The sequence below is a fragment of the Variovorax sp. OV084 genome, assembly GCF_900111625.1.
Lineage (GTDB): Bacteria > Pseudomonadota > Gammaproteobacteria > Burkholderiales > Burkholderiaceae_C > Variovorax.
On the sequence record NZ_FOII01000001.1, the window covers coordinates 54,364 to 108,271 of the forward strand.

General features: G+C 66.9%; 57 protein-coding genes (2 of these 57 running past the window's edge). 26 read left to right on the forward strand and 31 right to left on the reverse strand.

Annotation, left to right across the window (positions count from 1 at the left end):
- Positions 1–388: the beginning of a sigma-54-dependent Fis family transcriptional regulator gene (locus BMW87_RS00280; RefSeq protein ID WP_093073294.1), read on the reverse strand. 1,496 nt of this gene lie to the left of the window's left edge; 388 of the gene's 1,884 nt are visible here — the first part of the coding sequence; the start codon lies at positions 386–388; its stop codon lies beyond the left edge, outside the window.
- A 215-nt stretch (positions 389–603) separates the two neighbouring features.
- Between BMW87_RS00280 and adh the strand changes: the two genes are divergently transcribed.
- The 3 genes from adh to BMW87_RS00295 all read left to right on the forward strand — a co-directional run bounded on the left by adh (position 604) and on the right by BMW87_RS00295 (position 3,286).
- Positions 604–2,124: an aldehyde dehydrogenase gene (adh, locus tag BMW87_RS00285; protein WP_093055619.1), complete on the forward strand. Its 1,521-nt coding sequence runs from the start codon at positions 604–606 to the stop codon at positions 2,122–2,124.
- Complete coding sequence (locus BMW87_RS00290) at positions 2,124–2,501, forward strand: DUF779 domain-containing protein (RefSeq protein ID WP_093055621.1); 378 nt, start codon at positions 2,124–2,126, stop codon at positions 2,499–2,501. The genes adh and BMW87_RS00290 overlap by 1 nt, the downstream gene beginning before the upstream one ends.
- A gap of 218 nt (positions 2,502–2,719) precedes the next feature.
- Positions 2,720–3,286, forward strand: coding sequence for an NADPH-dependent FMN reductase (locus BMW87_RS00295; protein WP_093055623.1), 567 nt, complete (start codon positions 2,720–2,722; stop codon positions 3,284–3,286).
- 11 nt (positions 3,287–3,297) lie between these two features.
- Here BMW87_RS00295 and BMW87_RS00300 read toward each other — a convergent pair whose 3' ends face one another.
- Positions 3,298–4,215: a LysR family transcriptional regulator gene (locus BMW87_RS00300; RefSeq protein ID WP_093073296.1), complete on the reverse strand. Its 918-nt coding sequence runs from the start codon at positions 4,213–4,215 to the stop codon at positions 3,298–3,300.
- 128 nt (positions 4,216–4,343) lie between these two features.
- Here BMW87_RS00300 and BMW87_RS00305 point away from each other — a divergent pair, with 128 nt between their 5' ends.
- Genes BMW87_RS00305 through BMW87_RS00320 form a run of 4 tightly spaced genes read left to right on the forward strand, consistent with a single transcriptional unit; the run spans position 4,344 to position 7,894 of the window.
- Entirely contained in the window at positions 4,344–5,519 is a 1,176-nt protein-coding gene (locus BMW87_RS00305; protein ID WP_093073298.1) for a CaiB/BaiF CoA transferase family protein, read from the forward strand.
- Positions 5,516–6,499, forward strand: a complete 984-nt coding sequence (locus BMW87_RS00310) for a hydroxymethylglutaryl-CoA lyase (protein ID WP_093073300.1) — start codon at positions 5,516–5,518, stop codon at positions 6,497–6,499. The genes BMW87_RS00305 and BMW87_RS00310 overlap by 4 nt, the downstream gene beginning before the upstream one ends.
- Positions 6,496–6,876 (forward strand): VOC family protein, encoded by a 381-nt coding sequence (locus BMW87_RS00315; protein ID WP_093055629.1) that lies wholly within the window; start codon positions 6,496–6,498, stop codon positions 6,874–6,876. Before BMW87_RS00310 ends, BMW87_RS00315 begins: the two co-directional genes overlap by 4 nt.
- A gap of 52 nt (positions 6,877–6,928) precedes the next feature.
- A complete protein-coding gene (locus BMW87_RS00320) occupies positions 6,929–7,894 on the forward strand; it encodes a Bug family tripartite tricarboxylate transporter substrate binding protein (protein WP_093073302.1) in 966 nt (321 codons plus the stop codon).
- Between the two features lie 14 nt (positions 7,895–7,908).
- On the opposite strand, the gene BMW87_RS00325 is transcribed toward BMW87_RS00320, so the two are convergent.
- From BMW87_RS00325 to BMW87_RS00330, 3 genes are all read right to left on the reverse strand, one after another.
- Positions 7,909–8,379 (reverse strand): ASCH domain-containing protein, encoded by a 471-nt coding sequence (locus BMW87_RS00325; protein WP_093073304.1) that lies wholly within the window; start codon positions 8,377–8,379, stop codon positions 7,909–7,911.
- 47 nt (positions 8,380–8,426) lie between these two features.
- Entirely contained in the window at positions 8,427–8,573 is a 147-nt protein-coding gene (locus BMW87_RS34980) for a hypothetical protein (protein WP_176928800.1), read from the reverse strand.
- A 164-nt stretch (positions 8,574–8,737) separates the two neighbouring features.
- Positions 8,738–9,304 carry a LuxR C-terminal-related transcriptional regulator gene (locus tag BMW87_RS00330; protein ID WP_093055635.1) on the reverse strand — a complete coding sequence of 189 codons (567 nt, stop codon included), beginning with the start codon at positions 9,302–9,304 and terminating at the stop codon, positions 8,738–8,740.
- Positions 9,305–9,398: 94 nt separating this feature from the next.
- Between BMW87_RS00330 and BMW87_RS00335 the strand changes: the two genes are divergently transcribed.
- The 4 genes from BMW87_RS00335 to BMW87_RS00350 all read left to right on the forward strand — a co-directional run bounded on the left by BMW87_RS00335 (position 9,399) and on the right by BMW87_RS00350 (position 13,385).
- On the forward strand, positions 9,399–10,205 hold the full coding sequence (locus tag BMW87_RS00335) for a CoA transferase subunit A (protein ID WP_093055637.1): 807 nt from the start codon (positions 9,399–9,401) through the stop codon (positions 10,203–10,205).
- Position 10,206: 1 nt separating this feature from the next.
- Positions 10,207–10,845, forward strand: coding sequence for a 3-oxoacid CoA-transferase subunit B (locus tag BMW87_RS00340; RefSeq protein WP_093055639.1), 639 nt, complete (start codon positions 10,207–10,209; stop codon positions 10,843–10,845).
- 77 nt (positions 10,846–10,922) lie between these two features.
- Positions 10,923–12,317: a CoA transferase gene (locus BMW87_RS00345; protein WP_093073306.1), complete on the forward strand. Its 1,395-nt coding sequence runs from the start codon at positions 10,923–10,925 to the stop codon at positions 12,315–12,317.
- Between the two features lie 12 nt (positions 12,318–12,329).
- A complete protein-coding gene (locus tag BMW87_RS00350) occupies positions 12,330–13,385 on the forward strand; it encodes a DUF4241 domain-containing protein (protein WP_093073308.1) in 1,056 nt (351 codons plus the stop codon).
- A 15-nt stretch (positions 13,386–13,400) separates the two neighbouring features.
- Here the strand turns inward: BMW87_RS00350 and BMW87_RS00355 are convergent, their stop codons facing one another.
- Both BMW87_RS00355 and BMW87_RS00360 read right to left on the reverse strand, forming a co-directional pair.
- On the reverse strand, positions 13,401–14,570 hold the full coding sequence (locus BMW87_RS00355; protein WP_093073310.1) for a pyridoxal phosphate-dependent aminotransferase: 1,170 nt from the start codon (positions 14,568–14,570) through the stop codon (positions 13,401–13,403).
- A gap of 29 nt (positions 14,571–14,599) precedes the next feature.
- The gene (locus tag BMW87_RS00360) at positions 14,600–15,559 is read right to left on the reverse strand and encodes a LysR family transcriptional regulator (protein WP_093073312.1); all 960 of its coding nucleotides are present in this window, start codon (positions 15,557–15,559) and stop codon (positions 14,600–14,602) included.
- A 153-nt stretch (positions 15,560–15,712) separates the two neighbouring features.
- Between BMW87_RS00360 and BMW87_RS00365 the strand changes: the two genes are divergently transcribed.
- From BMW87_RS00365 to mmsB, 4 genes are read left to right on the forward strand one after another with little or no spacing between them, the layout of a single operon-like run.
- Complete coding sequence (locus tag BMW87_RS00365; RefSeq protein WP_093073314.1) at positions 15,713–17,236, forward strand: CoA-acylating methylmalonate-semialdehyde dehydrogenase; 1,524 nt, start codon at positions 15,713–15,715, stop codon at positions 17,234–17,236.
- Positions 17,237–17,248: 12 nt separating this feature from the next.
- Positions 17,249–18,403 (forward strand): acyl-CoA dehydrogenase family protein, encoded by a 1,155-nt coding sequence (locus tag BMW87_RS00370; RefSeq protein ID WP_093073316.1) that lies wholly within the window; start codon positions 17,249–17,251, stop codon positions 18,401–18,403.
- 28 nt (positions 18,404–18,431) lie between these two features.
- Complete coding sequence (locus BMW87_RS00375) at positions 18,432–19,547, forward strand: enoyl-CoA hydratase/isomerase family protein (RefSeq protein ID WP_093073318.1); 1,116 nt, start codon at positions 18,432–18,434, stop codon at positions 19,545–19,547.
- 40 nt (positions 19,548–19,587) lie between these two features.
- The gene (gene mmsB / locus BMW87_RS00380) at positions 19,588–20,484 is read left to right on the forward strand and encodes a 3-hydroxyisobutyrate dehydrogenase (RefSeq protein ID WP_093073320.1); all 897 of its coding nucleotides are present in this window, start codon (positions 19,588–19,590) and stop codon (positions 20,482–20,484) included.
- An 18-nt stretch (positions 20,485–20,502) separates the two neighbouring features.
- Here the strand turns inward: mmsB and BMW87_RS34985 are convergent, their stop codons facing one another.
- Positions 20,503–20,664 (reverse strand): hypothetical protein, encoded by a 162-nt coding sequence (locus tag BMW87_RS34985; RefSeq protein ID WP_177192697.1) that lies wholly within the window; start codon positions 20,662–20,664, stop codon positions 20,503–20,505.
- Complete coding sequence (locus BMW87_RS00385) at positions 20,636–21,946, reverse strand: MFS transporter (RefSeq protein WP_093073322.1); 1,311 nt, start codon at positions 21,944–21,946, stop codon at positions 20,636–20,638. The genes BMW87_RS34985 and BMW87_RS00385 overlap by 29 nt, the downstream gene beginning before the upstream one ends.
- A gap of 118 nt (positions 21,947–22,064) precedes the next feature.
- Between BMW87_RS00385 and gcvA the strand changes: the two genes are divergently transcribed.
- Genes gcvA through BMW87_RS00400 form a run of 3 tightly spaced genes read left to right on the forward strand, consistent with a single transcriptional unit; the run spans position 22,065 to position 24,456 of the window.
- Positions 22,065–23,045 carry a transcriptional regulator GcvA gene (gene gcvA, locus BMW87_RS00390; protein WP_093073324.1) on the forward strand — a complete coding sequence of 327 codons (981 nt, stop codon included), beginning with the start codon at positions 22,065–22,067 and terminating at the stop codon, positions 23,043–23,045.
- A 32-nt stretch (positions 23,046–23,077) separates the two neighbouring features.
- Complete coding sequence (locus BMW87_RS00395; RefSeq protein ID WP_093055659.1) at positions 23,078–23,716, forward strand: DUF1345 domain-containing protein; 639 nt, start codon at positions 23,078–23,080, stop codon at positions 23,714–23,716.
- Positions 23,713–24,456 carry a hypothetical protein gene (locus BMW87_RS00400; RefSeq protein WP_256216611.1) on the forward strand — a complete coding sequence of 248 codons (744 nt, stop codon included), beginning with the start codon at positions 23,713–23,715 and terminating at the stop codon, positions 24,454–24,456. Before BMW87_RS00395 ends, BMW87_RS00400 begins: the two co-directional genes overlap by 4 nt.
- 13 nt (positions 24,457–24,469) lie before the next feature.
- Here BMW87_RS00400 and BMW87_RS00405 read toward each other — a convergent pair whose 3' ends face one another.
- Positions 24,470–25,396 carry a LysR family transcriptional regulator gene (locus tag BMW87_RS00405; RefSeq protein WP_093073326.1) on the reverse strand — a complete coding sequence of 309 codons (927 nt, stop codon included), beginning with the start codon at positions 25,394–25,396 and terminating at the stop codon, positions 24,470–24,472.
- 183 nt (positions 25,397–25,579) lie between these two features.
- Between BMW87_RS00405 and BMW87_RS00410 the strand changes: the two genes are divergently transcribed.
- Positions 25,580–26,434, forward strand: a complete 855-nt coding sequence (locus BMW87_RS00410; RefSeq protein WP_093073328.1) for a hypothetical protein — start codon at positions 25,580–25,582, stop codon at positions 26,432–26,434.
- Here the strand turns inward: BMW87_RS00410 and BMW87_RS00415 are convergent.
- Positions 26,376–27,878, reverse strand: a complete 1,503-nt coding sequence (locus BMW87_RS00415; RefSeq protein WP_093073330.1) for a short-chain fatty acyl-CoA regulator family protein — start codon at positions 27,876–27,878, stop codon at positions 26,376–26,378. The genes BMW87_RS00410 and BMW87_RS00415 overlap by 59 nt on opposite strands.
- A gap of 405 nt (positions 27,879–28,283) precedes the next feature.
- On the opposite strand from BMW87_RS00415, the gene BMW87_RS00420 reads away from it, so the two are divergent.
- Positions 28,284–28,637, forward strand: a complete 354-nt coding sequence (locus tag BMW87_RS00420) for an alpha/beta hydrolase (protein WP_093073331.1) — start codon at positions 28,284–28,286, stop codon at positions 28,635–28,637.
- A gap of 73 nt (positions 28,638–28,710) precedes the next feature.
- On the opposite strand, the gene BMW87_RS00425 is transcribed toward BMW87_RS00420, so the two are convergent.
- Positions 28,711–29,295, reverse strand: coding sequence for a DNA-3-methyladenine glycosylase I (locus BMW87_RS00425; protein ID WP_093073333.1), 585 nt, complete (start codon positions 29,293–29,295; stop codon positions 28,711–28,713).
- Positions 29,296–29,359: 64 nt separating this feature from the next.
- On the opposite strand from BMW87_RS00425, the gene BMW87_RS00430 reads away from it, so the two are divergent.
- Positions 29,360–31,099, forward strand: a complete 1,740-nt coding sequence (locus BMW87_RS00430; RefSeq protein ID WP_093073335.1) for a dipeptidase — start codon at positions 29,360–29,362, stop codon at positions 31,097–31,099.
- A gap of 137 nt (positions 31,100–31,236) precedes the next feature.
- Positions 31,237–32,976, forward strand: coding sequence for a dipeptidase (locus tag BMW87_RS00435; RefSeq protein ID WP_093073337.1), 1,740 nt, complete (start codon positions 31,237–31,239; stop codon positions 32,974–32,976).
- A 1-nt stretch (position 32,977) separates the two neighbouring features.
- Here BMW87_RS00435 and BMW87_RS00440 read toward each other — a convergent pair whose 3' ends face one another.
- From BMW87_RS00440 to BMW87_RS00470, 7 genes are all read right to left on the reverse strand, one after another.
- A complete protein-coding gene (locus BMW87_RS00440; protein ID WP_093073339.1) occupies positions 32,978–33,295 on the reverse strand; it encodes a chaperone modulator CbpM in 318 nt (105 codons plus the stop codon).
- A 2-nt stretch (positions 33,296–33,297) separates the two neighbouring features.
- On the reverse strand, positions 33,298–34,260 hold the full coding sequence (locus BMW87_RS00445; RefSeq protein WP_093055677.1) for a DnaJ C-terminal domain-containing protein: 963 nt from the start codon (positions 34,258–34,260) through the stop codon (positions 33,298–33,300).
- A gap of 55 nt (positions 34,261–34,315) precedes the next feature.
- Positions 34,316–34,960 carry a histidine phosphatase family protein gene (locus BMW87_RS00450; RefSeq protein ID WP_093073341.1) on the reverse strand — a complete coding sequence of 215 codons (645 nt, stop codon included), beginning with the start codon at positions 34,958–34,960 and terminating at the stop codon, positions 34,316–34,318.
- A gap of 12 nt (positions 34,961–34,972) precedes the next feature.
- The gene (locus BMW87_RS00455; RefSeq protein ID WP_093073343.1) at positions 34,973–37,375 is read right to left on the reverse strand and encodes a penicillin acylase family protein; all 2,403 of its coding nucleotides are present in this window, start codon (positions 37,373–37,375) and stop codon (positions 34,973–34,975) included.
- 94 nt (positions 37,376–37,469) lie between these two features.
- Complete coding sequence (locus BMW87_RS00460; RefSeq protein ID WP_093055682.1) at positions 37,470–38,051, reverse strand: glutathione S-transferase family protein; 582 nt, start codon at positions 38,049–38,051, stop codon at positions 37,470–37,472.
- Positions 38,052–38,081: 30 nt separating this feature from the next.
- Positions 38,082–38,720 (reverse strand): CDP-alcohol phosphatidyltransferase family protein, encoded by a 639-nt coding sequence (locus tag BMW87_RS00465; protein ID WP_093073345.1) that lies wholly within the window; start codon positions 38,718–38,720, stop codon positions 38,082–38,084.
- A gap of 76 nt (positions 38,721–38,796) precedes the next feature.
- Positions 38,797–39,537, reverse strand: a complete 741-nt coding sequence (locus BMW87_RS00470) for a glutamine amidotransferase (RefSeq protein WP_093075082.1) — start codon at positions 39,535–39,537, stop codon at positions 38,797–38,799.
- A gap of 110 nt (positions 39,538–39,647) precedes the next feature.
- Between BMW87_RS00470 and BMW87_RS00475 the strand changes: the two genes are divergently transcribed.
- Genes BMW87_RS00475 through BMW87_RS00485 form a run of 3 tightly spaced genes read left to right on the forward strand, consistent with a single transcriptional unit; the run spans position 39,648 to position 40,862 of the window.
- Positions 39,648–40,109, forward strand: a complete 462-nt coding sequence (locus tag BMW87_RS00475; protein ID WP_093073347.1) for a hypothetical protein — start codon at positions 39,648–39,650, stop codon at positions 40,107–40,109.
- Positions 40,110–40,574: a ribonuclease HI family protein gene (locus BMW87_RS00480; RefSeq protein ID WP_093073349.1), complete on the forward strand. Its 465-nt coding sequence runs from the start codon at positions 40,110–40,112 to the stop codon at positions 40,572–40,574.
- A gap of 33 nt (positions 40,575–40,607) precedes the next feature.
- Entirely contained in the window at positions 40,608–40,862 is a 255-nt protein-coding gene (locus BMW87_RS00485) for a DUF3297 family protein (RefSeq protein ID WP_093055689.1), read from the forward strand.
- Between the two features lie 6 nt (positions 40,863–40,868).
- Here the strand turns inward: BMW87_RS00485 and BMW87_RS00490 are convergent, their stop codons facing one another.
- From BMW87_RS00490 to BMW87_RS00520, 7 genes are all read right to left on the reverse strand, one after another.
- Positions 40,869–41,891, reverse strand: a complete 1,023-nt coding sequence (locus tag BMW87_RS00490; protein WP_093073351.1) for a DUF2272 domain-containing protein — start codon at positions 41,889–41,891, stop codon at positions 40,869–40,871.
- A 10-nt stretch (positions 41,892–41,901) separates the two neighbouring features.
- Positions 41,902–42,678 carry a DeoR/GlpR family DNA-binding transcription regulator gene (locus BMW87_RS00495; protein ID WP_093055693.1) on the reverse strand — a complete coding sequence of 259 codons (777 nt, stop codon included), beginning with the start codon at positions 42,676–42,678 and terminating at the stop codon, positions 41,902–41,904.
- A 133-nt stretch (positions 42,679–42,811) separates the two neighbouring features.
- On the reverse strand, positions 42,812–45,001 hold the full coding sequence (locus BMW87_RS00500) for a phosphocholine-specific phospholipase C (protein WP_093075086.1): 2,190 nt from the start codon (positions 44,999–45,001) through the stop codon (positions 42,812–42,814).
- 37 nt (positions 45,002–45,038) lie between these two features.
- The gene (locus BMW87_RS00505; protein WP_093055695.1) at positions 45,039–45,218 is read right to left on the reverse strand and encodes a hypothetical protein; all 180 of its coding nucleotides are present in this window, start codon (positions 45,216–45,218) and stop codon (positions 45,039–45,041) included.
- Positions 45,219–45,269: 51 nt separating this feature from the next.
- Entirely contained in the window at positions 45,270–47,306 is a 2,037-nt protein-coding gene (locus tag BMW87_RS00510; protein WP_093073353.1) for a LamG-like jellyroll fold domain-containing protein, read from the reverse strand.
- Between the two features lie 284 nt (positions 47,307–47,590).
- Positions 47,591–48,124, reverse strand: a complete 534-nt coding sequence (locus BMW87_RS00515) for an SRPBCC family protein (RefSeq protein ID WP_093073355.1) — start codon at positions 48,122–48,124, stop codon at positions 47,591–47,593.
- Positions 48,125–48,158: 34 nt separating this feature from the next.
- Complete coding sequence (locus tag BMW87_RS00520; RefSeq protein ID WP_093055698.1) at positions 48,159–48,506, reverse strand: ArsR/SmtB family transcription factor; 348 nt, start codon at positions 48,504–48,506, stop codon at positions 48,159–48,161.
- Between the two features lie 174 nt (positions 48,507–48,680).
- Here BMW87_RS00520 and bla point away from each other — a divergent pair, with 174 nt between their 5' ends.
- Positions 48,681–49,568: a class A beta-lactamase gene (bla, locus tag BMW87_RS00525; RefSeq protein ID WP_093073357.1), complete on the forward strand. Its 888-nt coding sequence runs from the start codon at positions 48,681–48,683 to the stop codon at positions 49,566–49,568.
- Here bla and BMW87_RS00530 read toward each other — a convergent pair whose 3' ends face one another.
- The 5 genes in view from BMW87_RS00530 to BMW87_RS00550 are tightly spaced (at most 45 nt apart) and all read right to left on the reverse strand, a layout consistent with a single transcriptional unit that may run on beyond the window.
- Positions 49,569–50,438 (reverse strand): amidohydrolase family protein, encoded by an 870-nt coding sequence (locus BMW87_RS00530; RefSeq protein WP_371258792.1) that lies wholly within the window; start codon positions 50,436–50,438, stop codon positions 49,569–49,571.
- 45 nt (positions 50,439–50,483) lie between these two features.
- Positions 50,484–50,918: a DUF3806 domain-containing protein gene (locus tag BMW87_RS00535; protein WP_256216612.1), complete on the reverse strand. Its 435-nt coding sequence runs from the start codon at positions 50,916–50,918 to the stop codon at positions 50,484–50,486.
- Positions 50,919–50,935: 17 nt separating this feature from the next.
- A complete protein-coding gene (locus tag BMW87_RS00540; RefSeq protein ID WP_093073361.1) occupies positions 50,936–51,850 on the reverse strand; it encodes a bestrophin family protein in 915 nt (304 codons plus the stop codon).
- A gap of 39 nt (positions 51,851–51,889) precedes the next feature.
- The gene (locus BMW87_RS00545) at positions 51,890–52,513 is read right to left on the reverse strand and encodes a PAQR family membrane homeostasis protein TrhA (RefSeq protein WP_093073363.1); all 624 of its coding nucleotides are present in this window, start codon (positions 52,511–52,513) and stop codon (positions 51,890–51,892) included.
- Between the two features lie 28 nt (positions 52,514–52,541).
- Positions 52,542–53,908, reverse strand: the 3' portion of a protein-coding gene (locus BMW87_RS00550) for a glycerophosphodiester phosphodiesterase family protein (RefSeq protein ID WP_093073365.1). Its footprint extends 73 nt past the window's final position; the window shows 1,367 of its 1,440 coding nt (coding positions 74–1,440); the start codon falls outside the window, past its right edge — the gene reads right to left on this strand; it ends in the stop codon at positions 52,542–52,544.

The following is a 53,908-nucleotide window of genomic DNA, read 5'->3' on the forward strand; positions in this document are numbered from 1 at the left end:
CCCGGTTGTGCTCCGACCATTCCACGCCGGGCTGCAACGCAATGCGCTCGGCCTTGGGCAGGAAGTCGGCACTGCCGACCTCTTCGAGGATCAGCCCGCTGGCGTCCGACAGGATCACCACGCAGCCATTGCCGACCGCATGCTCGGCAAGGCCGTCGAGCTCGGGCTGCGCGCAGTTCAGCAGCCGCATGGCCTGCTCGCGCCGTTCGCTCAGCAATGCCAGCGCCATCGGCTCGGGGTCGATCACGTGGTGGTCGACCGGGCGGCTGCGCTGCCAGGAACGCGAGATGTGCGGTGCGATCCACGGAGCAGGGTCGCGGCCCTGCGCGAAGAACAGCTCGCGGGCCTGGTCCACTCCGATCGATGGCAAATGCGCTTCACCACTCATGCGTGTCTCCGATAGGTTTTCGCCTTGTGCGACATCCTAGTCGCCATATTCGCGCGAACATGTCGCAGATTGCGAATGAAAACCCGCTCCGGCATCGGTTTGCAGTGCGCAGGTGCCTAGGGAATGTCCCGATCCGGCCGGGTATGTGGCTTGCGGTAGTCCATGCGGGCCGCCGCATGTCGTGGCGCCACTACCTTGCATATGGAGACAAAGTCATGGACATGCTCGAACCGGGCAAATTCGGTACCGCGGTGCCGTTCAAGAAGCGCTACGGCAACTACATCGGCGGCGAATGGGTCGCGCCGGTGGACAACCAGTACTTCGAGAACATCACACCCGTCACCGGCAAGGTCTTCTGCGAGGTGCCGCGCTCCACGGCGGCCGACATCGACCGCGCGCTCGACGCCGCGCACAAGGCCAAGGGCGCCTGGGGCCGCACCTCGACCACCGAGCGCGCCAACATCCTGAACAGGATCGCCGACCGAATGCAGGAAAACCTGGCGGTTCTGGCGGCCGCCGAAACCTGGGACAACGGCAAGCCCATCCGCGAAACCACGGCGGCCGACCTGCCGCTGGCCATCGACCACTTCCGCTACTTCGCCTCGTGCATCCGCTCGCAGGAAGGCGGCATCAGCGAGATCGACCATGAAACCTTCGCGTACCACTTTCACGAGCCCATCGGCGTGGTCGGCCAGATCATTCCCTGGAACTTCCCGATCCTGATGGCCGTGTGGAAGCTGGCGCCAGCGCTGGCAGCCGGCAACTGCGTGGTGCTGAAGCCGGCCGAGCAGACGCCGGTGTCGATCCTGGTGCTGATGGAAATCATCGGCGACCTGCTGCCGCCGGGCGTGCTGAACGTCGTCAACGGCTTTGGCGTGGAGGCCGGCAAGCCGCTGGCGTCGAGCAACCGCATCGGCAAGATCGCCTTCACCGGCGAGACCACCACCGGCCGGCTGATCTCGCAGTACGCGAGCCAGAACCTGATTCCGGTCACGCTGGAGCTGGGCGGCAAGTCGCCCAACATCTTCTTCGCCGACGTGATGGACAAGGACGACGGCTTCTTCGACAAGGCGCTCGAAGGCTTCACCATGTTCGCGCTGAACCAGGGCGAGGTGTGCACCTGCCCGTCGCGCGCGCTGATACAGGAGTCGATCTACGACCGCTTCATGGAACGCGCGCTGAAACGCGTGGCCGCCATCAAGCAGGGCAGCCCGCTCGACATGGCCACGATGATCGGCGCGCAGGCTTCCAGCGAGCAGCTCGAGAAGATCCTGTCGTACCTCGACATCGGCAAGCAGGAGGGTGCGAAGGTGCTGATCGGCGGCGAGCGCCAGAAGCTCGAAGGCGACCTGGCCGACGGCTACTACGTGAAGCCGACCGTGTTCAGGGGCCACAACAAGATGCGCATCTTCCAGGAGGAAATCTTCGGCCCCGTGGTGTCCGTCACCACCTTCAAGGACGAGGAAGAAGCGCTCGCCATTGCCAACGACACGCTCTACGGGCTGGGCGCCGGCGTGTGGAGCCGCGACATGAACCGCGCCTTCCGCATGGGCAAGGGCATCCAGGCCGGCCGCGTGTGGACCAACTGCTATCACCACTACCCGGCGCATGCGGCCTTCGGTGGCTACAAGCAATCGGGCATCGGTCGCGAAAACCACAAGATGATGCTCGACCACTACCAGCAGACCAAGAACCTGCTGGTGAGCTACAGCGAGAACAAGCTGGGCTTCTTCTGATGACCGGCGAAGTCCTGCGTGTCACCGCGACCGATGCCGCGCTCGCGTTGATCGACAGGCTCGCCGCAAAGCACGGCCCGCTGATGTTCCATCAGTCGGGCGGCTGCTGCGACGGCAGTGCGCCCATGTGCTACGGGCGTGACGAGTTCATCGTGGGCGACTACGACCGGCTACTCGGCCACATCGGCGGCATGCCGTTCTACATCAGCGGGCCGCAGTTCGAGTACTGGCAGCACACGCAGCTGATCATCGACGTGGTGCCGGGGCGCGGCGGCATGTTCTCGCTGGAGGGGCCGGAAGGCTTGCGCTTCCTGACGCGCTCGCGGCTCTTCACCGACGAGGAGTGGGCGGTGCTGGAGGCCGAAGAGGCGAAGTAGCAAGGGAAGGCGGGAGGGCGTTGCGCAGATAGACTGGGGGCGTTTTTCGATCAATCTCCAAGGAGCACCCCGTGAAGATCAGCGCGCCCCCGAGTCCGGCTGCGCGCCGGACTTTTCCGTTTGAAGGAAATGTGGTTTCCGCGAAAACCACTTTCCCGGTGACCTGGCCGACGCCATAGTTGCCGACCACCAACCCCAGCACAAGAACAGGAAACCGAATGAGCACCCTCGACATCGTCGGCCTCTGCGGCAGTCTTCGCACCGGCTCCATCAACCGGGCCGCCCTGAACCTCGCAGGCTCGCTGATGCCCGAGCCGATGGCCATGGAGGTCGTCGAATGGCGCGAGGTGCCGGTGTTCGACGCAGACGTGTTCGCCAAGGGCTACCCCGCATCGGTGCAGGCGCTGCGCGACCGCATCCGCCGCGCCGACGGCGTGGTGATTGCTACGCCCGAATACAACTTCTCGATTCCGGGCGGGTTCAAGAACATGATCGACTGGCTCAGCCGCGGCGAAGACCAGCCCTTCGCGCACAAGCCGGTGGCCATCCTGTCGGCATCGCCGGGGCCGGTTGGCGGCGCGCGCGTTCAGTACGACCTGCGCCGCGTGCTGTTGTTCGTGAACGCGATGGTGCTGGCGAAGCCCGAGGTCTTCATCGGCGGCGCGGGCGGCAAGTTCGACGCGGACGGCAACTGCACCGACGAGACGACGCGCAAGTTCGTCGGCGACCAGATGAAGGCGTTCGAGAAGTGGATCGCGGCGGTCAAGCGGATGGCGGCTGGCTGAGTCTTCGCCCGCTAGGTCGATGAGGCGAGTAGCTGACGCACCAACAGCTGTACAGCGGGCGAGAGCGTGGCCCCCATCTTCGTCGCCATCAGCAACCGCCGCGTGGCCCACGCATCCTTCAGCCGCACGACCTTCAGATCGAGCGCCGCAACCTGCGCCTTGCACGCGGCCAGCGGCACCACGCCGATGCCGAGATTGGCTGCGATCATGTGGCACATCGCATCGAAGCTGCGCACCTGTACGCGCAGGCGCATCGGGATGCCGGCCTGCTCTGCTGCGCGCGACGTGAGCTCCAGCAGCGAACTGCTGCGGTTCAGGCCGACGAATTCGTGCGCGAGGCAGGTCTTGAAGTCGACCTGCTTCACGCGGCTGCGCGCCAGCGGATGCTGCTTTGCGCACAGCACCACGAGTTCGTCGGTCTGGAAGGGCGCGACGTCGAGCCCATAGGCGGGTGTGTTCTCCGCGAACACGCCGACGTCGGCGAGCCCGTCGACCAGTGCGCGCACGATGTCGCCGCTCAATTGCTCTTCGACCTCCACTCGGATGTCGGGATGCTGCGCGAGAAAAGTCGCGAGCGTCGTGGGCAGGAACTCGGTCAGCGCCGACATGTTGGCCCACAGCCGCACATGGCCGCGCACGCCGCTTGAGTAGTCGTTGATCTCGTTGCTGAACTGCTCGAAGCCCTGGAACAACCGCATCGCATGCTGCATCGCCACATGGCCGGCGGGCGTGAGCGCGATGCCTTGCGCGCTGCGTTCGAGCAGCTTCGATCCCGTTGCTGCCTCGAAGTCCGAAAGCCGCCGGCTTGCCGCCGACAGCGCGAGGTGGCATGCCTCCGCGCCCTTGGTGATGCTGCCCGACTGCGCGACCGCGCAGAACAGGCGCAGCGTCACGAAGTCGACACGGGCGGGGTTGATCGGGCTGGGCATCGGCGGATTCTAGAGAGGCGCGGCCACCCCTTCGCGTTTTGCGAAGGAGTGCTGCCGTCACAGCAATTCCGCCTGGCGCAATCTGTTCCTAGAGTCGGACCTTACCCAACAAGGAGACGGACGCGGACATGAATGCACTCGAAGGCCTGAAGGTGCTGGAGCTCGGCCAGCTCATTGCCGGCCCCTTCGCCGGGAAGACACTGGCGGAGTTCGGCGCCGATGTGATCAAGGTCGAGCCGGCCGGTGTCGGCGACCCGCTGCGCAAGTGGCGGCTGCTGCGCGATGGCACTTCGGCATGGTGGGAGGTGCAGTCGCGCAACAAGCGTTCGGTGTGTCTCGACTTGCGCAGCGCCGAAGGCCAGGAGGCGGCGCGCGCGCTGGCGCTCGAGGCTGACGTGCTGATCGAGAACTTCAAGCCCGGCACGCTCGAAGGCTGGGGCCTGGGGTGGGAGCAGCTGCACGCGTTGAACCCGCGGCTGATCATGCTGCGCATCTCGGGCTACGGGCAGACCGGGCCTTATCGCGACAAGCCCGGCTTCGGCGTGCTCGGCGAATCGATGGGTGGGCTGCGCTATCTGAGCGGCGAGCCGGGGCGGGTGCCGGTGCGCGTGGGGGTGTCGCTGGGCGACACGCTGGCGGCGCTGCACGGCGTGATCGGCGTGCTGACCGCGCTGCACCATCGCATGGCCCATGGCGGGGAAGGGCAGTTCATCGACGTGGCGCTGTACGAGTCGGTGTTCAACGTGATGGAAAGCCTGCTGCCCGAGTACGCCGCCTTCGGCGCGGTGCGCGAGCGCGCCGGCAGCGCATTGCCCGGCATTGCGCCGACCAACGCTTACCGGTGCAACGACGGACACTACGTGCTGGTGGCCGGCAACGGCGACAGCATCTTCCGCCGGCTGATGCGAGCCATCCGGCGCGCGGACCTGGAGAACGACGCGGAGCTTGTGCACAACGATGGGCGCGTGCGGCGCGTGGCGGAGATCGACGCCGCCATCGAGGCATGGACGCTGCAGCGCAGCCGCGATGAAGTGCTGGCCGCACTCGACGCTGCTGGCGTGCCGGTCGGGCGCATCTACACCGTGGCCGACATCGCGAGCGACCCGCAGTACCTGGCGCGCGAGATGATCGTTGAGGCGCCCACATCGGACGGCGCCACGCTGAAGGTGCCCGGCGTGGTACCCAAGCTCAGCGCCACGCCGGGACGCATCGCGCACCCGGCGCCACGCCTTGGCGAGCACACCGGCGATCTGCAAAGTGCCGGCTGGCCAGCGCGCCGCGTGGAAAGCGGGCTCCTCGTATGAAGACGGGCAACGGCATGCGGCTATTCATCAACGAGGTCGCCACCCGTGACGGCTTCCAGATGGAGAGCCGCTTCATTCCCACCGGTGACAAGGTCGCGTTGATCGACCGGCTCAGCGGGCTGGGCTACGCCAAGATCGAAGTCACGTCGTTCACTTCGGCAAAAGCAATTCCGGCATTGCGCGACGGCGAGGAGGTGATGCACCGCATCGCCCGGCGCCCCGGCGTGGTCTATACCGCGCTGGTGCCGAACGTACGTGGCGCCGAGCGTGCGCTGGAAAGCCACATCGACGAATTCAACATCGTCATGTCGGTGAGCGAGACGCACAACCTCGCCAATTTGCGCATGACGCAAGAGCAGTCGCTCGCGCAGTTGGCCGGGGTCGTTGCGCTGGCGAAGCAGGCCGGGGTGCCGGTGAACGTGTCGCTCTCGTGCGTGTTCGGCTGCCCGATGGAGGGCGAGGTGCCGCTGGCAGCGGTGCAAGGCTGGATCGACCGTTTCGCTGGGCTGGAGGTGCAGGGCATCACGCTGTGCGATACGACGGGCATGGCCTATCCCACGCAGGTGCGGGGCCTTTGCGAGAACGTCGTCGCGGCTCACCCGCAGATGGACTGGACGGCCCACTTCCACAACACACGCGGCATGGGCCTTGCGAACACAGTGGCCGCCGTCGAGGCCGGCATCCACCGGCTGGACATGTCGCTCGGTGGCATCGGCGGCTGCCCCTATGCACCGGGCGCGACCGGCAATGTGGCGACCGAGGACGTGGTGCACATGCTGCAGTGCATGGGCCACGACACCGGCATGGACCTGGGCGGCCTGATCGCCGCCGCGGCCGAGCTGGAATCGCTCGTACAGCATGAGCTGTCGAGCCAGGTCTCGCGCGCGGGCCATCGGCTGACCCGGCATGCACCGCCCGCGGATTTCAATGACATCGTTGCCCGTGCCAAGGAGCGCGGACAGAAGGAGCTCCACCCGTGATCGACCACCTGGACCACCTCGTGCTGACGACTGCGCACGAAGAAGCCTGCACCCGTTTCTACGTCGATGTAATGGGCATGGCGCTCGAAAGCTTCGGCGCCGGCCGCAAGGCTTTTCGCTTCGGCAACCAGAAGATCAACCTGCACATCAAGGACCACGAGTTCGAGCCCAAGGCGCAGCTGCCGACGCCGGGGTCGCTCGACCTGTGCTTCATTGCCAGCGTGCCGCTCGAGGAAGTCATCGCGCGGCTGAAGGAGCACGACGTGCCGATCCTCGAAGGCCCGGTGATGCGTACGGGCGCTACATCGCGCATCCGCTCGGTCTATGTGCGCGACCCCGACCTGAACCTGATCGAGATATCGGAGCTGGCGCCCTGACGGTGCGGGCCCGAAGACAGCAAGCCAAATACAAAACCACCGGAGACAAACCATGAAACCCATCCACCGCCTTCTCGCGGTCGTCCTTGCGCTGGCTGCCTCGGCTGCAACTGCCGATACATGGCCCTCGAAGCCGATCACCATGATCGTGCCCACGTCGCCGGCCGGCTCCACCGACATCATGGCGCGCATGGTCGGCGATCCGCTGCAGCGCGCGCTGGGCCAGCCCGTGGTCATCGACAACAAGCCTGGCGCCAGCGGCAACATCGGCACCGAGTTCGTGGCGCGCGCCGCGCCGGACGGCTACACACTGCTGATGCAGTACTCGGGCTTCCACGTCGGCAACCCCTCGCTCTACCCGAACATCAGGTGGAGCCCGACGAAAGACTTCGTGCCGGTGGCGATGGTGATGCGCGCGCCGCACGTCGTCGCGGTGAGCGGCAAGCTCCCGGTGAACTCGATGAAGGAACTCATCGAATACGGCAAGAAGAAGGAGGGCGGCCTGTTCTACGCCTCATCGGGCAACGGCTCGATCCAGCACATCGCGGGCGAGTTGCTGTCGCGGCAGTCGAAGCAGGCGATGACGCATGTGCCCTACAAGGGCTCGGGCCCGGCCATCAACGACCTGATCTCGGGCAACGTCGACATGTTCATCACCACGCCGCCCTCGGTCATCGGCCACTTCGCGGGCGGACGCATCAAGGCGCTGGCCTATACGGGCACAAAGCGCCATCCGTCGATGCCCAATGTGCCGACATCGGCCGAGGCGGGCCTGCCGGGCTACGAGGTCGAGTCGTGGTTCGCGGTGTTCGCGCCGGCGAAGACGCCGCCTGAAGTCGTCGCCAGGCTCGGCGCGGAGCTGAAGAAAATCGTGGAGAGCGAAGCCTTCCGCAAGAAGGTCGACGAGCAGGGCGCCTTCGCGACCTACATGGACTCGCCGACGCTCGCGAAGTTCGTCGACCAGGAGCTGGCGACCTGGTCGAAGGTGATCAAGTCGGCGGACATCAAGCCGGATTGAAGGGGGCGGGGCCCTCAGTATTCCTGGTAGACGACCTTGAAGGTCTCGCACAGCACCGGCATGCGCAGGTCGGGCTTCCTGCCGAGACGCTCGCATTCGCCGCTGAAGTACTTCCAGTGGCCTTCGCGCCAGTAGCGCAGCGAGCAATCGCCTTCGGCCTCGACGGCCACGAAGTCTTCACCGACCTCATCGAAGGGCATCACCACCACGCTGAGGGTTTCGATCACGCACAGGGGCTTGCCATGCCAGTCGGTCACCACGCTCAGGTCACCGGGCTTGGGCCGTGGCCTGCCGGTCGATTCGAAGGACCATTCGAGGCTCGCGGTGCCGCGCTTGCGCCCGTCCAGGACGAGCTTTGCCAGTTCGGTGGCGCCGGCCTCGTTGTCGTCGAAGTGGAAGGCCTCGCCAAAGCGGGCCGACATGTCGGCGCCGGCGGTGGCCTGGAATCGCTCCCAGAAGGGAAGAATGCTGGATGGAACGGTCATGTCGGGCGGCCTGGAGTCGAGCCCCAAGCCTGCCACAGCATGAACGGCTACAGCTTGACGTTGATGATCGACAGGATGATTGCCGAGAGCGTCAGTGCGACGGGCACCTTCTGCACAGCGAGCGCGTGGGCCCGTGCGAACGAGGCCTGCGTTTGCAGCAAGAGGCTGGTTTCGGAATGGATACGTGTGGACATTTCAGACTCCTGAGTGGTTGCGGGCTTCCTGCCCTGCATGGCCTCAACGATAGGCCTCGCTGCGCGCAACGGAGCAGGCGTTTCGACGACACGGCGTTTCCGTTTTCGCAACGATCAGGTGGCTTGTGGCCGGAACTTCCGGCGGGCCCCGGCAATCGTCGGGCTCAACCCGCGATCAGCTTTTGCACCAGCTCGGCCGTGGTCGCAGCCGCGTACTTGCGCATCAACCGCGCCCGGTGCAGCTCCACCGTGCGGTGGCTGATGCCCAGCGCCTTGCCGATTTCCTTGGAGGTCAGCCCGCGCATCACCTGCGCCGCCACCTCGCGCTCGCGTGGCGTGAGTTCGGCCTTTACTGCGCGGCGCGAGCCCAGGTCTTCGAAAGTCCAGATGCCGGCCTCGTGCGGGGCGGCGCGATTCATCGCATGGCCCGTGACGTGGCACCAGAAGGTTTCGCCTGCAATGGCGCCGTGCAGGCCACCCAGGCGCCTCATCATGCGGTTGTCGGCGTAGTGCCCGCTGGCGTTCAGAAAGGGCTCCATGCGCTTGCCGATGCGCTCGAACTCGGCCACGCTGGGGTACAGGATGCTGAACGAATGCCCGACCAGCGCGGAGGGCGTTGCGCCAAAAATCTCGCACACGCGCACGTTGCAGGCCACGATGGTGCGGTTGCTCGAAACCACCATGCCGACGGGTGCATGCTCAAAAGCCAGCCGGTAATCGATCTCGGGCATCGGGGGTCACCATTACGAAATACTACGTATGCGAGTAGGTAGTATCGTTCAGGGCTTTCCCACCCACTCTCCATTCATCCATCAAGGAGCCCGAGTGAACAAGATTTATCCCTCCGCAGACGCGGCACTCAAGGGGGTCGTGGCCGACGGGCAGATGCTCGCGGTCGGCGGCTTCGGCCTGTGCGGTATTCCCGAAGCGCTGATCGAAGCGCTCAAGGATTCCGGCGTGCAGAACCTCACAGTTGTCTCGAACAACGCGGGCGTCGACGGCTTCGGCCTCGGCAAGCTGCTGGAAACGCGCCAGATCAAGAAGATGGTCGCCTCCTACGTGGGCGAAAACAAGGAGTTCGAGCGCCAGTACCTGGCCGGCGAACTCGAGCTCGAATTCACGCCCCAGGGCACGCTGGCCGAGAAGCTGCGCGCCGGCGGTGCGGGCATTCCGGCCTTCTTCACCAAGACCGGCGTGGGCACGCAAGTGGCCGAAGGCAAGGAACTGCGCGAATTCGACGGCGAAACCTACGTGATGGAACGTTCGCTCGTGCCCGACGTGGCACTGGTCAAGGCCGACGTGGCCGACAAGTCGGGCAACCTGCGCTTTCGCCTGACGGCGCGCAACTTCAACCCGGCCGCTGCCATGGCCGGCAAGATCTGCATCGTCGAGGTCGAGAAGATCGTCGAAGTGGGCGAGCTGGCTCCCGACGACATCCACCTGCCGGGCATCTACGTGCACCGCATCGTGCTCAACGCCAGCCCCGAGAAGCGCATCGAGAAGCGCACCGTGAGCGCCTCGGTCGATGCCGCCGCCGCCAAGGTCGAGGCCCAGACCGCCATCGCCCAGGCCGCGGCCACCAGCGAAGTGCCCGTGCCAACCGTGCCCGCCAACAAGAAAGAAGGAGCCTGAGATGCCCTGGACCCAAGACCAGATGGCGGCCCGCGCCGCGCAAGAACTCGAAGACGGCTTCTACGTCAACCTCGGCATCGGCATTCCGACGCTGGTGGCCAACCACACCGGCACGAAAGAAGTGTGGCTGCAGAGCGAGAACGGCATGCTCGGCATCGGCCCCTTCCCGACCGAAGACCAGGTCGACGCCGACCTGATCAATGCCGGCAAGCAGACCGTGACCACGCTGCCCGGCTCGGCCATCTTCGGCAGCCATGACAGCTTCGCGATGATCCGCGGCGGCAAGATCAACCTGTCGATCCTGGGCGCGATGCAGGTCAGCACCAAGGGCGACCTCGCCAACTGGATGATCCCCGGCAAGATGGTCAAGGGCATGGGCGGCGCGATGGACCTCGTGGCAGGCGTGAAGCGCGTGATCGTGCTGATGGAACACGTGGCGAAGAAGAAGGACGGCACCGAGGACCTGAAGATCCTCGAGAAGTGCACCCTGCCGCTGACGGGCGTGGGCGTGGTCGACCGCATCATCACCGACCTGGCCGTGATGGACGTGGTGCCCGAGGGCCTGAAGGTCGTCGAGCTGGCGCCGGGCGTCAGCTTCGACACGCTGCAGTCCAAGACCGGTGCCAAGCTGATCCAGTAACAGGGCAGCGAACGCAACGACAACGAAGGGCAGGGCCGCGAGAGCGGGCCCTGCCTTTTTCTTTGGAGCACACAGGAATGAATGCGAACGAAGTTCTGGGCGGCATCTGGCGGCAGGCGGGCTTGCCTGCGGAGGCCTTGCCGTTTGCACGGCTCACGGGTGCCGACCCGGTGCTGCCGTCGTCTTTCGCTGTCGGCGTGGCGGCACAGAGCGCCATCGCTGCGGCGGCACTGGCTGCCTGCGAGCTCGGGCACCTGCGAGGCTCGGCGCGCCAGCAGGTCGGCGTCGACATGCAGCATGCGGCGCTCGACTGCACCGGCTGGTTCAGCCTCGACGGGCGCGTGCCCGATCCATGGGACACCTTCTCGGGGCTGTACCGCTGCGCCGACGGCTGGGTGCGCATTCACGCGAACTTTGCGCATCACCGCGATGGGGCGTTGAGGCTCATGAAGCTGGACCCGGCCACTGCCACGCGTGCCGAGGCCGAGACGGTGATGGCGACCTGGCGCGCGCATGAATTCGAGGATGCCGCCGCTGCGCAAGGGCTGGTGGCAACCGCGCTGCGCCGTTTCGACGAATGGGACGCCACGCCGCAAGGCCAGGCCATTGCGGCGCAACCGCTGTTCACCATCGAACGGATCGGCGACGCATCGCCGCTCGCGCTGACGCCGCTGCGCGAAGATCAACGGCCACTCACCGGCGTGCGCGTGCTCGACCTGACGCGGATCCTCGCGGGTCCGGTCGGTGGTCGCGCGCTGGCGGCGTATGGCGCCGACGTGATGCTCGTCAATTCGCCGAACCTGCCGAACATCGAATCCATCGCCGACACCAGCCGCGGCAAGCTCTCGACGCATGTGGACCTGCGCACCGACGAGGGCCGAGCCGTGCTGCGGCAGCTCGCCACGCAGGCACATGTCTTCGTGCAGGGCTACCGGCCCGGCGGCATTGCATCGCTGGGCTTCGGGCCGGCGGAGCTGGCGCGGTTGCGGCCGGGCATCGTGTGCGTGTCGCTGACGGCCTACGGCACCCAAGGTCCGTGGGCCAATCGCCGCGGTTTCGATTCGCTCGTGCAGACCGCAATGGGCTTCAACCACGCCGAAGGCGAGGCCGCCGGCGATGGCAAGCCGAAGCCGCTGCCGATGCAGATCCTCGACGAAGCGACCGGCTACCTGATCGCATTCGGTGCCGCCGCTGCGCTGTGGCGACAGCAGCAGGAGGGCGGCAGTTGGCACGTGCAGGTGTCGCTGGCGCAGACGGGACAGTGGCTGCGCAGCCTTGGTCGCGTGCCCGGCGGCTTGTCGATTGCAAGGCCCGACCTCAAGCCGTACGTCGAGACCTCGGCCTCCGGCTTCGGTGAACTTGCCGCACTGCGCCACAGCGCGCAGCTGTCGCGAACGCCCGCCGCGTGGCCGCGCCCTTCGATGCCGCCGGGCAGCCATCCGCCGGTGTGGCCGGCCGACACAGCGAAGTGAGAAACTGGGCCGATGCCCTACCTCGACATCGACAACCTCCAGGCCGTTTTCCTCGACGACGATGCGCTCCGCGCGCGGCACCTGGCGCGGCTGCCCTGCGGCCCGGTGCAGATCACGAGCGGGCGCGTTGTGGCCTGCGACCCGCTGGTGCAGCCCGAGCGGCAACCCTTTGCGCGCGAGCTGCAGGCGCGCGGCGCCTTCCCCGTCGAAGTGCTGCACGACAAGGGGCGGCATGCGCTGGCGGTGCTGTGGCTGCGTGACCGCGGCAGCCTGCGCGCCGCCGATCTGAACTGGCAGATGGCGCTGATGGAAGGGGAGTCGCTCGAAGCGTTGGGCGACGGCGAGTTCTACGGCTACCCGGTCGACGCAGGCGTCGGCTGCTTCATGGACCCCGACGCCGCAGCCGCCATGGCCGAGCGCGACAAGCGCGAAGCCGCCGACCCCGATTTCATCAGCTACTACGACGACGTGCTCGCGGGCGAGATGGGCGACGCCAACGTCGTCGACCACTACCCGCTCGGGCCGGGCTCGGCGAGCAACATGATGATCTTCCGCTCGGGCTGGGGCGACGGCAGCTACCCCAGCTTCTGGGCGCTCGACGCTGCGGGCGAACCCGTGGCGCTGGTGACCGACTTCATGATCATGGAAGGCGGCGACGCGCGCGACGAGGACGACAATCGCAGTGATGCCTACAAGGCCAGTCTCTCGCCCGAAAAATCGGCAGCGCTCGATGCATTGGGCGCGGCGGCTGTCGAAGGCGATGTGGCGGCAATCAAGGCCCTGCTCGGTGCAGGCCTCGCACAGCCCAACGAGATCATTCCGTCGTTCGGCGAGTCCGCGATCACGAGCGCCATCCGCATGAACCAGATCGACGCGCTGCGCGTGTTGCTGGGCGCGGTGCAAGGCCTGCCGATGCCGCCGCGGCTCTACAGGATGGACAAGGACGAGAGCTACATCGACTACGCACGCCGGCTCAAGAAGCCGCGCGTGGAAGGGCTGATCGAACTACTCGAAAAAGCCGCAGCGCCCGCGACAAAGCCTGGATTTCTGAAGCGCCTTTTTTCCTGAGCTTGTCCTGAGCGCTCAGGCGCCCAGCGCAGCCCGCACCTTGTCTCCCAACCCGCGCAGCCGCTCGACCGGCTCGTTGGAAAACACGAAGCGCAGATACTGCGCGCCATGCGTCTCGCCCCAGCCTTGCATCGCCGTGGCGCAGACGCAATGCGACAGCAGGCGCTGCGACAGCGTTTGCCCGTCGATACCGAAGTCACTCGTGCGCAGCAGCAGCGACCAGCCACCGCCCGGCACACCGACAGGCAGGCCGCGAAGTTCGTCCAGCACCGTGTCACGCCGCCGCTCCAGCTCGCCCACGTACGGCGCGAGCGTGCGCACCGATTGTTCCAGCGCCGTTGCCACCGCATCCTGCGCGATGCCCACCGGCACCACCACATTGGCCAGCGACACGGCCACGAGATCAGGCATGTAGCTTTCCGGCGCCACGGTCCAGCCGACGCGCCAGCCGATCATGCGCAGCTCCTTGGCCGACGAGCCCACGGTGATCGTGCGCTCGGCCATGCCGGGCAATCCTGCCGGGTGGATCACTTGCCGGCCGTCGAACAGCAGGCGTTCCATGGCGCTGTCGAGGATCAGCGTCAGGTCGTGCTGCACGCACAGTGCGGCGATGGCACGCCAGTCGTCTTCATCGAAGCAGCCGCCCGTGGGCATCGAGGGCGACATCAGCAGCATCACGCGCACGCGGGGGCTGATGGCGGTGTGCAGCGCGGCGCGATCGAGCTTCCATTCGCCACCGGGGTTGAACTGGAACGGCACGTACTTCGGCGTGCCGCCGGCGAGGCGGATGCGGTTGAGCAGCCCCGCGTAGGTCGGATCGGTCACCAGCACTTCGTCGCCCACCTCGACGGTCGCGAGCAGCGCGTTGAGGATGCCCGAGAGTCCGCCAGCCGAGATCACGCAGTTGCGCGCACCGCTGTACGCCACGCCCGACAGCGCCGACACATGCCGCGCCGCCACGTCGCGCAATCGCGACTGGCCGACGAAGGGCAAATAGCTGTTGTCCGAATCTTCCGAGGCCGCACGCACGGTGCGCGCAATGGCTTCGGGGTCGGGCGGGATGTCGACGTCGAGGTTCTCGAGCCGAAGAAACGGCGGGCCATCGGCATCGTCGGCAATGGCACCCATGCGGTCGACGCCGATGCCTGCGATGTGTTCAAGACGTGCGGGGCGGTGGCGTGGCATGGGGCGGGTCTCCGTGTTTGGGGGGCTGGCTACGGGGTTGGCCTGCGCGGGCGGGCCGGGCGTTGCTGCTGCTGTGATGCGCCATTCTCATCACCGGGCGGGGCCAGAAGCAACAGCGCCTGCCGCGCTTGTACCGTCTCGCGCAGGAAGTTCCACACCGTCTGCATGCGCCCGAGATGCTTGGTCTCCGCCGGCATCGACATCCAGAACGTGCGCGTGAAGTTCGCCTGCCCCGGCAACACGGGGCGCAGCGCGCTGTCGTTCTCCGCGATGAAGGCCGGCAGTACCGCGATGCCTGCGCCCGCGACCACTGCACTGTGCTGTGCGAGCACGCTGGTGCTGCGCAGCGCGAAGGCGTCGGGGCGGTGCAGTTCGTCGAGGTACTGCAGTTCCTTGCTGAAGAGCAGGTCGTCGACGTAGCTGATGAAGGTGTGGCCGCGCAGGTCTTCGCGCGTCTTGATGGGCTTGTGCGCGGCCAGGTACTTCTTCGACGCATAGAGCCGCAGCGTGTAGTCGGTGAGCTTGGTGACTACCACCGGCCCGCGCGCCGGACGTTCGAGCGAGATCACGATATCGGCCTCGCGCCGCGACAGATGGACGAGGCGCGGCATCGCGAGCAGGTCGATGGTGAGCTTCGGATGCTGCACCGCGAACAGCGCCAGCTGCGGCGCCAGCACCACCGTGCCGAAGCCCTCGGTCGCGCCGATGCGCACCAGCCCCGACAAGCCTTCCTGCGAGGCCGGCGCTGCGCTTTCAACGGTGCGGAAGGCGCTCTCCATCGCCTCGACCTGCGGTTGCAGCCGCCGGCCCGCCTCGGTGAGCCGGTGGCCGCCCGATTCGCGCGAGAAGAGCGGGGCGCCGACTTCCTTTTCCAGTGCCTGGATGCGGCGCGCCACGGTGGTGTGGTCGACCTCGAGCCGGCGGGCCGCGCTCATTAGCGTGCCCGAGCGGGCGAGTTCGAGGAAGTAGCGAAGGTTGTCCCAGTCCATGTGCCCTCGTGTTTTTGGTTTGAGGCTCTGCATTTTTGCAAAGCGGCCGCGCATATTTGTCTATTGTCATGGCAAATCTGCAAAGCTAGGATGCGTGACCGAACCGGCCAGACCGGCACCCGAATTTCACCGGATTCACAGGAGACAAACCCCATGGACGCCACCACCACGCCCTCGACCCAGGTCGCCACCGTCAAATTGCTGATCGGCGGCAAGCTGGTCGAATCGAAGACCACCGAATGGCGCGACGTCGTCAATCCGGCCACGCAGCAGGTGCTGGCCCGCGTGCCCTTCGCGACGCCGGCCGAGCTGGATGCCGCCGTGGCCTCTGCCAAGGAAGCCTTCAAGACCTGGCGCAAGACGCCCATTGGTGCGCGCGCCCGCATCTTCCTGAAGCTGCAGCAGCTCATTCGCGAACACATGGGCGAGCTCGCCGCGATCCTCACGGCCGAGCAGGGCAAGACGCTGCCCGACGCGGAGGGCGATGTGTTCCGCGGCCTCGAGGTGGTGGAGCACGCATCGAACATCGGCAACCTGCAGCTCGGCGAGCTGGCCAACAACGTGGCCAATGGCGTCGATACCTACACGCTGCTGCAGCCGCTGGGCGTGTGCGCCGGCATCACGCCGTTCAACTTCCCGGCCATGATTCCGCTGTGGATGTTCCCGATGGCCATCGTCACCGGCAACACCTTCGTGCTGAAGCCTTCCGAGCAGGACCCGATGGTCACCATGCGCCTGTGCGAACTGGCGCTGGAAGCCGGCATTCCGCCCGGCGTGCTGAACGTGGTGCATGGCGGCGAAGCCATCGTCAACGGCATCTGCGACCACAAGGACATCAAGGCGATCAGCTTCGTGGGTTCGACCAAGGTCGGCACGCACGTCTACAACCGCGCCACGCTGAACGGCAAGCGCGCGCAATGCATGATGGGCGCGAAGAACCACGCCATCGTGATGCCCGACGCGAACAAGGAGCAGACGCTCAATGCGCTGGCCGGCGCGAGCTTCGGTGCCGCCGGTCAACGCTGCATGGCCGTGTCGGTCGCGGTGCTGGTGGGCGAGGCGCGCAACTGGGTGCCCGAGCTCATCGAGAAGGCGAAGACGCTGAAGATCGGCGCCGGCACTGAAAAGGGCGTGGACGTGGGCCCGCTGGTTTCGTGCGCGGCGTACGACCGCGTCAACAGCCTCATCGAACGTGGCGAAGCCGACGGTGCTCAACTGGTGCTCGACGGCCGCAAGCCCACCGTACCCGGCTACGAGAAGGGCAATTTCGTCGGCCCGACGATCTTCACCGGCGTGAAGCCCGGCATGACGATCTATGACCAGGAAATCTTCGGCCCGGTGCTTTGCATTGCCGATGCAGAGAACATCGACGAAGCCATCGAGCTGATCAACAGCAACCCGAACGGCAACGGCACGGCGATCTTCACGCAGTCGGGTGCCGCAGCGCGTCGGTTCCAGGAAGACATCGACGTGGGCCAGGTCGGCATCAACGTGCCGATTCCTGTGCCGGTTCCGATGTTCTCGTTCACCGGCTCGCGTGCGTCGAAGCTGGGCGACCTGGGCCCGTACGGCAAGCAGGTCATCATGTTCTACACGCAGACCAAGACGGTGACGGCACGCTGGTTCGACGACAGCACCGTCTCGCACGGCGTGAACACGACGATCAGCCTCAAGTAAGAAGTCCGCCGGATGGACTTCGAACTTTCCGAAGAGCAGCGCGCCTTCGCACAGAGTGCGCGTGACTTTGCACAGGCCGAGTTCGCGCCGCACGCGGCGCAGTGGGACGCCGAGGCCATCTTCCCGAAGGAGGCCATCGCAAAGGCCGGCGAGCTGGGCTTCTGCGGCCTCTACGCGCCCGAGCGCGTCGGTGGCCTCGGCCTGCCGCGACTCGACGCAGCGCTGGTGTTCGAGGAGATGGCCGCGGTCGACCCCTCGACCACGGCCTTCATCACGATCCACAACATGGCGACGTGGATGCTCGGCACCTGGGCGACCGATGCGGTGGCGCAGCAGTGGGGCGAAGAGCTGACGAGCGGGCGCAAGCTCGCCTCGTACTGCCTGACCGAGCCCGGCGCCGGTTCGGATGCTGGCTCGCTCAAGACGCGCGCCGAGCTGCAGGGCGCCGACTACGTCATCAACGGCGGCAAGGCCTTCATCTCGGGCGCGGGCTCGACCGACGTGCTGGTGCTGATGGCGCGCACGGGCGGTGCGGGTGCGAGCGGCATCTCGGCCTTTGCGGTGCCGGCCGACGCGCCGGGCATCAGCTACGGCAAGAAGGAGCACAAGATGGGCTGGAACAGCCAGCCCACGCGCACCATCAATTTCGACAACGTGCGCATCCCCGCGCAGAACCTGCTGGGCAAGGAAGGCGAGGGCTTTCGCATCGCCATGAAAGGGCTGGACGGCGGGCGCATCAACATCGCGACCTGCTCGGTGGGTGCTGCGCAGGGCGCGCTGGATGCAGCGCGCCGCTACCTGCACGAGCGCCAGCAGTTCGGCAAGCCGCTGGCGAGCTTCCAGGCGCTGCAGTTCAAGCTGGCCGACATGGCGACCGAACTGGTTGCTGCGCGGCAGATGGTGCGGCTCGCGGCATCGAAGCTCGATGCCGGCCATGCCGATGCGAGCACCTATTGCGCGATGGCCAAGCGCTTCGCGACCGATGCGGGCTTCAACGTCTGCAACGACGCGCTGCAGCTGCACGGGGGCTACGGCTACCTGAGCGAGTTCCCGCTGGAGCGGCTGGTTCGCGATGCGCGGGTTCACCAGATCCTCGAAGGCACCAACGAGATCATGCGCGTGATCGTTGCGCGAAAATTGCTGGAAGGGGACAGCGATATCCGCTGAAGCCCCGCATCCAGAACCCCTCAAGACAATGACCGACTCCGTAGTTCTCTTCGACGAAATCAAGACCGCCGGTGGCCAGCGCTTTGCCGTGGCCACGCTCAACGCACCGGCTTCGCTCAACGCGCTGTCCGTGGACATGGTGCGTCTGCTCACGCCAAAGCTGCGCGAATGGGCGCAAGACGCCGGCATCGTCGGCGTGCTGCTGCAGGCGGCAGGCGAGAAGGCCTTCTGCGCCGGCGGCGACCTGCGCCAGCTCTACCAGACGCTGCTCGACTGCGGCCCCGCGCGCAACACCTACGCCGAAGACTTCTTCCGCGAAGAGTACGAGCTCGACTACCTGATCCACACCTTCCCCAAGCCCTTCCTGTGCTGGGGCCACGGCATCGTGATGGGCGGCGGCGTGGGCCTGTTGGCTGGCGCATCGCACCGCGTGATGACGCTGCAGAGCCGCATCGCGATGCCCGAGATCAACATCGGCCTGTACCCCGACGTGGGCGGCAGCTGGTTCCTGCGCCGCACGCCGGGCCGCACGGGGCTGTTTCTCGCGCTCACGGCTGCCAACGTGAATGGCGCAGACACCATCTTCTGCGGACTGGCCGATGTGCTGGTACCGCAGGAGCGCAAGGGCGAAGTGCTCGAAGCTATCGGCGCCACGCGGTGGGCAGGCGAGCAGAAGGCCGACCGCGCCACGCTGTCGCGCATCCTCGCCAAGGCGGGCGAGGGCGCGGAGATGCCGGCCTCGAAGGTGCGAGAGCACTACGACACCATCAACGCCCTGATGGCCGGCGACGACCTGCTCGACATCGCGAAGCGCCTGTATGACCTGCAAAGCGACGACACGTGGCTGCAGACGGCGGCCAAGACCTTCGCCAAGGGCGCGCCAAGCTCGGCCGCGCTGAGCTTCGAGTTGTGGCAGCGCGTGCTGCGCATGTCGCTGGCCGAAGTGTTCCGCCTCGAATACTGGGCTTCGCTGGGCTTCTGCGCGCACAAGGACTTTGCCGAAGGCATCCGCGCCGTGCTGGTCGACAAGGACCGCAACCCGCGCTGGAGCCCGGCCACGCTCGACGAGATCACGCCCGCCTTCATCGAAGACCACCTGCGCCCGCGCGGCGAAATGCCTGCCGAGCTGGCGTCGCTGGTCTGAGTTTCATCATTTCCCGCACAGAACAACGGAGACAAGACAAATGAAGATCGCATTCATCGGCCTCGGCAACATGGGCGGCCCGATGGCCATGAACCTGCTCAAGGCCGGCCACACGCTCAGCGCCTTCGACCTCTCGGCCGAGGCCTGCAAGAAGTTCGGCGGCGAGGGCCTGCCCATTGCCGCTTCGGCTGCAGAAGCGGTGGTCGACGCCGAAGTCGTCATCAGCATGCTGCCGGCCAGCGCGCATGTCGAGGGCCTGTTCCTCGGTGGCGCTGGCAAGCCCGGCTTGCTCGACAGCATTCGCGCCGGCACGCTGGTGATCGACAGCAGCACCATCGCAGCGGCCACGTCGCGCAAGGTGGCTGAAGCGGCCGCCGTCAAGGGCATCGCGATGATCGATGCGCCCGTGTCGGGCGGCACTGGCGGCGCGATTGCCGGCACGCTGACCTTCATGGTCGGTGGCGAAGTGCAAGACCTGGAGCGCGCGCGTCCGGTGCTCGAAAAGATGGGAGCCAACATCTTCCACGCCGGCGCTGCCGGTGCGGGGCAGACAGCGAAGATCTGCAACAACATGCTGCTCGGCATTTTGATGATCGGCACTTCGGAGGCGCTGGCGCTGGGCGTGGCCAACGGGCTCGATCCGAAGGTGCTGTCGGAGATCATGCGCCGCAGCTCGGGCGGCAACTGGGCGCTCGAAAAGTACAACCCGATGCCGGGCGTGATGGAAACCTCGCCCGCCTCGAAGAACTATGCCGGCGGCTTCGGCACCGACCTGATGCTCAAGGACCTGGGGCTCGCGCAGGAAAACGCGACCGCCGTGCGCGCGGCAACGCCGCTGGGTGGGTTGGCGCGCAGCCTGTATGCGGCACACAGCCTCGCGGGCCATGGCGCGCTCGATTTTTCGAGCGTGCTGAAGCTGGTGCAGAAGGCGCCCTGAGCCGGACGCTGGCGCTGGTCAGCCGTAGTGGGAGTGCAGGGCCCAAAGCAGGCCGATCACCACCACGAACAACACGGTGAAAAGCACCCAGGCGCGCATGATCGCCTGGTTTTCCGTGATTTCGGCAGGTGCAGCCGATGCGGGAGGCGGACTAGGAGCGGCGGGCGGTGCTTGGGTCATGCCCGACTGTACCCCGCGGCGAGGCCGTGCTGGCCAGCTTTGCAGAAGCGTCCATCCGCGACATCGCCCACATGATGCCGGCCGCCACGAGGTTGGCCCCCACGCTGAAAAGAATCGGCAGCAGGTAGCTGCGGCTCACGTCGAAGGCAAAGCCCGCAGCGGCCGGGCCGACCAGCGTGCCGAAGGCCACGCTGGTGTAGAGCACGCCGATGATCGCGCCGATGTTGCGTCCGCCGAAGTAGTCCATCACCAGCGCCGGCAGCAGCGCGACAAAGCCACCGTAGAACGCGCCGTAGAAAAACGCGAACACCGCCAGCCCCCAGAAGCCGCTGGACGCTGCCCACACGAGCAGCGACAGCGCCATGCCGGCCGACATCAGCAGCATGGTCTGCGCGCGTCCCATGCGGTCGGCCAGCCCGCCCAGAAAGAAGCGCCCGGCCGTGCTGCCGACGCCGATGGCGCCCAGCAGCAGCACCGCATGCGCATTGGGCACGCGATGGTCCAGCGCGTAAGGCACCAGATGCACGAAGGGCACGAACAGGCCGAAGGAACTGATGAGGCAGGCCACGTACAGGCCGGCGAAGCGCCGCGAGCGCACGGCATCGCGCACCGTGAAGCCCTCGGCCTGGGCCGATGCAGCCTTCGGTTGTGGCGGATCGCCGTCGGGGCCGAGCCCGCGGTCGCGCGGGTCGTTCTCGATCAGCAGCGCCATGCCCACGCCCACCACCACCGCCAGCGCGCCTAGCGCCAGGTAGGCGTTCCGCCAGCCGAGCGTCTCGATGAAGAGCGAGGCCAGCGGCGGCATCACCAGCGTGCCCACGCCGATGCCGCTCACGGCCAGCCCCGAGGCAAAGCCGCGCCGTCTGACGAACCAGCGCTGCACAGCGCCCAGCACCGGCACGTACGACGCACCGACCCCGAGGCCGACGCCCAGCCCGTAGGCGAGATAGATCTGCGTCAGGCTCCGTGCCTGCCCCGCAAGGGCCAGCCCCAGCCCGACCAGCACCATGCCGGCGACGGCCAGCCGCCGCGAACCCCAGCGGTCGGCCAGCGGCCCGCTGAGCACGCCGAGGCCGAAGTAGAGAAAGCCCGCCAGCGAGAACACCAGCGAGACCGAGCCGCGCGAGGCGCCGAAGTCTTTCTGCAGCGATTCGAGAAAGGCGCTGAAGGTGTAGGCGCTGCCGAAGCCGACGAAGGTCACGGCAAAGGCGCCTGCCACCACCAGCCAGCCGCGGAAGAGGCCGTCGGCTTGCGATGAGGTTGGCGTGTGGCTCAAGGGCATAGGCCTTTAAAGATCAGAATATCTGAATTGATTGATTTCGAGTGTGCGAATACTCCCGCTTATCAATCTGAGCCGCAAACCAGAATTTCTGCTGTTGCTGAATCAGAATTTCTAAATAATGGAACACCAGCTCCCACCCCTCAACGCACTCCGTGCCTTCGAAGCCACGGCGCGCCATCTCTCGGTGAAGAACGCGGCGGACGAGCTGTGCGTGACCCCCGGCGCCGTGAGCCAGCTCGTCAAGACGCTGGAGCTGCACCTCGGTGTGCAGCTGTTCCGCCGCGTCAATCGCGGCGTCTTCCTGACCGACGCGGGCCAGGCCTATCTGCCGCCCGTGCGCAATGCCTTCAGGCAGATCAGCGATGCCACGCAGAAGGTGGCCGTGCCTGCGGAGACCAGTCTGCTCACCGTGAGCGCCACGCCGTTCTTTGCTTCCGCCTGGCTCGTGCCGCGCCTGAAGTCCTTCCAGGACGCGCATCCCGACATCGACCTGCAGGTGCTGACCAGCAATGCGCTGGCCGATTTCTCGCGCGACGGCGTAGACGTGGCCATCCGTCACGGCATGGGCCAGTACCCCGGGCTCGCCAGCCAGCGCGTGCTCACGGTCGAGATGGTTCCCGTCGCCGCTCCCGCGCTGGTCGTCGAATACGGCAAGCCGAAGAAACCGGCCGACCTGCTGCAGTGGCCGCGCGTGAACGATGCCGATCGCAAGGGCTGGCGCCTGTGGTTCGAGGCGCAGGGCATCGAAGATGCCGGCCCGGCGCGTGGGCCTTCTTTCGACGACGCTAGCCTGTTGCTGCAGGCGGTGCTCGCAGGGCAGGGCGCGGCGCTGCTGCCCGCGGCCATGATGGCTCCCGAGATCGCGCAGGGCCGGCTCGTGCAGCTCTCGAAAGTGACGTGGCTCGAAGACTTCGCGTACTACCTCGTGTGCCCCGAGGGCAGCCGCGACCGGCCGAAAGTCGCGGCTTTTCGTGACTGGCTGCTCGGCGCGGTGCGCCAGAAAGGCGCTTCGTCAGGTAGCCGCAAGAGAGCATCGTCGACAGTCGCAGGTCAGGCCGTAGCGCCGCCACCCCGGCGGCGTGCCGTGCCCAAGCCTTGATGAAACTCCAGCGACACAGATTCCTCCGCCAGATGGCCGCCCGGCCGCGACTCTTCATTGCCACGGCCATCGCCATTGCGACCGGCGTGCTCATACCCTCGGCTGTCGAAGCCCACCTGGTCACGCGCCTGCTGATCGCGTGGAACACGGGAGCCTGCCTGTACGTGCTGCTGGCCGCGGTCATGATGACCCGGTCGTCGCAGCAGCACATGCGCTATCGCGCGCAGATGCAGGACGATGGGCAGATCGTCATCCTCGTGCTGGTGGTGGTGTCCGCCATTGCGAGCCTGGCGGCCATCGGCGGCGAACTCGCGGTGGTGAAGGACATGCACGGCCTGGAGAAGATCGCGCACATCACGCTGGCCGGGCTCACGGTGATGTCGTCGTGGGCCTTCACGCAGATCATGTTCACGCTGCACTACGCGCATGACTACTACGCTGGGGCGGGCCAGGGGCGAAAACCCGGCCTCCAGTTTCCGGATGACGACCCGCCGACCTACGGCGACTTCTTCTACTTCTCCGCGGTGATCGGCACCTCGGGGCAGACGGCGGATGTGTCCTTCGTGTCCAAGCCTCTGCGGCGCATCGGCTCGGTGCATTGCATCCTGGCCTACCTCTTCAACACGACTGTGCTCGCGTTGCTCATCAACATCGGCGCGAGCATGTTTTGAGCACGCCGGCACGCCATCGAAGATTCGTCGCCGCCACGGCCCTGCTGTGCCTCGCGCCGGCCGCATGGGCCGACGATGAACCGGCCGAACTGCCATTCAAGCTCACCGTGGGCGCCTACCGGGTTTTAGGCGGCGGTCTTCCCGCAGGGCCAGGGCTGGACATGAACCTGCGCTACACCTACGGCGACGGCAATGTCTGGATCGGCTGGTTCCGCTCGCCGGTACTCGACTTCGCGCAGCCGCGCGTGGGGTGGGACCACACCTTCACGCTGGGGCCGGTGCGGGTGCTGCCGTCGTTGCAGGCCGCCTCGGGTGGGTTCGTGGGCGGCAGCCTGGCGGTGGAAACCGGCGACAGCTGGTTCGTCGGCGCGGGGCTGGGCCGCACCAACCTTCGCAACTACGCGAACCTGAACTTCGACCCAAACGATTCGTACACGGTGTATGGCGGCTACAAGTGGACGGACGGCACGGCGCTGTCGCTCTCGCTGATCCGCGACAACCGGCTGAACCCCGACCAGCAGGACGTGCATCTGATCTACCGCGTGCCGTTGCCCGAGCGGCAACGCCTGACTGTCGACCTGCTGGCCAAGCAGGGCACTGTCGATGGCCGGTTCATTCGCCGCGCGGGCCTGACAGTCACCTACGACTGGCCGCGCTGGTTCGTTCGCGCGGCCTACGACCCGAAGGTGAACTTCACCGCGCAGGACATGGTGCGGCTGTCGGTGGGCACGCGGTTCTGAAGAGAAAAAACGCTCAGAGCAGTTCGATTCCCGGCAGGCTCCTGAAGCAGTTCTCTCGCGTGATGCGCACGAAGTCCGCCAGCCACGGCTGCTCCGACGTGCCCGGCGTGCATGCCATGTAGAGCCGCCCCGTCAACCCCTTGCTGCCCACGCGCCGGGCTGTGACGTAGCCGCGGTCCAGGTAGTTCTGCACCGCCCACAGCGGCAGTGTTGCCACGCCGCGCCCGCTCGCCACCAGCTGCAGCATCGCCACCGTGAGCTCGGTCGTGCGCCGGTGCGCAGGCTCCGCGCCCGCAGGCGCCAGCACCTGCCGCACGACGTCGATCACTTCATCGGGCACGGGGTAGGTGATGAGCGTCTGGTCAGTGAAGTGGCGCGCGGTGAGATAGGCCTTGGCCGTCAGCGGATGGTCGTTGGCCAGCAGGGCCATGATTTCGAAGCGGAACAGCGCGTGATAGTCCACCGCTTCGTCGGAGCCTTCCCTGGACACGACCGCCACTTCGGCGCGGTTCTGCGTCACCAGCGCGATCGGGTCGGAGTGAAAGCCCGAGACGATGTCGAGCTCGATCTCGGGCCAGCGTTGGCGGAACGCATCCATTGCCGGCATGAGCCAGTCGAAGCAGGCGTGGCACTCGACCACGATGCGCAGCTGGCCGCTGCGCCCCAGCGCGAGCCGCGCCACGTCGCGCTCGGCTTCTTCGATGAGCGGCAGCGCCGTGTCGGCCAACTGCAGCAGACGCAGGCCGGTGGTGCTGAACTGCGGCGGCACCGACTTGCGCTCGAACAGCTGTGCGTCGTAGCGGTCTTCGAGCAGCTTGATTTGGTGCGACAGCGCCGATTGCGTGAGGTTGAGCAATTGCGCCGCGCGCACCAGGCTGCCGGTGTCGCGAAGCGCGATGAGCGTGCGCAGATGACGTATTTCGAGGATCGACTGGAGCATGAAAATTATTCAATCGAATTTGCGAAATATCTCGGTTGAATCATATGCCTCGCGGCCGGTCACATCCAGTTGCTTGGCTGCAAGCCGGCACGTTTCGATTCCATGGCGACGAGCCTGAACTTTTGAGTTACTTCACAAGATGGCGCGACGTGGGGAGCGGGCAGGTGTGCCAATAATGGCACCATGCTCTCTCCGATCCGTCTTTCGCCGTTCCGTTTCTCCCTGTTGCTTTTGCTGTTTCTGGCCCCGTTGATGGGCTGGGCGCAGAACCGCGCGGAAGCACTCCTGCAGTTCGAAGGCGTGCAGGCGCGCTACCAGGCTTCTTATGCACCCGGCGCTGTCGCGCGCGGTGCGAAGGAACTGCTTGACCCCGATGACCAGGCCATCGCCGACAAGGCGCTCAAGGCGCTGGACACGGCCGCCACGCGCGCATTCAACACCGCTGCCTCGGTGTCCGCTATCCAGCAGGAAGTGGCATCGGCAGGCAACGGCGGTGCCGCACTCAGCCCGCAAGTGCAGGCCGCTGTGGCCCGCTTCGTGAAGCTGCGCACCGACTACACCGCGATGAGCGAGGCCAGCAGGGCCGAGTTCTTCAACCGCGAGCGCGCCAAGCCGGCCGATCCCGTGCGCACCGAACTGCTCGAACGCATGGCCGTGGCCGATGTTCGCGAGATCGACTTTTCAAGCCAGCTGCTGATGAGCGCGGTGGTCAAGCAACTGGCGCGCGGCAACGGCGGACAACTCAGCTCGCTGCCGGACCGCACGCTCGACATGGCTCTCGACACGCTGTGGTCGCGTGGTGTGACGTCGACGCGCCCGCGCAACCTGATGCTGGTGGCGCGCGAGTTCGAAAAGCAGGTAACGCAGGCACTGCTCGCTGCGCTGCCCGATGCCGATGTGGCCGCCTTGCTGGCCTGGCGCAACGACCCGCAGGCCGCAGCCGAGCGCGAGGCCCTGGTGGGCACTTATCGCGCCGAGGTCAAGGGGAGCGGCGGGGTCGCGCTGCGGACCCTGGTGCGCGCTTGGCCGCGCTCCTGACGATCGCGTTGTTGCCGGACGGTGCTGCCGCGTAAGGCATGAACCGGCTCTGGTTCTCGTCCACGTCGAGCGGCCGGCCCACGAACGGAAACGCGCGCTGCGGGCAGGCCTCGCGCTCGCACACCTTGCAGCCCGCGCCGATGGGTGTGGGCACATCGGGATCGCGCAAGTCCATGCCCTTTGAATAGACCAGCCGCGTGGCGTGGCTGATGTCGCAGCCCAGCCCGATCGAGAAGGTCTTGTTGGGCGAGCCATAGCCGCGGTAGCCGTGCGACACGGTGCGTGCAATCCAGAGGTAGGCGCGTCCGTCTGGCATGCGAGCGAGCTGCGTGAGCACGCGGCCGGGCTGCGCGAAGGCCTCGTACACGTTCCACAACGGGCAGGTGCCGCCGGTCTTCGAGAAGTGGAAGTGCGTGGCCGATTGCCGCTTCGAGATGTTGCCCGCGCGATCGACGCGGATCAGGAAGAAAGGCACGCCTCGTGCCTCGGGCCGCTGCAGCGAACTCAGGCGGTGGCAGATGGTCTCGAAGCCCACGCCGAAGCGGCGCGCCAGCTGGTCGATGTCGTAGCGAAACTGCTCGGCAGTTTCGAGGAACTCGCCGTAGGGCAGCAGCAGCGCGGCGGCGAAGTAGTTGGCCAGGCCGATGCGCGCGAGCGAGCGGGCCGTGTCGCTCGACAGCGGCGCGGCGGCCACCAGCTCGTCGAGCATGTCGCCCACTTCGAAGAAGGCGAGCTGCGTGGCGAGCTGGAATGCATGCTGCCCGGGCTCCAGGTAGGGCGAGAGCCGCAGCACGCGCGAGCCCGGGTCGTAGCGCCGCTGCGCGCCGGCCTCGCCGTCTTCGGCGGGCACAACCCGCACGCCATGCGCATCGAGCAACTGGCGCGCGAGGCGGTCGCCGGGGCTGCCTTCTCGCAGGCGCCATTGCGCGGCGAGGGCTTCGGCCGCTTCATCGAGCGGCGCGATGTGGTTCTGGTGCGCGAAGAAGAAGTCGCGCACTTCCTCGAAGGGCATGGGCCGCGCCTGCGGCATTCGTGCGAGATCGCCGCGTCCGTCGCCGAGTTCGCCCGCCAATGCTTCGAGCCGCTCCATCGCATCGCGGTGGCGCTGGTGCAGCGCGACCAATGCGCGGCCCACGGCGGGCATCTGGGTGGCGACTTCGCGCAGCTCGGCCAGCGCGACGGCATCGCCGCCGGGGTTGTCGGCCAGTGCCTCGCGCAGGCTGGCGATGAGGCGCGCTTCTTCGTCTTCGGAGAAGGCCTGGATGTCGACGCCCAGCGTGGCATGCAGGCGCAGAAGCACCGGCACCGTGAGCGGCCGCTGGTTCTGCTCGATCTGGTTCAGGTAGCTGGGCGACAGGCCCAACTGCTGCGCGAGCGCGAGCTGGCTCAGGCCGCGCTCTTCGCGCAGGCTGCGCAGCCGCACGCCCATGAAAGTCTTCTTCATCGCTTGATCCGGTTATTCGCAAGATTCGCAAATACGGCGAGGCTCATTCGCAACCATTTGCCCAATCAAGCCTTCATTATGGGCACGATCTTTCTTGAATTGCGAATTGTGCAAAGGTCGCGGACCGGGCCCATTGGGGAGACAGAGAGCTTGCAGGCGAAGTAGCTGGCATGCAACGTGCTTGGATTTGCTTGCGCGATGGCCGTCGCTTGACGGGCTAGAAGAAAAGTACACAAACTAACCGCATTTCCGGCGACCGAAAGGGCAGTTGAGTTAGCCTCGACCGAAAGTTCCTCGTTATTGTTTCAATTTCATGAACACTGCGATTCGATTAAGCGGGGGTTTACCCTAGGAATCGCGGTGCACACTTGGGGCACCCAAAAGCCCAATGAAGAAGGAATTGAAATGAAGACCTCGAACATCCTCGCCGCCGCCGCTCTGTCCCTGCTCGCCGCCGCTGGCGCCCATGCAGAAACCTACGAAGGCGTTCAGCCCCTGACCTCCGGCTACAGCCGCGCCGAAGTGGCGCCCCAAGCCGTGGCAGCTGCCCGTGCCGGCAACGCTTATGGCGACAACGAAGGCGCTGCGTCGACCGCAACGCCCGCACTGGCCGCTTCGGTCGACCGCGCCACTGTTCGCAGCGAGGCTGTGGCCGCTGCACACGCACCTGGTCAGAACCTGCGTCCCGAAACCTTCGCTGGCAGCGTGATCCCCTCGCAAGCGAAGGGCCTGACCTTCACGCGTCAAGCCGGCCTGTAATTGAAGGCGGCGCAAGCCGCCTCAGTCACACGTCAATAAAAAACCGGACCTGCGAAAGCAGCGTCCGGTTTTTTCATTGGGGCTTGGGGTTGTGTTTGGCGCCGTGCCGGTGGCAGTCGTGCGCGTGGTCGTCCACGATGCCTGTGGCCTGCATCCACGCGTAGACGATGACGGGGCCCACGAACTTGAAGCCGCGCTTCTTGAGCGCCGCGGAAATATCCTCCGACAGCGGCGTCTTCACCGGAACGCTGCCGGTGCGGTTGACGATGGGCTTGCCGCCCGCCATGCCCCAGATGAATTCGGAGAAATCTTCGCCCGCCGCCTGCATCGCGAGGTAGGCGCGTGCATTGCCGATGGTGGCCTCGATCTTCGAGCGCGAGCGCACGATGCCGGCGTCCTGCATCAGCCGCTCGACATCGGCCTCGGTGAATTTGACGATCTTCTCCGGCACGAAGCCCTTGAAAGCCTTGCGGAACGCGTCGCGCTTGCGCAGGATGGTGAGCCACGAGAGGCCGGCCTGGAAGCCGTCGAGCATGAGCTTTTCCCACAGCGCGCGGCTGTCGTGCTCGGGCACGCCCCATTCGGCGTCGTGATAGGCGGCCAGCAGCGGGTCGGTCTGGGCCCAGGCGCAGCGGATCTTGTCGGTGCTGTTGTTCATTGTTCGTTCGATTCTTTGCTCGGCTATCGTCGGGGAGTGTTTTCAGAATGAGGGGGAGACCCTGATGCAGCATTTTCGATTTTCATTGTCGGCGCTTTCCTTGGGCGTCGCGCTCGCCCTTGGTGCGCAGGCGCACGCCGAAACCATCAAGAAGCCCCAACTCGATCAGCTCGCCGCCGCGTGGCAGGCCGGCAAGCCGGCCGCCGACTTCAACGCCTTCCTTGCGCAGGCTGCAAAGAGCCAGCCCGCGTTGCAGAGCAGCGTGAATGCGTACCGCAGCAAGAAGGCCTCGCTGGCCGGCGACGACCTCGTCAACATCGCGCGCCTGCTCGGCCTCTACAACCGCCTGAAGAACCAGCAGGCCGTGATTGCGAGCATCGGCACCATGGTGGCGATTCCGACGGTGCGCAACGTGCAGGTGCCGCCCCATGAAAGCGCGTCGATCATCGAGTTCGGCCAGCTGGTGCAGAAGATGGCGACCGACTTCGGGCTTGCCTACCGCAACGTCGACAACCGCATCTTCGAAGTCAGCCTCAAGGGCAAAGGCGGCGAGGAGTTCGGCATCCTCACGCATTCCGACGTGGTGCCTGCGGTGCTGTCCGAATGGGTGCTCGACGATGGCACGCGGCTCGACCCCTTCAAGATGACCCGAGTGGGCGACTACCTCTACGGCCGCGGCACCATCGACGACAAAGGCTCCATCGCGGCCGTGCTCTATGCAATGAAGGCCGTGAAGGAAAGCGGCCTGCCCATCGAGCGCAGCATCCGCCTGATGATCGAGACCACCGAGGAAACCGGTGGCGACGCGATGCAGTACTACCGCACGAAGACGCAGCTGCCGGCCTACAACATCGTGCTCGACAGCAAGTACCCGGCCGTGGTTGCAGAGAAGGGCTCGGGCGCGCTGAAGGTGTTGTTCCCGGCGGAGCAGGCGGATGGCGCATCGACAGCCATCACGGCCATGAGCGGCGCCGCATCGGCCAACGCGATTTCGCAGACGGCGATGGCCACGCTCAAGGGCGGCGATCTTGCGGCCGCGCTCGCAAAGCTCGAAGCAGCAAAGCCGGCCTTCCTGCAGAAATACGAAGGGCAGGGCGGCAAGTTCGCCATCGACATTGCGCGCGGCGCCGACAGCATCGAGCTGAAAGTGACAGGCGTTTCGGCCCATGGTTCGCGGCCGGAGGAAGGCGTGAATCCGCTGCCGCGCCTCGCGCTGTTCCTGCAGGAGTCCGGCGTGCCACTGGCCGCCAACCACTACCTGAAGGCCGTGAAGTACATCGACGCGCTCTACGGTACCGGCTACCTCGGCGAGAAGATGGGCCTGGGCTACGCCGACGACTTCATGGGCCCGCTGACCTTCTCGCCCAACCTCGTGCGCATGGGCAATGACGGCAGGCTCGAAGTCACGGTCAACGCGCGCATGCCGCGCGGGCGCACACCCGACGAGCTGAAGGCGCAGGTCACGTCGAAGATCGATGCGTGGGCGAGCGCGAACAACGTGAAGCTCGAGGTTGCCTACGACCAGGGCAACTGGATGGCGCGCGACCCCAAGGGCGCGTGGCTCTCGACCCTCCTGAACATCTACGGCGACACCACCGGCCTCGAGGCCAAGCCGGTGCCCACGGCTGGCAGCACCACCGCGAAGCTGATGCCCAACGCCATCAACTTCGGCCCCGCGATGCCCGGCAAGAAGTACACGGCGCACAACGCCAAGGAGTACAAGGAAGTGCCCGACCTCGACGCCGACATGCAGATGTTCACCGAGATGCTGGTGCGCATCGGCAACCTGCAGCAGATGCAGTAACGCGCGCGGTTGGCGAACTTAACGCTGCGCTTTCTCCCTCGTGCGCAACGTTTCTTCGTAGTGCGCAGAGACCTGTCGCAGCGCGTGGCTCGGGTATCGTCGAAGGCTTCCATTTTTGTGAAAAGGGAGTCACGCACATGCTGCAATTTCGCTTCTCGTTGCCAGCCCTCACCATGGGCTTGATGGCAGTTGGCCTCACCGCACCGGCCTTCTCGGAGACGCTCAAGAAACCCGCGCTCGACCAGTTGGCCGCGGCCTGGCAAGGCGGCAAGCCCGCCTCCAGCTTCAACGCTTTCCTGGCCCAGGCCGAGAAGGCCAACCCCGAGCTGAAGCCCGCCGTGGCCGCCTATCGCAAGAAGGCACCGCTGGCTGGTGACGACCTCACCAACATCGCGCGTCTGCTCGGCCTGTACAACCGCCTGCACAACCAGAAGGCCGTGATCGCGAGCCTCGGTGCCATGGTGGCGCTGCCGACTGCGCGCAACGTGCAGATCCCGCCGCACGAGAACCCGACGATCATCGACTTCGGCAAGCTGGTCGAGAAGATGGCGCGAGACTTCGGGCTTGCGTATCGCAACGTCGACAACCGCATCTTCGAAGTCAGCCTCAAGGGCAAGGGCACTGAAGAGTTCGGCATCCTCACGCATTCCGACGTGGTGCCCGCGGTGCTTTCAGAATGGGTGCTCGACGACGGCACGCGGCTCGACCCGTTCACCATGGTGCGCGTGGGCGACCGCCTCTACGGCCGCGGCACCATCGACGACAAGGGCTCCATCGCTGCCGTGCTCTATGCAATGAAGACGGTGAAGGAAAGCGGCCTGCCGATCCAGCGCACCATGCGCCTGATGATCGAGACCACCGAGGAAACCGGTGGCGACGCCATGGAGTACTACCGCGGCAAGGTGCCGCTGCCGGCCTACAACATCGTGCTCGACAGCGGCTACCCCGCGGTCGTGGCCGAGAAGGGCGCGGGCTCGCTGAGTGTGTTCTTCCCTGCGGAGAAAACCGATGGTGCAGTCACCGCGATCACGGACATGGGCGCAGCCGCCGCGGTCAACGCGATTTCGCAGACCGCCACCGCCACGCTCAAGGGCGGCGACCTCGCTGCGGTGCTCGCAAAGCTCGAAGCCGCGAAGCCGGCCTTCCTGCAGAAGTACGAACCGCAGGGCGGCAAGTTTGCGATTGCCATCACGCGTGACGGGGACAGCATCGCCATCAAGGTCACCGGCACCTCGGCCCATGGCTCGGAGCCCCAGAACGGCGTGAATCCGCTGCCGCGGCTGGGCCTGTTCCTGCTGGAGTCCGGTGTGACGCTGGCCGACAACCAGTTCCTCAAGGCGGTGAAGTACGTCGATGCGCTCTACGGCACCGGCTACCTCGGCGAGAAGATCGGCCTGGGCTACAGGGACGACTTCATGGGGCCACTGACTTTCTCTCCCAACCTGATCCGCACCGGTGCCGACGGCCGGGTGGTCGTGGCGGTCAACACGCGCATGCCGCGCGGCCGCACGCCCGAAGAACTCAAGGCCCAAGTCACCGCGAAGATCAATGACTGGGCTGCGGCGAACAAGGCCACAGTCGAGATCAAGTACGACCAGGGCAACTGGATGGCGCGCGACCCTTCTGGCCAGTGGCTGACGACGCTGCTCAACATCTACGGCGACACCACCGGCCTAGAGGCCAAGCCCGTATCCGCGGCCGGCGCCACCACGGCCAAGCAGATGCCCAACGCGATCAGCTTCGGCCCCGGCATGCCCGGCAAGAAGTACACCGGGCACAACGCCAAGGAATACAAGGAAGTGCCCGACCTCGACGCCGACCTGCAGATGTTCACCGAGATGCTGGTGCGCATCGGCAACCTGCAGCAGATGCAGTAGCTCAGCGCAGGCCGCGCGCCTGCAGCACCGCCTTGAGCCGGCGCACCTCGTGCTGCAGGTCGAGGATCAGCGCGGCAGCGTCGAGCCCCACGCCGAAGTCGCGCTCCAGCCGGCGCGCTTCGAGCGCATGTTGCAGGTCGGCGCTGGAGAACTGCCAGCGCTCGGGCTGGGTCTCGGTCGTTTCGATCCGCAGGATGCCGACCTCGACCAGTTGCACGACCCAGGCGGTGTCGGCGCCAACGGCGTGCGCCAGTTCACTCGCCGCGAGCGGTTGCGAGGTGCTGACGGCGGTGGCGGTTGTGACAGTGAAATTCACCATGCTCAGACTCCCAGATGCTGGCGTGGGTGGAACGATGCCGTGGCTTGCGCCAGCTGTTCGTAGGCTTTGCGCGCATCGTCGCTGTCGGCGGGCGGCAGCGCAATGTCGAGCAGCAGGTACAGGTCGCCGGGCGTCTTGCCTGCGAAGCCACGGCCCTTGAGCCGCAGCTTCAGGCCGTTGCGCGCGTTGCGCGGCACGGTCACTTCGACCACGCCGCCGGTGGGCGTTGGCACCTGCACCTGCGCACCCAGCGCGGCTTCGGTGGGCGTGATGGGCAGCGTCATGTACAGGTCGCGCTCTTCCACGCGGTACAGCTTGTGCGGCGCGATGCGCACTTCGAGGTACAGGTCCCCGGGCGGCTCGCCGCCGTGGCCGGGCATGCCTTGCCCCGCGAGGCGGATGAACTGGCCCGGGTGCACGCCCGGCGGGATCTTCACGCTGAGCGTGCGGTTCTCCCACTGCGGGTGGCCCTGTGCGTCGACGGTCTGCGCGCGCAGCGTGATCTCGCGCTCGGCGCCGTTGAGCGCGTCTTCGAGCGTGATCTCGATGGCCGCGTGATGGTCTTCGCCGCGCGCGCGGAAGTTCTGCCGCGCGGCGCCGCGGCGTTCGGCCTCGCCGAACAGCGACGAGAAGAATTCGCTGAAGTCAGCGTGGTCGGCCGGGCCCTGGCGCGGGCCGCGGTGAAACTCGAAGCCTTCGTCCCAGCCCGGCGGTGGCTGGAAGTCGCCCTCAGGATGGCCTCCGCGCGCGACACGATCGGCCAGCGCGTCGTAGGCAGCGCGCTTTTCCTTGTCGCCAAGCACGTCCTTGGCCTCGTTGATGTCGCGCATGCGCTTCTCGGCGTCAGGCTCGGTGCTGACGTCGGGGTGGTACTTGCGGGCGAGCTTGCGGTAGGCCTTGCGCACTTCGTCGTCGGACGCGGTGCGGTCGATGCCCAGTGCGCTGTAGTAGTCCTTGAATTCCATGGTGTGTGGCGGTTCGTTGGGTGGACGGCAACAAGGCCCGAGGAGTGGGGGGAGGCTAGGCCAGGGCTGCGTCGCCGTCGGCTTGCCGCAGCAGCGGCGTCACGGCCCATGTGGGGCCGCGGCGCTCGAAACGCAAGGGCTGTGCATTGCCGAGCAGGCCGACGTCGACCGGCACGCCCAGCAGGGCGGCCAGCGCGTAGAGCGTGCCGCCATGTGCCACCACCAGCACCGGGGCGGGCAGCCGCAGGGCCGTGTCGAGCGCGTCGCGCGTGCGTGTGACGAACTGCGTGAGCGTTTCGCCGCCCTCTGGCTCACATGCCCAGTCGATGTTGGCGGACGAGGTGCCGATCAGCGCGCCGAAGTTGCGCTCGCGCAGCGCGGCCTGTGCGGCCGGCACGAGCTTCAGCGTCGTGGCCACGGTGTACGCCGTGTCGTGCGCGCGCCGCGCGTCGCTGCACACGACGGTGCTGATCGGCTCGCCGGCCAGCAGCCCCGCGGCGCGCGCGGCCTGCTGCAGACCAAGCTCGCTCAGGGGCTCGTCCACCGCCTGGAAGATGCGCAGCGCATTGCGGCCGGTCTGCCCGTGGCGCAGGAAGTAGAAGTGATCGCAGGCTGGCGACAGCGGCTGCGCCTCGGCGATGCGGATCAGTTCGCCGAGCCCGCTCGGGGCGGTGTGGGAAGGGGCGGTTTGCTGTGACATGGATGGGCGGTGTCAGTACGCGAGCTGCAGCGGAGTGCCTTCGCGCTGCGCCCGCACGTCGGCGGGGTGGAATGGCAGCGGGTGCCACTGCTTGGCCGCGAACAGCGGCAACTGGTCGTAGGCGCGCGGCGAAGCCGGGTCGCTGCTCTGGCCGTAGGTCAGCAGGCCTTGAGCAACCGGGCCGTTGGCGTCGAAGGTCACGACTTGCATGTAGCTGCTGCCGTAGTTGACGTTGTAGCCCTTCGGGTCTATCAGCGACTGGCCCTGCGACTCCAGCTTGTTGAGCACGCCCTCGAACTCGTCGCCGCCGTGCAGCGCGATCTTCTGGCCGCGCACCAGGCGCGACTGCGGCACGCCCAGCGGCACGTCGGCCGCGAAGCCGGCGGTGCGCAGGATGCCGACCGCGTCGCCCAGCGCCTTGAACACGGCTTCGCGCGTGGCCGGCGTGGCCATGTCGAGCCCGGCGGGCGTCGCCACCGGCTGCGCGGGGTCGAACGGCACGCGCCAGACCTTGGGCACGTCCTTCGTCTTGCGCCAGAACTCGCGGAACAGCGGTGCGCCCTTCGAGTCGGCATTGCTGGTGCGGTCCCAGGCGGTGAGCACGCGGCAGCCGAGCGCCTGATCGGTGGTGAGCGTGTTGCCGGCGGCGCTGCAGGCGGCCTGCAGGTCGGCCATCACCAGCATGCCTGCGAGATTCCTGTCGCGGAAGATCACGCTGCGCAGCTCGGCCGCGCCCATGCGGTTGCCGGGCAGGCCGTCGCCGCCCGAGAGCCGGCCGCGGATTTCCATGATCGCGCTGCGCGTGCGCAGCCGTTGCGGCAGCCCAATCGGGCCCACCAACGGCGACACGCCAGCCATCGGCGCGGTTTCGGGGTTGCTGAGCCAGAAGCTGTCGTTGCTGTTCTGCACGTAGTCCGGCGTGATGAGCACCGGCATGCGCGCCGGCGCGATGATGCCGGGCGCGGCGGCCGCGCTGTCGCGGTTCCATGCGCAGGCGCTGCGCGAGCCGTCGAGTACCGGCAGCCCGGCCGCGTTGAGCAGCGCGGCGGCGGCAGGCGAAGGCGCGCAGCTCTTGAGCATGTCGGCCGATACGTCGGGCACCACCGACAGGTCGGCGTACATCGCGTTGCCGTCGCGGTCGGCCGCAATGGTGTTGATCCACGGCATGCCCTGGTTGCCCATGGCGGCGCGTAGCTCGGTCACGTTGCGGGCCAGTGCCATCTTCATCCAGCTCTCGGCCGAGCGCACGTTGAGCGTGTTGGCGTCGCGGATGGCGTAGGCCTTCTGCGCGGTCCAGCCCAGGCCGGCGCGCGACAGCGAGATCACGGGGCCCCAGTCGGTCGAATAGAAGGTGTGCTGCACCGGCGGCGCGGTGCCGCCCGTTGCCGCGGCGGGCAGTGCCACGGTGCGCGCAACCATCTTCTTCGGCTGGCCGTCGACCAGGTACACCGTCGGGTCATTGGGGTCGAGCTTCAGCTCGTACAGCGTGAAGCGCTTGCCGGTCGACACGGTGTGCGTCCAGGCCACGTCCTTGTTGAAGCCGATGGCCACCACCGGGCTTAGGCCGCCGGTGGCGCCCATCACGTCGAGCTTGCCGGGGATGGTGAGGTGCATTTCCCAGAAGCGGTTGGTGCCGGTCCACGGAAAGTGCGGGTTGCCCAGCAGCAGGCCCTTGCCGTCCGGCGTGGCATTGCGCCCGAAGGCCCAGCCGTTGGAGCCGAGCTCGCCGCCCTCGGGGTTGGCGTTGAAGCTGTGGCGGCCGATTTCGGCCACGGCTTCCTTCAGGTCCACCGGCGCGGCGCTGGTCTTGGCGCCGGGGGCGGGCGGCACCGCGGCCAGCACTGCGCCCGCCAGCGCGCCCAGGCCGCCCTGGATCATCGACATCTCGGTGGCGCGCGACAGGTCGCCAGTCGTCATCGGCCGCACCCAGGGCTTGCCGCGGCAGGCTTCGGGCAACCCGTTGGGGCCGGCGTCTTGCAGGTAGCGGTTGTAGCCGGCCACGTAGCCGCGCAGCGCGGCCTGCACGTCGGGGCTCGTGGTAGCGCCTGCACGCGCCAGCGCGGCGTCGTCCATGTGATAGCGGATGAACAGGTCGATCTGCGCATTCGGCGCGCGGCCCAGGCCCAGGTCGCCGGTGTTCTGCGCGCCCAGGAACTGCGAGCGCTCGCCGCGCAGTGTGAGCAGGTGCTCGGCCGTCTGGCAGACGTTGTCCTGCGCATGCGCATAGGCGCTGCCGTACGCCAGGCCCTCGTAGTCCGGCGCGGTGATGTGCGGGATGCCGAAGGTGGTGCGCTCGATGGTCACGCTGCGCCCGCCGGGCGGCGGCGTGCTCGCGCAGGCGGCGAGCAAGGCGACCAGGCCCACGGAAAGGGCCGTGAGCGAAAACCGGGAAGGCGTGGCGTTCTTCGATGTCATGCGGGCGTCTCTCTTATTGGAAAGGAACAAGGAAGCCGATTAAAGGACGTACCTTTGCCGCGCGTTGTCACCAGCGCGGCATGCCGCGCAGAGTTCAGCCGAACTTCATGCCCTTGGGCCGGGCCTGCAGCCGGTCGATGTAGGCGTCGAGCGTAGGCCGGTTCAGGACGCCGCCGAAGGCGCGGTGCCAGATGAGCATCGAGCCGATCATCACGTCGGCCGCGGTGAATTGCGCGCCGAACAGGTAGGGGCCGTAGCGCAGTTCGCGCTCGACCGCGTCCTTGGCCGCTTCGAAATTGGTCCAGCCGCGCGCGCTGTTGTTGCTGCGGATCTTCAGGATGGCGTCGCCCATCGCGGGCTCCAGCTGCGCGGTCGAATAGACCATCAGCGACAGGTAGCGGCCCCGGTCCGGTGTGCCGACGGGGGGAGCGAGCCGCTTGCCGGGAAACTTCTCGGCCACGTACATGCAGATGGCGGCGTTCTCGAAGACGCGCGCCTGGCCGTCGACCAGCGCCGGCAGCTTGCCCGCAGGGTTGATCTTCAGGAACTCAGGCTTCTTGTGCGCCTTGTCCTTGAGCAGGGTGGTCACGATCTCGTAGTCGGCGCCGGCTTCGTCGAGCATCCACTTGGCGATGTGCGAGCGGCTGTGCGGGTCGAAATACAGCTTCATGGTCATCGGCGTGTCTCCTTCGTCTCGAGTGAGCGGTCAGAACTTCGGGATTCGCAGCGTCTTGCTGATCATGAGCGTGCCCGACAGGGCGAACAGCAGCGTGAGCGGATGCAACTGCCACGGCCCGATGACCCAGGCGCCGCCCCACAAGGCGCTGCCGATGTGGCCCTGCCAGGCCGCGTATGCCAGCACGCCCACCAGCACCACGCTGGTCGGGATGGGGGTGCCCTCGAAGTACTTCACCTTGTCGGAGCCGGCCGACAGTGCCTCGGCCGTCACGTTGAAGCGCGCAAGCCGGCTCACGCCGCAGCCCACGAAATAGATCAGGATCACGCAGTCCCAGCCGCTGTTCAGTCCGGCTGCGAAGCCGAGCGCGGCGGGCGCCATGCCGAAGGAGATGATGTCGGCCAGCGAGTCGAGCTCGCGACCGAGGGCAGATTGCGTCTGGCGCCAGCGCGCGATCCGGCCATCGAGCACGTCGAAGATGAAAGCGGCCGGTGCGAGCGCGGCCGACCACAGGAACTGCGCGAGCGACTGGCTCGCCATGAAGGCCATTGCGAGGAACACCGCGCCCACCCCGCAGGCTGCATTGCCGAGCGTGAAGGCGTCGGCCAGGTGGAATTCCCGGAGCATCGAAAAATGCTTGCGGGTCGGCGCGGGGGAGGGAGTGGTCATGAAAGATGGGTTGGGCAAACGGCGAATGGACCGCACCTTAACCGAAGCGAAACGCGCTTTTTGTCAGCGCATGGCGTCAGACGCCGTGATGCGCTTCGACGATCCGTGCGAAGCGCCCGAGCAGGCCGGCCGCTGCATCGGTCGGGACCACGTGCTCGCGCAGTGCGGCCGGGTCGGTGCCGGCGCGAGCCAGGTCGCCGGCCAGCTGGTCGATGTAGCCGCGCATGACGTCGGCGTCGAACTCGGGGTGGAACTGCACGCCCCAGGCATGCGCGCCCGCGCGGAACGCGTGCACCGGCTCGTGGTCGTTGCCGGCCAGCCGCACTGCGCCTTCGGGCAGGCGCAGAGCGCTCTGCCAGTGCACCGCGTGGGCCGGGAACTGCGCGGGCAGGCCGTGCAGCAACTGGTCGGTAGCGGCGGCATTGTCGAGCGTGACGGTCACGGTGCCGACCTCCGCGCCCTGCGGGTGGTCGCCGGCCTCGCCGCCGAGCGCATGCGCGAGCAACTGGTGGCCGTAGCAGATGCCGAGCACCGGCGTGTCGCGCGCCACGAGCTGCGCGAGCCAGGCGGCCGTGGTCTCGCTCCAGGGTTCGCGGTGCGACACCATCGCGTGCGAACCCGTGACGACCGCGCCTGACACTTCGGCCGGGTCGGGCAGGGCGTCGCCGCGGCGCGGATCGACCACCAGCAGGGGCAGCGCGTGCGTGTCGAGCCCGTCGGCGATCCAGTGCTCGAAGTCGCCGCGCTGCGCGCGCAGGGCCTCGAAGGTGTCTCCAAGCTTGACGATGACGAGCGGGTGCGGGCGGTGGTTGTCCATGCCCGCGATCATGCCGCAGGTGCACAACGCGCTCGCAACGGCTACAGTGGATGACCCGGGGCGGTCCCCGGGTGTTTGACCTGACTGCAACCCTGCCGAAAAATCGACTGATGCGCACCTTGGCTGCCTCCCTCATGATCTTCGCTGCGGCGCTGGGCGCACATGCGGCGGAGGTGGTGCGCTGCACGGACGCCAGCGGGGCCATCTCCTACACCAACGTGGCTTGCCCGGCGGGTAGCAAGCAGTCGCGGCAGGTGCCGATCCTTGAGTCGCCGCCCGCCGAGGCGCGCCGGCCGGACTACACGCCGGCGCCGACCCCGACAGCACCGATTGCACCGCCCAACCAGGTGGCGAGCAATCCGCCCTCGGGCCCGGCCATCATCCCGCGCTATCCCGCCGACACGCAGCCCGCGGCGGCCGATCCCCCGGCCGTCGTCATCCTGAGCCCCGACCCGTACTACGACGGCGTGCGCCCCATTCGCCGGCCGCCACCGCATGCGCACGACCCTGGGCCGCCGCCCGGCCAGCGGCCCTGCCAGAACCTCGCAGGCATCAAGCGCGGCAACTGCTGAATGAGTGCAGGAGAAGCCAGGCCCGACAGCCTTCCGTGGACCGTCTACTGCGACGGCAGCGCCACGCCCAACCCGGGGCGCATGGGCATCGGCGCCGTCATCACCGCGCCTGACGGCAAGCGCCACACGCTGTCGCAAGCCACGCATGCCACAGGCTGCAACAACGAGGCCGAACTGCGGGCGCTGACGCTCGCGCTGCAAGACCTGCGCGAGCGGGGCGCGACGGCGGTGCGGGCCTATAGCGACAACAGCATCCTGGTCGAGCAGCTCGGCCCGGCCGGGGCGAAACCGATCGAGCGCCTGGCCGGCCTGTTCGACGATGCCCGCGCCTTGCTCGGCAGCTTCGACGACGTGCGCGTGCAGTGGATTCCGCGCCACCGCAACGGCGAGGCCGACGCACTGGCACGCGCCGCCTTGGGCTTCGCGCCCAAGCCGCCTGCAAGGCCCGCGAAGAAGCGGCGATAGGGTCGGGCCCGGGAGCCCCTATCATCACGCGCCATGACAGAAGCCACTCCCCGCCCACCCCTTCCCGACCACCTCTCCATCGATCCGCGCAGCCCGCACCACGTGGCCGCCGCGTTCGAGCACGACATCGGCATCCGTTTCAACGGCAAGGACCGCCTCGACGTCGAGGAATACTGCATCAGCGAAGGCTGGATCAAGGTGCCCGCCGGCAAGACCCTCGACCGCAAGGGCAAGCCGCTGCTGCTCAAGCTCAAGGGCACAGTCGAGGCGTACTACAAGGAAGCGTAAGCGCGCTCAGCGCCACTGCAGCAGCAGCGACCAGGGCTGGCGGCTCATGTGGCGATCGATGCACCCCGGAGCGCCCGGCGTGCATCCCTCGGGCAGGTAGCTCGGGTCCAGCCAGCGCGTGCCCGGCGCAAAGTCGAGCCGGCGCCGCGTGACCGACTGCAGCACGTTGCCGCCCACGGTGTCGAAGCCCGTGGCATCCACAGCCACCACCACGTCGCAATGCATGGGCAGCGGTTCGCCGCCGGTGTCCCGCGCGGCCAGCACTTCACCGATCTTGTCGAAGGTGTCGAATCCGGCGCCCGCGCCGCGTGCCTGGCAGACCAGGTCGCCGACGCGCGGCGGCGTGCGTGTCAGATCGCAGGCGCGCAGGGCGTAGCGCGTGGGGCGGCCCGCAGCCTCCTCGACGCCGGCTTGCCACGCAGCACCCGCATAGTCGACGTGTGCCTCGGAGAACACGAACTCGTCGTCCGCCAGCCCCGCCTGCCGCGCCAGCCAGCTGATGAAGGCCGCGGACCAGGGCGTGTCGATCACCGCGACCCGGCTCAGTGCGGCCTGAACGGCGCGCAGCTCCACTGAATCAAGCCCCTCGTCGGGGCCGACGCCCATGCCCTGCAGGCGCCCGGCCGTCGCTTCGTTCAACGCCTGCATCAGCAGGTGCCGGTCGGCGCCCCGCAGTGCGCCGAAGCGAACGAGCGACGGGAGCTGCGGATCGACGGCCTGCCAGTAGCCCAGCACCCGCTGCCATGGCGCGAGGCCCGGCACCGTGCGGCGCGTGTCCTCGGCTTCGGAGTCGCCGGCTTCGGTCATGCGGCCTTCGGCATCCATGGACTGGCCGCCGAAGGCCTCGTGCTCCTGCAGTGCGAAGGTCGCCATCGCGAGTGCGCGCGACGGTGAAGGGGCCTGCGTGGCCGTTTCGAGGCAGCCTGATGCAGCGGAAGCCAGGCCCGGCGCGGATGCGAGCAAGAAGGCTGCGGCGCCCAGGGCCGCCATCGCCCATCGTGAGGCAGGGGGCGCGTCCGGTCGCAGCATGCGATGCGCCTCAGGCCACTATCACCCGCTCGCACGCCTTGCGCAGTGCCGACAGCCCCGGCAGTTCGCGCGCCTTGGCATCGGTGACCACCACGTCGATGTCCGTCGTCCGCGCATAGGTCACGCGGCTGGCCTGGCCGATCTTGGCGTGGTCGGCCAACAGCACCAGTTGCTGCGCCTGCTCGGCCATGGCGCGCGCCACGGTGGCCTCGTGGTGCTCGAAGCTCATCGCGCCATGCTTGGCGTGCAGCCCCACCGGCGACAGCAGCGCCACGTCGGCGCGGTAGCGGCGTATGGCCTCGACCGTGGTGTCGCCGCAGGTGGCCTGCGCCTTCACGTCGATCTGGCCGCCCAGCAGGATGGTCTGGTTGCCGGTGAGCCGGCCTTCGCCCGCGCCCGCGAACTTGAGCGCGATGTTCAGCGAGTTGGTGATGACCGTCATGCCGCTCAGCGTGCCGATCTCTTCCGCGCAGATCGACATGGTGCTGCCCGCGTCCATGAAGATGGTCTGCCCCGGCCGCAGTAGTGCGACGGCGGCCTTGGCAATGGCGCGCTTTTCGCGCTGGCGCGCCACCAGCCGCACCGCGAGCGGCGGCTCGGGCTCCGCCTTGATGGCAACGGCACCGCCATGCACGCGGCGCAGTTCGCCCAGGCCTTCGAGTTCGAGCAGGTCGCGGCGCACCGTTTCGCGCGACACCGTGAGGTCCTGCATGACGCGCTCGACGCTGAGTCGCGAGAAGGTGGCGAGCAGGCTGCGGATGCGCAGGAATCGTTCTTCTTGGAGCATGGAATGCCGGCGTAAAAAAGAAAAAGGGGCGGCGTCAGTGTGACAGCCGCCCCGGTTGCACGTGAACAGGCACAGGGGCCGTGCAATTGTGCCGGCCAATATCCCGATGCAGGTGCGTTGGCCCCGTCCGTTGTCAGAGATCGGCGAGGCCCATGGCCGGATCGCTCACCGAGTGCTTGCCGGTTTCGACGCGGCCGGCAAAGCGGCGATAGAAGGCCGGATCGGCATCGCAGGTAACGGCGAAGTCGTACCACTGGCCGCTGCTGGCCAGCACCCACAGTTGCTCGGCCTTGCCGCCGCCGTTCACCGTGGCGTTCCACGGGCCGTCGTCGCGGTAGGCCTTGGCGCGCACTGTGAACTTGCAGGCGCCACCACCGCCGTTGAGCATTTCCAGGTACACGTTGCCGTTTGCAATGTCGTAGCACACCTGCACTTCGGGGCTGGGTGCGCCACCGGCGCGAAGCCGGTTGAGGTCGCCCTTGAAGTGGCGGTGATAGCCGCTTGGCCCGAGCACCCAGAGGTCGTAGAAGCCGCTGTTGTCGGTCGTGGGGTTCCACGTGTCGTCGAGCGTCTTGCCGGGCTCGACCATGTAACGGCGCGGCAGGCGGTCGAGGTTGAGCTTGTCGTACACATGGAACACGGCCGCAGCCTTGCCGCTGTTCTTGAAGATCAGCCGCATCTGGCCCTTGATGACATCGGCGCGCGCGCTCGTGTGCAGCTCGTATGGCAGGGCGCGCGAGGGGCGTGTGCCGGTGGCCTGGCGCGGCAGTTGCGGGTCGAGCGGCAACGCCACTTGCGCCAGGGCCTGCTGGTCGGCACGCAGCTTGTCGGCGTCAGCCTTGGTCGTGCGTCCCGTCAGCGTGGGAAGTGCTTCCGTGTTGGGCGTGGCGAAGTTGAATGCGCTGGTGAGGTCGCCGCACACTGCGCGGCGGAACGGCGAGATGTTGGGCTCCTTCACGCCGAAGCGTGCCTCGATGAAGCGGATCACCGAGGTGTGGTCGAAGGCCTGCGAATTGACCCAGCCGCCGCGGCTCCATGGCGAGACGATATACATCGGCACGCGTACGCCGGGGCCGTACACACGGCCATCAGGTGCGGGCTGGCCGCTGGTGCCCGGCGGCTTCGGGTGCGTGAAGCGCTCCACGGCGAGGTCGGCCTCGGGCAGCGTGGTCTTGCCGGCCATCGAGCCGTCGGGGTTGAGCGAGGGCGCGGCCGGCGAGGGGTAGTGGTCGAAGTAGCCGTCGTTCTCGTCGAAGTTGATGAGCAGCACGGTCTTGCTCCACACGTCCGGCACGGCGGTGAGCGCGTCCAGCGTTTCCTGGATGTACCAGCCGCCCTGCACCGGGCTCGAGGGGCCGGGGTGCTCGGAGTAGGCCGCGGGCGCAACGATCCACGACACCTTCGGCAGCTTGCCGTTCTTGATGTCCTGGCGGAACTGCTCGAGGAAGCCGCCGTCGGGCATGGTGTTGGCAATGCCCTTGTAGAGCGGGTTGCCGGCGTCGTCGCTGGCCGGGTCGTAGGCGGGCGACGGGCCGTCGTTGCTCACCGGCTTGCCCGAATCCTCGTTGGCCTTGCGGTACTGCTTGAAGCCGGCCAACGGGTTGTCGGTGAAGTTGTCCGGCAGGCTCTGGTAGATGATCCAGCTGACCTTGGCTTCCTGCAGCCGCTCGGGGTAGGTCTTCCACTCGTAGCCGGTGGTGGACGGGCCGATGTCGTCCCATTCGTTGTTGACGGTGGCCACGTTGGCGCCCGTGGGGCCGTTGGTGCCGGTCCAGTGGAACATGCGGTTCGAGTTGGTGCCCGTATGCATGCTGCAGTGGTAGTCGTCACACAGCGTGAAGGCATTGGCCAGCGCGAACTGGAACGTTACTTCGGCCTCCTTGAAGTAGCCCATCGACGCATTGGTCTTGTAGCGCGGCCATTGGTAGGCGCGCCCGCCGTCCCAGGCGTTCTGGCCGTCGCTCCAGGAGTGGGGGGTACCGCTCACGCGTTGTGCGTTGCCTTTGCGGCTGTCGAGGTGGTAGGGCAGGATAGGTTTGCCGCTGGCATCGCTTTGCTGCCACACGTTCAAGCCCTTTGGCAGCGGAATGGTGAAGCGGTCGCCGAAGCCCCGCACACCCATCAGCGTGCCGAAGTATTGGTCGAACGAACGGTTCTCCTGCATCAGGATCACGATGTGCTCGACGTCCTGGATGGTGCCGGTCTTGTTGTTGGCCGGAATGGCGAGCGCGCGGCGGATGCTCGGCGGAAAGGCCGAGAGCGCAAGGGCGGCGGCGCCGGTCGTGGCCGTGCCGGTGAGGAATTTGCGACGTGAGTTCGTCATGGGCTTGTTGTTTTGGTTGGACATGGTTCGGCGGGGCTCAGGGTGCGCAGCTCTTCACGGGGGCAACGCCGGTGTCGGGTTGCGTGGGCGTGGTGGGGGGCGTCGGTGTGCCGCCGACGAAGCCGCCGCCACCTCCGCTGCCGCCGCAGGCGGAAAGGGCGCAGGCCAGAACGAGCGCGGGCACGAGGCGCGCGCAAAGAAGGGTTTGAACTTGCATGGTTTGATCCTCTGGAATCGTTGTTGTCTTGGGGCTCGGGGGTGATTGGGGTCAGGGCAGCGTCGACAGCGGCGTGCCCGACTTGAAGATGCTGGTCAGCTCGTCGTTCGTGAGCGAGCGGTTCCAGATCGCGAAGTCGTCGAAGTCCATGGCGCCGCGCGGCGAAGAGGTTTCGCGCTGGTAGTAGAGGCCGGTGCCGTCCTCGTTCAGGCCCAGGCCGTTGCCCAGGCCGCCGAGCTTGTCGACCAGCGCGCTGGTGATGGCGGTGCTGTTGGTCTGGATGCCCCTGACGGGGTCCATCACGTAGCCCTTCATCGTGAGTGCGGCCTTGTCGATCACCACCGCCACGTAGGCCCACTGGCCAGCGCTCAGGCTGTAGCCGTTGCTGTCGGCGCGTGCGCTGCCCGTGCCTACGTTGAAGCGGATCTCGCAGCTGCCGAACAGCCCGATGGCCAGACCCGCGTTGCCGCCGGTGGTGTAGTTCTTGTTGCCGATCACCGTGCCGCCGTTGCTCACGCCCTGGCTGCAGGTGTTGTCGGTGCGCATCCAGAAGCCGATGGTGAAGGCCGTGACCGCCGGGTTGGTGGTTACGTCGCTGTTCTGCACCAGGCGATAGCCGGCCATGCCACTGGCGTTCTTCACGGTGCTGTCGACGCGCAGCGCCTTGGCCTTGTTGGGTGCCGGGAAGCTGTCGTCGACCAGCGTGCCGCCGTTGGCGTCGGCAGCCCAAGGGGCGAGCGTGGAGGCACTCTTCGCATCGACTGCAGGCAGGGCGTTGAGCGGGTAGTAGTTGACCAGCCCGTTCACCAGCGTGGGAGCGAGCGTCACCGGCGGTTCCGGCGGTACCGGCTTGACGTAGGCGATCTGCGCGGTGAGCGCCACGGTGACCTCGTTGGCGACGACCGCGTACTGGAAGGTGTACAGCCCGTCGCTCTCGGCGACGATGGGGCCGACGTAGGCAGTCGAGCCGGCGGGCAGCGTAGCCACCAGCTTGCCGTCGCGCAGCACCTGCACTGGCGCGGTCGTGGTGCCGGCGAGCGTCCACGACAGCTCGATGCTGCGCTTGTCCGCACCCGTCTTCGCCGAGAGGCCGCGCAGCGACGTGGCCGCCTGCAGGGCCTGGCCGTTGAAGCGGTAGTCGGCGGCCGCGGGCAGCGCGCCGAGGTGACGCAACACGGTCGGCGCGATGTCGGTGGCGGCCGAAAGTGCGAGCAGGCTTGCGTCAGCAGGAGCGGTCGTGCCGACGCCGGCTTGCGCCGCGAGCGTTTTGTTGCTCGCGATGAAGATGGTCTTGTTGTCGTTGTCCTGCAGGCCGGTTGCACCGCCGAAGGTGTCGAGGCCGTGGCTGGTCGTGAGGATCACGAGCCAGTCTTCCTTCGGATCGTTGGCAGTGCGCTGCGCGATGCGCGCCAGCAACTGGCCCACGCCGGCGGCGGTGTCGGCGATCGCGCGCTGGTACGCGTCGCTCTTCAGGCCGCTGCTTGCCGCCGCGCCCGGTGCGCCGTACTGCGCGACCAGCAGGTCGTAGCCCGTGTCGATGAGTTGCGCGGTGCGGTCGGTGACGCAGGTGTCGGCGCCGGCGCAGTCGATTGCGCTGTCGAGCGTGCCGGTTTCGTTCGACAGCAGCAGCGGATAGAGCGCGCTTGCGGTGACGGAAGCTGTCTTGTAGGCGGTCGTCTTGTTCTGCCTGGCGAGCGCGAAGACCGAGGGCGCGAGCTTGACGTCGATGCGCTGGTCGTTCGTGTCCCAGCGCACGCCGTGGCGCTGCGCCCATGTGCCGGTCAGCAGCGTGGCCCAGCCCGGGCCGTCGGTGGTGCGCTGTTCGCTCAGCGTGCCGTTGGCGCCGCCGGTCCATGCCGGTGCAACGCGCAGCGACTGCAATGCCGGCACCTTGTTCTGTGCCATGGCGTCGCGAAGCGCCGCATGCGTGAGGCCGTCGATCTCGACGACGAGTGCCTTGGGCCCGCTCTTGCCCTGGTTGACTGTCGGCGCCGGGTTGCTTCCGCTACCAGGCGACGGTGTGCCGATGGGTGGGAAGCCGTTGCCGCTACCTCCACCGCAAGCGGTAAGAAGCAGCAGGGCGCACATGCTTGTTCCTGCCCATGCGCGGCGCGTGTTCATTCCTCTGATCATGTTTCCCTCGAAGTTCTGAGACGCATATCCCGCGGCTGCGCCGAAGGAACGTGGGTGTCTTTCTGTTCTTGTGCAAATTAAGTTATTTACAACAAAACACACAAATACTCTTAATGCCTCAGATGCTGAGGTTCTCAGGTGACAACGGTTTGACAATCCCCGCGAACGCCAACGCCCAAAAGAAACGGGGCCCGAAGGCCCCGCGTGAGAGAAATGAAAGGAGGAACGTGCTGCTTCAGTCAGCGAATCTGCGCTTCGTAGTCTTTCTCGAGCGCTGCGTGGTTCGTCCAGAAGCCCTGTGGCTTGCGCCCCGCCAGCACCTCGATGAGCACATCGACGTGCGCATGCCACCCGCCCGCCACGCTGACCATGTCCTTGCGGCTTGCCAGCCGGCGATGCGTGAGCACGAGCTGCGTGGTGTTGCCCTGCGGCTTGAGCTCGAAGGTGACTTCCGACGGCGCCGGGCCTTCGTCCCAGCTGATCGTGAGCAGCGTCGGCGCTTCCATGCGCACCAGCCGCGACTTCTGCACGATGGGCTGGCGGCATTCGGCGTAGCGATCAGGGGCCACCTCGCCGGTGAGTTCGGTATGGTTGAAGCGCAGGTCGAACATCTCGCCCGGTTTCTGCGCCATGGTGCCGCCGGCAAGCCAGGTGGCGCGCTTGTCGGGGTCGGTCAGGTAGGCCCACACGCGCTCGATGGGGGCGGGCAGGGTGCGCTCCATGCGCAGGGTGCCGGGGTCGACCTTCTGGCCGAGGCTGTGCTTGATCGTCATGGGTATGTGCTCCTTGTGAATGAAGAAGGGGAGATCACTTGCGCGATTTCTCTTCGCGCCGCAGTTCCTGCTCCAGCGCGTCGAGACGGTTGTTCCAGAAGCCTTCGTAGTAGCGCAGCCAGGCATCTGCCGTGGCCAGTGCTGCGGGCTCCAGCCGGCAGACGTGCGCGCGGCCCTGCACGGTGCGTGATACCAGGCCCGCGCGCTCCAGCGTCTTCACGTGCTTGGACGCCCCCGCGAAGGACATGCGAAACGGCGCACCGAGTTCGCCCACGCTGCATTCGCCGTGGGACAGCAACTGCAGCATGGTGCGGCGCGTGCTGTCGGCCAGGGCGTGGAATACGGCGTCGAGCCGTTCGTCTGCGAGTTCTAGTTCAACCATGAGGTTGAATATAGGCATTTCCAGATCAGTATTCAACTATATGGTTGAATAAACCTTGCCGTTACAGCGGATACACCCGGGACGCACAACGCCGTCCGGAGGCTGGAACGACGAGGGTGCCGCTCCTAGGATTCGCTTCGTACCATCCACTCGACCAAAGAAAGAGAAAACGAAATGAACCCTCTAGTCCAGCGCCGAAGCCTGCTGCTTGCCGCCTCCGTCTTGCCGCTCGCCAGCGCATGCACTGCGTGGTCTGGTACGGCATCGCAGTCTTCGGCTGAAGCGCAGCTCGCCGCGCTCGAAAGTGCCTCGGGCGGCCGCCTGGGCGTGGTCGGCTTCCACACCGGCAGCGGCGCGCGCATCCAGCACCGGCCGCACGAACGCTTTCCGCTGTGCAGCACCTTCAAGCTGATGCTGGCCGCGGCCGTGCTCGAACGCAGCACCAAGGACAGCGGCCTGCTGTCGAGGAACATCAGCTACAGCAAGGCGGATCTGGTCGCCTATTCGCCGATCACCGAGAAGCACATTGCCACCGGCATGACCGTGGCCGCGATGTGCGCCGCCACCGTCCAGTACAGCGACAACGCGGCCGCCAACCTGCTGCTGAAGGTGCTGGGTGGCCCGCCCGCCGTTACCGCCTTTGCGCGCGGCATCGGCGACCAGGCCTTCAGGCTCGACCGTACCGAGCCCGAGCTCAACACCAGCATCCCCGGCGACCCGCGCGACACCACCACGCCCGCGGCCATGGCCGACAGCGTGCAGCGGCTGGCGTTGGGCGATGCGCTGGGCACTGTGCAGCGCGACCAGCTGCAGACCTGGCTGCTGGGCAACACCACGAGCACAGAGCGCTTTCTGGCGGGCGTGCCGGCCGGCTGGAAGGTGGGGGACAAGACCGGATCGGGCTCGTATGGCTCCACGAACGATGTCGGCGTGCTGTGGCCGCCGGCCGGTGCACCGATCGTGCTGTCGGTCTACCTGACCTTTCCGCAGAAGGACGCGAAGGGGCGCAACGATGTCATTGCGTCGGCGACGCGCATTGCGGTGGCCGCGCTGGCAGGCTGATCAGCGAAGGTCGAACAGCGCGGCGGCGTTGCCCCAGGCGATGCGTTGCGCTACGTCGGCCGGCAGATCGCCGAGCCAGGTGCGGTAGCCGCGCATCGTCTCGTCGTAGGCGCTCCAGCGCTGGTTGACCCAGGTGTCGGAGCCGACCATGAAGCGACCCGGGTACTTGAGGATCAGCGCACGCCATTCGGGGCACAGCCTGCCGCCTTCGCAGGTCAGCCCCGGGCGGTACGAGAGCTCACCCATCAGCAGCGGATAGCGCTCCAGCAGCGCCTGTACCCGTTCGACCGGTGGGCCGCCGATGCCGGTGTGGGCCCAGATCAGGCGCAGGGCCTGGCCCTTCGATGGCGCGTTTGCCATCAGCAGGTCGATTGCCACGTCGTCGACGTGCGCAAGCACCGCGAGCTTGCGCTGCTCAGCCAGCGCTATCAGCTTCTTCGCCACGGGGCCGTTGGCATCGGCGCTGTCGTACAGGTGGAATTCCCCGAGTCCGCGATAGGGTCCGCTCGCGGTGCCGCGCGCAAGCTCGGTCTGCACCATCTCGTAGATGGTCTCGTCGCGGAACCAGTTGGTGTAGTCGTCGCGGTTGCGGTACAGGCGCACGAAGGGCACGACCGTCACGCCCGCGGCGCGTGTCTCGCGCGCTGCGGCCAGGGTCTGCGTGCCAGCGTTGGGGCGCGAATTGGCAATGATCGCCTTGACGTTGTTGCGCTGTATGCGCGCGAGCGCCTCGGCGGGCGGGTAAGGGCCGGTGTTGCCGTCCCAGGCTTCCTGGTTGTAGTGCAGGTGCGTGTCGAACAGCGGGCCTGCGTAAGCCGGGGCCTGTCCGTAGGCGCTGGGCGCGATGGTCGTGCAGGCGGCCACAAGCATGGCGGCGATTGGCGCGATGGTTTTCATGCGGTGCTTCGAGCCAGATCAGGCATCCGGGTAGTGCTCGGCCAACACCTCGCGAACGGTTTCCTGCAGCCCCTCGAACATCTCCGTGACGTTGACTGCCTTGCCGTCCTCGATCCGCTTGGAGATCATGGTCTTGGGAAACAGCAGGAGCGAGGTCTGCTTGTACCGGAGCGCGGGGTCCCGTCCGTACTCGTCCTCGACCATCCACCAGTCGAAATCGGTACGAGTGCTGATGAACACTTTGCCGAATGCGAGGCCCAGCGCCTGAAGGGAGTAGGTGGCTTCAGGCTCGACGAGCTTCGAGTCGATGACTTTCTGCAGTGCGGCGAGGTCTGTCCTTGTACCGGTCAACTCGTGACCGCTGGCTTCGGACACCAGCTCCGACGCGTGCATGAGCTGGGTGGCAATGGCCCGAAGGTCCGACTTAGCGGGGGAAACGATCTTTTGTTCCATGGCGCGAGTATTCCCTCTCAGGTTTGCATGTACTTGTCGGATCTTGACTCTGTCGGCATCGGCTGCGGCTCGCCGATCATCTCGCGCAAGGTCGATTCGATCGTGCGGGACATTGCGTCCAGCGCAAGGTCGTTCGGCGAGGTGCCGAAGGGGTCTTCGATCTCGGCGCCGAGTGCTTCGAGCGCGAAGAAGGTGTAGGCGATGAACGCGACCACCACCGGCGTCATGGGGCCGATGGCGTCCACCAGGCCGAAGGGCAGCAGCACGCAGTACAGGTAGATCGTGCGGTGGATGATGACCGAGTAGGTGAACGGAATCGGCGTGCCCGCGATGCGCTCGCATCCGCCCAGCGCTTCGGTCAGGCGGCCCAGCGGAATTTCCATGGCCTGCGCGAGCGTCGGGTCGAGATGGCCGCCCCTCCGTTTGTCCCGCAGCCATTCGCCGACCATCAGCAGGAGAACGGCCGGCTTGAAGCGCGCGGCCTGCAGGCGGGCGCAGTCTTCGGGCGACAGCAGCCGCGCGAGGTCGGCCGAGGGATCGGTGCCGCGCAACTGGTGGCGCAGAGCATGCACGAAGGCGATGAGGCGAAGCGTCGGCTTGCCTGCCTCGGCGGGCGCATCGGCCAGCGTCAGCACCTGCCGCACCAGCGAGCGGGTTTCATTGAGCAGCGTGCCCCACAGGGTGCGCGCCTCCCAGTAGCGCGAATAGCTCGTGCCGTTGCGAAAGCCAAGGAAGATGGCCAGCGTCAGGCCGATGAGCGAGAAGGGCACGAAATTGAGCGGCACCTTCCACTGGAACAGCCGGCCGTGAAGCACCGTCACCAGCACCGCGAAGGCGGTGGTCCACAGGAGCTGCGGCGCTATGTCCAGCAGGACCGAGCCGCGCCACACGAAGAGCATGCGCAGCCAATGAGGGCGGGGTCGGACGATCATCGGTCGGCGATTATCCCCGCACGACCGGGCCGCGGGCCCCTACAGCACGAACCAGCCCACCGCCACGTAGTGGCTCGCAGTGCCTGCCAGCACGAACAGGTGCCACGCACCGTGCGCGTGCCGGAAGCCTTGCCTGTTGCGATAGAACACGGTACCCGCCGTGTAGAGCACGCCGCCGATCAGCAGCCATGCGAGCCCCGCGCCGTCGAGCCGCGCGGCCAGCGGCACGGCGGCCAGCACGCCGAGCCATCCCATTCCGATGTACAGCGCCAGCGAGGGCTTCTTCGCCCCGCCGCCCTTGGCCGGCATCAGCTCGCGCCAGATGCCGAAGAGCGCCGCGCCCCAGATCGTCGCCAGCAGCAGCCAGCCCCATGGGCCTTGCAGCGTGACCAGCGCAAAGGGTGTGTAGGTGCCGGCGATCAGCAGGTAGATGGCGCAGTGGTCGGCACGCTCCCACATGCGCTTGAGCCGCCCGCGCGTGCTGTGGAAGAGGGTGGAGGCCGCATACAGGGCCACGGCCGAGAGTGAGAACACCAGCGCTCCCGCGATGCGCGCGGGGTCGCCGGTGGGCAAGGTCTTGGCGAGCAGCAACGCCGTTGCAGGCAGCGCGAGCAGCAGGCCCAGCAGGTGGCTGTATCCGTTGAGTCGTTCTCCGGGGTACATCGTGCTGGCTGCCTTTCGCCGTTCTGCCTCAGCGGCCCGTTTCCTTCAGGTACGTCTTGCGCGCCGCGAACGCCGTGTTCGCGAAGTCCGAGAACACGCCGTCGATGCCGGCGCGGAAGTACGCCAGGTACTCGGCTGTCGGGTCGCCCTTGTAGATGCCGGCCAGGTACTTCGCCTCGTTGCGGAAGGTGTAGCTGTGCACGAACAGGCCGGCCTTGTGCGCGTCGGCGATCAGGCTGGTGGGCTTGATGGTGTTCACGTCGGCCAGGCCCTTGTTGGGCGTGACGAAGGGCACGATGGTGTGGGCCATGACCTGCGGCTTCCACGGGCCGATGCCGTCGGCATAGGTCTTCACGTCGGCCAGGCCCGCGGGCGTGAGCATCTCGCCGAACCACTTGGGGTTGCCGGCCAGCGTCCAGCTGTAGGGGCGGCCGTCGACGAAGGTGTAGACGTCCTTGGTGACGTAGATCATCTCGCCAGTCTGGTAGTTGACGTCGTTGCCGTCCACCAGTTGCACGGCGCGGGCCTTCATGCCGGCCGAGCGCAGGTACTTCAGGCTCTCGGGCTCGAAGCTCTGCACGAAGATCGGCGCGTCTTTCCGGTTCAGATCGTTGAAGTTCATGATCTTCAGCAGCGCGTCTTCGAGCGGATGGCTGCCAGCAGGGCCGCAGCCGTTGGCAATGGCCTGCGCGTTGTTCCAGATCGGGTTCTTGGTTTCCGGGTACACGGTGAGCGTGCGGCCGGTGGAGGCGCTCTTGGCCTTGGCGATGTCGATCACTTCCTGGAAGCTCAGGATCGGCAGCTTGCCGTTGAGGTCGGTGGGGCGCTGGTCCTTGGCGTCGTAGGTGGTGCCGCGGATCCACTGGCGCAGCTCGTCCATCGTGAAGTCGGTGATGGACCAGTCGTTGGTGTGGTCCTCGCCGTCGACGATGAGCGACTTGAGCACCGACTTCGGATCGCTCGGGTCGGTCAGGTCGCTCAGGTACTGGGCCGGGCCGTTGGCCTCGATGGCCGGGTACTTCACGTCGACCAGCACGCCGGGCACGGTGCGCTTGCGGCCCGCAACGGTGGTGTTGGTCGCGGCGACGGCGGCGATGTTGGTGTTGTCGCTGAGCCAGGGGTTGTGACGTGCGACGAGCACGCAGTCCTTGGTGAGGTGCAGGTCGGTCTCGAGCGAATCGGCGCCGGCATCGGCCGCGGCTTCGTAGGCGACCTTGGTTTCTTCGGGGTACAGCCCCGGCAGGCCGCGATGGCCGATGACCAGGGGCACGGAGCCGTCGAGCGTGCCCAGCGGTGCGGGGGCAGGGGGAGCCGGGGCGGGTGCGGGCGCCGGTGCCGGCGGGAGGACCGGGAACGAGACACCTCCGTCGTTGCCGCCACCACAGGCGGCTATCA

Bases quoted from the DNA above. Each gene is read 5' to 3' on its own strand.
- adh (WP_093055619.1), top strand. From the start codon at position 604: ATGGACATGCTCGAACCGGGCAAATTCGGTACCGCGGTGCCGTTCAAG.
- BMW87_RS00290 (WP_093055621.1), top strand. From the start codon at position 2,124: ATGACCGGCGAAGTCCTGCGTGTCACCGCGACCGATGCCGCGCTCGCG.
- BMW87_RS00295 (WP_093055623.1), top strand. From the start codon at position 2,720: ATGAGCACCCTCGACATCGTCGGCCTCTGCGGCAGTCTTCGCACCGGC.
- BMW87_RS00300 (WP_093073296.1), bottom strand. From the start codon at position 4,215: ATGCCCAGCCCGATCAACCCCGCCCGTGTCGACTTCGTGACGCTGCGC.
- BMW87_RS00305 (WP_093073298.1), top strand. From the start codon at position 4,344: ATGAATGCACTCGAAGGCCTGAAGGTGCTGGAGCTCGGCCAGCTCATT.
- BMW87_RS00310 (WP_093073300.1), top strand. From the start codon at position 5,516: ATGAAGACGGGCAACGGCATGCGGCTATTCATCAACGAGGTCGCCACC.
- BMW87_RS00320 (WP_093073302.1), top strand. From the start codon at position 6,929: ATGAAACCCATCCACCGCCTTCTCGCGGTCGTCCTTGCGCTGGCTGCC.
- BMW87_RS00325 (WP_093073304.1), bottom strand. From the start codon at position 8,379: ATGACCGTTCCATCCAGCATTCTTCCCTTCTGGGAGCGATTCCAGGCC.
- BMW87_RS34980 (WP_176928800.1), bottom strand. From the start codon at position 8,573: ATGTCCACACGTATCCATTCCGAAACCAGCCTCTTGCTGCAAACGCAG.
- BMW87_RS00330 (WP_093055635.1), bottom strand. From the start codon at position 9,304: ATGCCCGAGATCGATTACCGGCTGGCTTTTGAGCATGCACCCGTCGGC.
- BMW87_RS00340 (WP_093055639.1), top strand. From the start codon at position 10,207: ATGCCCTGGACCCAAGACCAGATGGCGGCCCGCGCCGCGCAAGAACTC.
- BMW87_RS00345 (WP_093073306.1), top strand. From the start codon at position 10,923: ATGAATGCGAACGAAGTTCTGGGCGGCATCTGGCGGCAGGCGGGCTTG.
- BMW87_RS00350 (WP_093073308.1), top strand. From the start codon at position 12,330: ATGCCCTACCTCGACATCGACAACCTCCAGGCCGTTTTCCTCGACGAC.
- BMW87_RS00355 (WP_093073310.1), bottom strand. From the start codon at position 14,570: ATGCCACGCCACCGCCCCGCACGTCTTGAACACATCGCAGGCATCGGC.
- BMW87_RS00360 (WP_093073312.1), bottom strand. From the start codon at position 15,559: ATGGACTGGGACAACCTTCGCTACTTCCTCGAACTCGCCCGCTCGGGC.
- BMW87_RS00365 (WP_093073314.1), top strand. From the start codon at position 15,713: ATGGACGCCACCACCACGCCCTCGACCCAGGTCGCCACCGTCAAATTG.
- BMW87_RS00370 (WP_093073316.1), top strand. From the start codon at position 17,249: ATGGACTTCGAACTTTCCGAAGAGCAGCGCGCCTTCGCACAGAGTGCG.
- BMW87_RS00375 (WP_093073318.1), top strand. From the start codon at position 18,432: ATGACCGACTCCGTAGTTCTCTTCGACGAAATCAAGACCGCCGGTGGC.
- mmsB (WP_093073320.1), top strand. From the start codon at position 19,588: ATGAAGATCGCATTCATCGGCCTCGGCAACATGGGCGGCCCGATGGCC.
- BMW87_RS34985 (WP_177192697.1), bottom strand. From the start codon at position 20,664: ATGACCCAAGCACCGCCCGCCGCTCCTAGTCCGCCTCCCGCATCGGCT.
- BMW87_RS00385 (WP_093073322.1), bottom strand. From the start codon at position 21,946: ATGCCCTTGAGCCACACGCCAACCTCATCGCAAGCCGACGGCCTCTTC.
- gcvA (WP_093073324.1), top strand. From the start codon at position 22,065: ATGGAACACCAGCTCCCACCCCTCAACGCACTCCGTGCCTTCGAAGCC.
- BMW87_RS00395 (WP_093055659.1), top strand. From the start codon at position 23,078: ATGGCCGCCCGGCCGCGACTCTTCATTGCCACGGCCATCGCCATTGCG.
- BMW87_RS00405 (WP_093073326.1), bottom strand. From the start codon at position 25,396: ATGCTCCAGTCGATCCTCGAAATACGTCATCTGCGCACGCTCATCGCG.
- BMW87_RS00410 (WP_093073328.1), top strand. From the start codon at position 25,580: ATGCTCTCTCCGATCCGTCTTTCGCCGTTCCGTTTCTCCCTGTTGCTT.
- BMW87_RS00415 (WP_093073330.1), bottom strand. From the start codon at position 27,878: ATGAAGAAGACTTTCATGGGCGTGCGGCTGCGCAGCCTGCGCGAAGAG.
- BMW87_RS00420 (WP_093073331.1), top strand. From the start codon at position 28,284: ATGAAGACCTCGAACATCCTCGCCGCCGCCGCTCTGTCCCTGCTCGCC.
- BMW87_RS00425 (WP_093073333.1), bottom strand. From the start codon at position 29,295: ATGAACAACAGCACCGACAAGATCCGCTGCGCCTGGGCCCAGACCGAC.
- BMW87_RS00430 (WP_093073335.1), top strand. From the start codon at position 29,360: ATGCAGCATTTTCGATTTTCATTGTCGGCGCTTTCCTTGGGCGTCGCG.
- BMW87_RS00435 (WP_093073337.1), top strand. From the start codon at position 31,237: ATGCTGCAATTTCGCTTCTCGTTGCCAGCCCTCACCATGGGCTTGATG.
- BMW87_RS00440 (WP_093073339.1), bottom strand. From the start codon at position 33,295: ATGGTGAATTTCACTGTCACAACCGCCACCGCCGTCAGCACCTCGCAA.
- BMW87_RS00445 (WP_093055677.1), bottom strand. From the start codon at position 34,260: ATGGAATTCAAGGACTACTACAGCGCACTGGGCATCGACCGCACCGCG.
- BMW87_RS00450 (WP_093073341.1), bottom strand. From the start codon at position 34,960: ATGTCACAGCAAACCGCCCCTTCCCACACCGCCCCGAGCGGGCTCGGC.
- BMW87_RS00455 (WP_093073343.1), bottom strand. From the start codon at position 37,375: ATGACATCGAAGAACGCCACGCCTTCCCGGTTTTCGCTCACGGCCCTT.
- BMW87_RS00460 (WP_093055682.1), bottom strand. From the start codon at position 38,051: ATGACCATGAAGCTGTATTTCGACCCGCACAGCCGCTCGCACATCGCC.
- BMW87_RS00465 (WP_093073345.1), bottom strand. From the start codon at position 38,720: ATGACCACTCCCTCCCCCGCGCCGACCCGCAAGCATTTTTCGATGCTC.
- BMW87_RS00470 (WP_093075082.1), bottom strand. From the start codon at position 39,537: ATGGACAACCACCGCCCGCACCCGCTCGTCATCGTCAAGCTTGGAGAC.
- BMW87_RS00475 (WP_093073347.1), top strand. From the start codon at position 39,648: ATGCGCACCTTGGCTGCCTCCCTCATGATCTTCGCTGCGGCGCTGGGC.
- BMW87_RS00480 (WP_093073349.1), top strand. From the start codon at position 40,110: ATGAGTGCAGGAGAAGCCAGGCCCGACAGCCTTCCGTGGACCGTCTAC.
- BMW87_RS00485 (WP_093055689.1), top strand. From the start codon at position 40,608: ATGACAGAAGCCACTCCCCGCCCACCCCTTCCCGACCACCTCTCCATC.
- BMW87_RS00490 (WP_093073351.1), bottom strand. From the start codon at position 41,891: ATGCTGCGACCGGACGCGCCCCCTGCCTCACGATGGGCGATGGCGGCC.
- BMW87_RS00495 (WP_093055693.1), bottom strand. From the start codon at position 42,678: ATGCTCCAAGAAGAACGATTCCTGCGCATCCGCAGCCTGCTCGCCACC.
- BMW87_RS00500 (WP_093075086.1), bottom strand. From the start codon at position 45,001: ATGACGAACTCACGTCGCAAATTCCTCACCGGCACGGCCACGACCGGC.
- BMW87_RS00505 (WP_093055695.1), bottom strand. From the start codon at position 45,218: ATGCAAGTTCAAACCCTTCTTTGCGCGCGCCTCGTGCCCGCGCTCGTT.
- BMW87_RS00510 (WP_093073353.1), bottom strand. From the start codon at position 47,306: ATGTGCGCCCTGCTGCTTCTTACCGCTTGCGGTGGAGGTAGCGGCAAC.
- BMW87_RS00515 (WP_093073355.1), bottom strand. From the start codon at position 48,124: ATGACGATCAAGCACAGCCTCGGCCAGAAGGTCGACCCCGGCACCCTG.
- BMW87_RS00520 (WP_093055698.1), bottom strand. From the start codon at position 48,506: ATGGTTGAACTAGAACTCGCAGACGAACGGCTCGACGCCGTATTCCAC.
- bla (WP_093073357.1), top strand. From the start codon at position 48,681: ATGAACCCTCTAGTCCAGCGCCGAAGCCTGCTGCTTGCCGCCTCCGTC.
- BMW87_RS00530 (WP_371258792.1), bottom strand. From the start codon at position 50,438: ATGCTTGTGGCCGCCTGCACGACCATCGCGCCCAGCGCCTACGGACAG.
- BMW87_RS00535 (WP_256216612.1), bottom strand. From the start codon at position 50,918: ATGGAACAAAAGATCGTTTCCCCCGCTAAGTCGGACCTTCGGGCCATT.
- BMW87_RS00540 (WP_093073361.1), bottom strand. From the start codon at position 51,850: ATGATCGTCCGACCCCGCCCTCATTGGCTGCGCATGCTCTTCGTGTGG.
- BMW87_RS00545 (WP_093073363.1), bottom strand. From the start codon at position 52,513: ATGTACCCCGGAGAACGACTCAACGGATACAGCCACCTGCTGGGCCTG.